General features: G+C 64.3%; 59 protein-coding genes (2 of these 59 cut by a window edge). 41 read left to right on the forward strand and 18 right to left on the reverse strand.

Annotated elements, in window-relative coordinates; translation table 11 throughout:
- Positions 1–598: the end of a UdgX family uracil-DNA binding protein gene (locus tag ACEWPL_RS08820; protein ID WP_393931448.1), read on the forward strand. 893 nt of this gene lie to the left of the window's left edge; 598 of the gene's 1,491 nt are visible here — the last part of the coding sequence; its start codon lies off the left edge, out of view; it ends in the stop codon at positions 596–598.
- Here the strand turns inward: ACEWPL_RS08820 and ACEWPL_RS08825 are convergent.
- From ACEWPL_RS08825 to ACEWPL_RS08840, 4 genes are all read right to left on the reverse strand, one after another.
- Entirely contained in the window at positions 550–1,149 is a 600-nt protein-coding gene (locus ACEWPL_RS08825) for a flavin reductase family protein (protein WP_393931450.1), read from the reverse strand. The two genes, ACEWPL_RS08820 and ACEWPL_RS08825, sit on opposite strands and share 49 nt — an antisense overlap.
- Positions 1,150–1,275: 126 nt before the next feature.
- A complete protein-coding gene (locus ACEWPL_RS08830; RefSeq protein WP_393931452.1) occupies positions 1,276–2,127 on the reverse strand; it encodes an ABC transporter permease in 852 nt (283 codons plus the stop codon).
- The gene (locus ACEWPL_RS08835) at positions 2,120–3,142 is read right to left on the reverse strand and encodes an ABC transporter permease (protein ID WP_393931454.1); all 1,023 of its coding nucleotides are present in this window, start codon (positions 3,140–3,142) and stop codon (positions 2,120–2,122) included. The genes ACEWPL_RS08830 and ACEWPL_RS08835 overlap by 8 nt, the downstream gene beginning before the upstream one ends.
- Positions 3,143–3,239: 97 nt before the next feature.
- Positions 3,240–4,943, reverse strand: coding sequence for a peptide ABC transporter substrate-binding protein (locus tag ACEWPL_RS08840; protein ID WP_393931456.1), 1,704 nt, complete (start codon positions 4,941–4,943; stop codon positions 3,240–3,242).
- 212 nt (positions 4,944–5,155) lie between these two features.
- Between ACEWPL_RS08840 and nikE the strand changes: the two genes are divergently transcribed.
- Entirely contained in the window at positions 5,156–6,730 is a 1,575-nt protein-coding gene (gene nikE, locus ACEWPL_RS08845) for a nickel ABC transporter ATP-binding protein NikE (RefSeq protein WP_393931458.1), read from the forward strand.
- A gap of 78 nt (positions 6,731–6,808) precedes the next feature.
- Entirely contained in the window at positions 6,809–7,969 is a 1,161-nt protein-coding gene (locus ACEWPL_RS08850) for a M20 aminoacylase family protein (RefSeq protein ID WP_393931460.1), read from the forward strand.
- Here the strand turns inward: ACEWPL_RS08850 and ACEWPL_RS08855 are convergent.
- The 3 genes from ACEWPL_RS08855 to moaA are packed head-to-tail and all read right to left on the reverse strand — an operon-like array spanning position 7,966 to position 11,339.
- Positions 7,966–9,006, reverse strand: a complete 1,041-nt coding sequence (locus ACEWPL_RS08855; protein ID WP_393931462.1) for a glycosyltransferase family 4 protein — start codon at positions 9,004–9,006, stop codon at positions 7,966–7,968. The two genes, ACEWPL_RS08850 and ACEWPL_RS08855, sit on opposite strands and share 4 nt — an antisense overlap.
- A 31-nt stretch (positions 9,007–9,037) precedes the next feature.
- Complete coding sequence (locus ACEWPL_RS08860) at positions 9,038–10,327, reverse strand: 3-deoxy-D-manno-octulosonic acid transferase (RefSeq protein WP_393931464.1); 1,290 nt, start codon at positions 10,325–10,327, stop codon at positions 9,038–9,040.
- Between the two features lie 4 nt (positions 10,328–10,331).
- Entirely contained in the window at positions 10,332–11,339 is a 1,008-nt protein-coding gene (gene moaA / locus ACEWPL_RS08865) for a GTP 3',8-cyclase MoaA (RefSeq protein ID WP_393931466.1), read from the reverse strand.
- Positions 11,340–11,448: 109 nt separating this feature from the next.
- Here moaA and ACEWPL_RS08870 point away from each other — a divergent pair, with 109 nt between their 5' ends.
- Positions 11,449–11,940, forward strand: coding sequence for a hypothetical protein (locus ACEWPL_RS08870; RefSeq protein ID WP_393931469.1), 492 nt, complete (start codon positions 11,449–11,451; stop codon positions 11,938–11,940).
- Between the two features lie 3 nt (positions 11,941–11,943).
- Here ACEWPL_RS08870 and glmS read toward each other — a convergent pair whose 3' ends face one another.
- Positions 11,944–13,767: a glutamine--fructose-6-phosphate transaminase (isomerizing) gene (gene glmS / locus ACEWPL_RS08875; protein ID WP_393931471.1), complete on the reverse strand. Its 1,824-nt coding sequence runs from the start codon at positions 13,765–13,767 to the stop codon at positions 11,944–11,946.
- Positions 13,767–15,122, reverse strand: coding sequence for a bifunctional UDP-N-acetylglucosamine diphosphorylase/glucosamine-1-phosphate N-acetyltransferase GlmU (gene glmU / locus ACEWPL_RS08880; protein ID WP_393931473.1), 1,356 nt, complete (start codon positions 15,120–15,122; stop codon positions 13,767–13,769). Before glmU ends, glmS begins: the two co-directional genes overlap by 1 nt.
- 159 nt (positions 15,123–15,281) lie before the next feature.
- Here glmU and ACEWPL_RS08885 point away from each other — a divergent pair, with 159 nt between their 5' ends.
- Together ACEWPL_RS08885 and ACEWPL_RS08890 are read left to right on the forward strand one after the other, a co-directional pair.
- Positions 15,282–15,944, forward strand: coding sequence for an HAD-IA family hydrolase (locus ACEWPL_RS08885; RefSeq protein WP_393931475.1), 663 nt, complete (start codon positions 15,282–15,284; stop codon positions 15,942–15,944).
- Entirely contained in the window at positions 15,941–17,137 is a 1,197-nt protein-coding gene (locus ACEWPL_RS08890) for a DegT/DnrJ/EryC1/StrS family aminotransferase (RefSeq protein WP_393931478.1), read from the forward strand. Before ACEWPL_RS08885 ends, ACEWPL_RS08890 begins: the two co-directional genes overlap by 4 nt.
- On the opposite strand, the gene ACEWPL_RS08895 is transcribed toward ACEWPL_RS08890, so the two are convergent.
- On the reverse strand, positions 17,134–17,607 hold the full coding sequence (locus ACEWPL_RS08895) for a CreA family protein (RefSeq protein ID WP_393931480.1): 474 nt from the start codon (positions 17,605–17,607) through the stop codon (positions 17,134–17,136). The genes ACEWPL_RS08890 and ACEWPL_RS08895 overlap by 4 nt on opposite strands.
- Positions 17,607–18,080, reverse strand: a complete 474-nt coding sequence (locus tag ACEWPL_RS08900) for a pyridoxamine 5'-phosphate oxidase family protein (RefSeq protein WP_393931482.1) — start codon at positions 18,078–18,080, stop codon at positions 17,607–17,609. Before ACEWPL_RS08900 ends, ACEWPL_RS08895 begins: the two co-directional genes overlap by 1 nt.
- Before the next feature lie 97 nt (positions 18,081–18,177).
- On the opposite strand from ACEWPL_RS08900, the gene ACEWPL_RS08905 reads away from it, so the two are divergent.
- Entirely contained in the window at positions 18,178–18,477 is a 300-nt protein-coding gene (locus ACEWPL_RS08905; protein WP_393931484.1) for a hypothetical protein, read from the forward strand.
- Between the two features lie 8 nt (positions 18,478–18,485).
- Here the strand turns inward: ACEWPL_RS08905 and ACEWPL_RS08910 are convergent, their stop codons facing one another.
- A complete protein-coding gene (locus tag ACEWPL_RS08910; RefSeq protein WP_393931486.1) occupies positions 18,486–19,097 on the reverse strand; it encodes an OmpW/AlkL family protein in 612 nt (203 codons plus the stop codon).
- A gap of 303 nt (positions 19,098–19,400) precedes the next feature.
- Between ACEWPL_RS08910 and ACEWPL_RS08915 the strand changes: the two genes are divergently transcribed.
- From ACEWPL_RS08915 to ACEWPL_RS09035, 25 genes are all read left to right on the forward strand, one after another.
- Complete coding sequence (locus tag ACEWPL_RS08915; protein WP_393931488.1) at positions 19,401–20,063, forward strand: glutathione S-transferase family protein; 663 nt, start codon at positions 19,401–19,403, stop codon at positions 20,061–20,063.
- 215 nt (positions 20,064–20,278) lie between these two features.
- Positions 20,279–20,644, forward strand: a complete 366-nt coding sequence (locus ACEWPL_RS08920) for an NADH-quinone oxidoreductase subunit A (protein ID WP_393931489.1) — start codon at positions 20,279–20,281, stop codon at positions 20,642–20,644.
- Positions 20,635–21,168 (forward strand): NuoB/complex I 20 kDa subunit family protein, encoded by a 534-nt coding sequence (locus ACEWPL_RS08925; RefSeq protein ID WP_336422472.1) that lies wholly within the window; start codon positions 20,635–20,637, stop codon positions 21,166–21,168. The genes ACEWPL_RS08920 and ACEWPL_RS08925 overlap by 10 nt, the downstream gene beginning before the upstream one ends.
- Positions 21,169–21,201: 33 nt before the next feature.
- Entirely contained in the window at positions 21,202–21,822 is a 621-nt protein-coding gene (locus tag ACEWPL_RS08930; protein WP_393931490.1) for an NADH-quinone oxidoreductase subunit C, read from the forward strand.
- The gene (locus ACEWPL_RS08935) at positions 21,822–23,063 is read left to right on the forward strand and encodes an NADH-quinone oxidoreductase subunit D (RefSeq protein WP_393931492.1); all 1,242 of its coding nucleotides are present in this window, start codon (positions 21,822–21,824) and stop codon (positions 23,061–23,063) included. The genes ACEWPL_RS08930 and ACEWPL_RS08935 overlap by 1 nt, the downstream gene beginning before the upstream one ends.
- Before the next feature lie 109 nt (positions 23,064–23,172).
- Positions 23,173–24,513, forward strand: a complete 1,341-nt coding sequence (locus ACEWPL_RS08940) for an NADH-quinone oxidoreductase subunit E (protein WP_393931494.1) — start codon at positions 23,173–23,175, stop codon at positions 24,511–24,513.
- A gap of 39 nt (positions 24,514–24,552) precedes the next feature.
- Entirely contained in the window at positions 24,553–25,248 is a 696-nt protein-coding gene (locus ACEWPL_RS08945; RefSeq protein ID WP_420744335.1) for a hypothetical protein, read from the forward strand.
- Between the two features lie 12 nt (positions 25,249–25,260).
- The gene (locus ACEWPL_RS08950; protein ID WP_393931498.1) at positions 25,261–25,482 is read left to right on the forward strand and encodes a DUF5337 domain-containing protein; all 222 of its coding nucleotides are present in this window, start codon (positions 25,261–25,263) and stop codon (positions 25,480–25,482) included.
- 7 nt (positions 25,483–25,489) lie between these two features.
- A complete protein-coding gene (nuoF, locus tag ACEWPL_RS08955; RefSeq protein WP_393931500.1) occupies positions 25,490–26,785 on the forward strand; it encodes an NADH-quinone oxidoreductase subunit NuoF in 1,296 nt (431 codons plus the stop codon).
- A gap of 32 nt (positions 26,786–26,817) precedes the next feature.
- Positions 26,818–27,153 (forward strand): hypothetical protein, encoded by a 336-nt coding sequence (locus ACEWPL_RS08960; protein ID WP_393931502.1) that lies wholly within the window; start codon positions 26,818–26,820, stop codon positions 27,151–27,153.
- A 124-nt stretch (positions 27,154–27,277) separates the two neighbouring features.
- Positions 27,278–27,679 (forward strand): DUF5333 domain-containing protein, encoded by a 402-nt coding sequence (locus tag ACEWPL_RS08965; protein ID WP_393931504.1) that lies wholly within the window; start codon positions 27,278–27,280, stop codon positions 27,677–27,679.
- Positions 27,680–27,684: 5 nt separating this feature from the next.
- Positions 27,685–29,697: an NADH-quinone oxidoreductase subunit NuoG gene (nuoG, locus tag ACEWPL_RS08970; RefSeq protein ID WP_393931506.1), complete on the forward strand. Its 2,013-nt coding sequence runs from the start codon at positions 27,685–27,687 to the stop codon at positions 29,695–29,697.
- A 3-nt stretch (positions 29,698–29,700) separates the two neighbouring features.
- On the forward strand, positions 29,701–30,099 hold the full coding sequence (locus tag ACEWPL_RS08975) for a hypothetical protein (RefSeq protein ID WP_393931508.1): 399 nt from the start codon (positions 29,701–29,703) through the stop codon (positions 30,097–30,099).
- Positions 30,099–30,518 carry a hypothetical protein gene (locus tag ACEWPL_RS08980; RefSeq protein WP_393931510.1) on the forward strand — a complete coding sequence of 140 codons (420 nt, stop codon included), beginning with the start codon at positions 30,099–30,101 and terminating at the stop codon, positions 30,516–30,518. Before ACEWPL_RS08975 ends, ACEWPL_RS08980 begins: the two co-directional genes overlap by 1 nt.
- Positions 30,519–30,525: 7 nt before the next feature.
- A complete protein-coding gene (gene nuoH, locus ACEWPL_RS08985; RefSeq protein ID WP_393931512.1) occupies positions 30,526–31,563 on the forward strand; it encodes an NADH-quinone oxidoreductase subunit NuoH in 1,038 nt (345 codons plus the stop codon).
- A gap of 101 nt (positions 31,564–31,664) precedes the next feature.
- Complete coding sequence (nuoI, locus tag ACEWPL_RS08990) at positions 31,665–32,159, forward strand: NADH-quinone oxidoreductase subunit NuoI (protein ID WP_281968130.1); 495 nt, start codon at positions 31,665–31,667, stop codon at positions 32,157–32,159.
- Positions 32,156–32,569 carry a carboxymuconolactone decarboxylase family protein gene (locus tag ACEWPL_RS08995; protein WP_393931514.1) on the forward strand — a complete coding sequence of 138 codons (414 nt, stop codon included), beginning with the start codon at positions 32,156–32,158 and terminating at the stop codon, positions 32,567–32,569. The genes nuoI and ACEWPL_RS08995 overlap by 4 nt, the downstream gene beginning before the upstream one ends.
- A complete protein-coding gene (locus tag ACEWPL_RS09000; protein WP_393931516.1) occupies positions 32,566–33,174 on the forward strand; it encodes an NADH-quinone oxidoreductase subunit J in 609 nt (202 codons plus the stop codon). Before ACEWPL_RS08995 ends, ACEWPL_RS09000 begins: the two co-directional genes overlap by 4 nt.
- A gap of 192 nt (positions 33,175–33,366) precedes the next feature.
- Entirely contained in the window at positions 33,367–33,672 is a 306-nt protein-coding gene (gene nuoK, locus ACEWPL_RS09005; RefSeq protein WP_108690608.1) for an NADH-quinone oxidoreductase subunit NuoK, read from the forward strand.
- Positions 33,673–33,676: 4 nt separating this feature from the next.
- Positions 33,677–35,854, forward strand: coding sequence for an NADH-quinone oxidoreductase subunit L (gene nuoL / locus ACEWPL_RS09010; RefSeq protein ID WP_393931519.1), 2,178 nt, complete (start codon positions 33,677–33,679; stop codon positions 35,852–35,854).
- On the forward strand, positions 35,854–37,404 hold the full coding sequence (locus tag ACEWPL_RS09015; RefSeq protein WP_393931521.1) for an NADH-quinone oxidoreductase subunit M: 1,551 nt from the start codon (positions 35,854–35,856) through the stop codon (positions 37,402–37,404). The genes nuoL and ACEWPL_RS09015 overlap by 1 nt, the downstream gene beginning before the upstream one ends.
- 10 nt (positions 37,405–37,414) lie before the next feature.
- On the forward strand, positions 37,415–38,860 hold the full coding sequence (gene nuoN / locus ACEWPL_RS09020; RefSeq protein ID WP_393931523.1) for an NADH-quinone oxidoreductase subunit NuoN: 1,446 nt from the start codon (positions 37,415–37,417) through the stop codon (positions 38,858–38,860).
- Positions 38,861–38,966: 106 nt separating this feature from the next.
- Positions 38,967–39,725: a biotin--[acetyl-CoA-carboxylase] ligase gene (locus ACEWPL_RS09025; RefSeq protein ID WP_420744336.1), complete on the forward strand. Its 759-nt coding sequence runs from the start codon at positions 38,967–38,969 to the stop codon at positions 39,723–39,725.
- Complete coding sequence (locus ACEWPL_RS09030) at positions 39,725–40,495, forward strand: type III pantothenate kinase (protein WP_393931527.1); 771 nt, start codon at positions 39,725–39,727, stop codon at positions 40,493–40,495. The genes ACEWPL_RS09025 and ACEWPL_RS09030 overlap by 1 nt, the downstream gene beginning before the upstream one ends.
- 6 nt (positions 40,496–40,501) lie before the next feature.
- Positions 40,502–42,169 (forward strand): ribonuclease J, encoded by a 1,668-nt coding sequence (locus tag ACEWPL_RS09035; RefSeq protein ID WP_393931529.1) that lies wholly within the window; start codon positions 40,502–40,504, stop codon positions 42,167–42,169.
- Between the two features lie 79 nt (positions 42,170–42,248).
- Here ACEWPL_RS09035 and ACEWPL_RS09040 read toward each other — a convergent pair whose 3' ends face one another.
- Both ACEWPL_RS09040 and ACEWPL_RS09045 read right to left on the reverse strand, forming a co-directional pair.
- Positions 42,249–43,817, reverse strand: a complete 1,569-nt coding sequence (locus tag ACEWPL_RS09040) for a DEAD/DEAH box helicase (RefSeq protein WP_393931531.1) — start codon at positions 43,815–43,817, stop codon at positions 42,249–42,251.
- A 216-nt stretch (positions 43,818–44,033) separates the two neighbouring features.
- Positions 44,034–44,975: a glycosyltransferase family 2 protein gene (locus ACEWPL_RS09045; RefSeq protein ID WP_393931533.1), complete on the reverse strand. Its 942-nt coding sequence runs from the start codon at positions 44,973–44,975 to the stop codon at positions 44,034–44,036.
- 186 nt (positions 44,976–45,161) lie between these two features.
- Between ACEWPL_RS09045 and ACEWPL_RS09050 the strand changes: the two genes are divergently transcribed.
- The 3 genes from ACEWPL_RS09050 to grxD all read left to right on the forward strand — a co-directional run bounded on the left by ACEWPL_RS09050 (position 45,162) and on the right by grxD (position 46,525).
- Complete coding sequence (locus tag ACEWPL_RS09050) at positions 45,162–45,794, forward strand: hypothetical protein (protein WP_393931535.1); 633 nt, start codon at positions 45,162–45,164, stop codon at positions 45,792–45,794.
- A gap of 88 nt (positions 45,795–45,882) precedes the next feature.
- The gene (locus tag ACEWPL_RS09055) at positions 45,883–46,119 is read left to right on the forward strand and encodes a BolA/IbaG family iron-sulfur metabolism protein (protein ID WP_393931537.1); all 237 of its coding nucleotides are present in this window, start codon (positions 45,883–45,885) and stop codon (positions 46,117–46,119) included.
- 43 nt (positions 46,120–46,162) lie between these two features.
- The gene (grxD, locus tag ACEWPL_RS09060) at positions 46,163–46,525 is read left to right on the forward strand and encodes a Grx4 family monothiol glutaredoxin (protein WP_393931539.1); all 363 of its coding nucleotides are present in this window, start codon (positions 46,163–46,165) and stop codon (positions 46,523–46,525) included.
- A gap of 84 nt (positions 46,526–46,609) precedes the next feature.
- Here the strand turns inward: grxD and ACEWPL_RS09065 are convergent, their stop codons facing one another.
- Both ACEWPL_RS09065 and ACEWPL_RS09070 read right to left on the reverse strand, forming a co-directional pair.
- A complete protein-coding gene (locus ACEWPL_RS09065) occupies positions 46,610–47,269 on the reverse strand; it encodes a DUF1638 domain-containing protein (protein ID WP_393931541.1) in 660 nt (219 codons plus the stop codon).
- Positions 47,270–47,483: 214 nt separating this feature from the next.
- Positions 47,484–48,188, reverse strand: coding sequence for a corrinoid protein (locus ACEWPL_RS09070; RefSeq protein WP_393931543.1), 705 nt, complete (start codon positions 48,186–48,188; stop codon positions 47,484–47,486).
- 213 nt (positions 48,189–48,401) lie between these two features.
- On the opposite strand from ACEWPL_RS09070, the gene ACEWPL_RS09075 reads away from it, so the two are divergent.
- Positions 48,402–49,484 (forward strand): PA0069 family radical SAM protein, encoded by a 1,083-nt coding sequence (locus ACEWPL_RS09075; protein ID WP_393931545.1) that lies wholly within the window; start codon positions 48,402–48,404, stop codon positions 49,482–49,484.
- 65 nt (positions 49,485–49,549) lie between these two features.
- Here ACEWPL_RS09075 and bmt read toward each other — a convergent pair whose 3' ends face one another.
- Both bmt and ACEWPL_RS09085 read right to left on the reverse strand, forming a co-directional pair.
- A complete protein-coding gene (gene bmt, locus ACEWPL_RS09080) occupies positions 49,550–50,560 on the reverse strand; it encodes a betaine--homocysteine S-methyltransferase (protein ID WP_393931547.1) in 1,011 nt (336 codons plus the stop codon).
- A gap of 124 nt (positions 50,561–50,684) precedes the next feature.
- Entirely contained in the window at positions 50,685–50,999 is a 315-nt protein-coding gene (locus ACEWPL_RS09085; RefSeq protein ID WP_393931550.1) for a DUF1476 domain-containing protein, read from the reverse strand.
- Between the two features lie 174 nt (positions 51,000–51,173).
- Here ACEWPL_RS09085 and purC point away from each other — a divergent pair, with 174 nt between their 5' ends.
- The 5 genes from purC to ACEWPL_RS09110 all read left to right on the forward strand — a co-directional run.
- Positions 51,174–51,935, forward strand: a complete 762-nt coding sequence (gene purC / locus ACEWPL_RS09090; RefSeq protein ID WP_393931552.1) for a phosphoribosylaminoimidazolesuccinocarboxamide synthase — start codon at positions 51,174–51,176, stop codon at positions 51,933–51,935.
- 75 nt (positions 51,936–52,010) lie between these two features.
- Entirely contained in the window at positions 52,011–52,241 is a 231-nt protein-coding gene (purS, locus tag ACEWPL_RS09095; protein ID WP_393931554.1) for a phosphoribosylformylglycinamidine synthase subunit PurS, read from the forward strand.
- Positions 52,241–52,909: a phosphoribosylformylglycinamidine synthase subunit PurQ gene (purQ, locus tag ACEWPL_RS09100; RefSeq protein ID WP_393931556.1), complete on the forward strand. Its 669-nt coding sequence runs from the start codon at positions 52,241–52,243 to the stop codon at positions 52,907–52,909. Before purS ends, purQ begins: the two co-directional genes overlap by 1 nt.
- A gap of 141 nt (positions 52,910–53,050) precedes the next feature.
- Positions 53,051–54,769: a sensor histidine kinase gene (locus ACEWPL_RS09105; RefSeq protein WP_393931559.1), complete on the forward strand. Its 1,719-nt coding sequence runs from the start codon at positions 53,051–53,053 to the stop codon at positions 54,767–54,769.
- 8 nt (positions 54,770–54,777) lie between these two features.
- Positions 54,778–55,025, forward strand: partial view of a sigma-54-dependent transcriptional regulator gene (locus tag ACEWPL_RS09110; protein ID WP_393931561.1) — the beginning only. It continues 1,087 nt past the right edge of the window; the window shows 248 of its 1,335 coding nt (coding positions 1–248); it begins with the start codon at positions 54,778–54,780; its stop codon lies off the right edge, out of view.

Genomic DNA, 55,025 nt, shown 5'->3' on the forward strand with positions numbered 1-55,025 from the left:
CCCGCTGCATTGCCGCGCGACGCAGGCGGTCTGCGGCGAGGGCCCCGAGGACGCGCGCCTGATGATCGTGGGCGAGCAGCCGGGCGACCGCGAGGATCTTGTGGGGCGGCCTTTCGTCGGCCCCGCCGGGCAGCTGCTGCACCGCGTTGCGCAGGAGGCGGGGCTGGACCGCGAGACGGCGTATGTGACCAATGCCGTCAAGCATTTCAAGCATATCCCGCGCGGCCGCCGCCGTATCCACCAGCGCCCCAATGCGGGCGAGGTCGAGCGGTGCAAATGGTGGCTGGAGGCCGAAATCGCCCGCACGAAGCCCGCGCTGATCCTTGCCATGGGCGCCACGGCTGCGCTGGCGCTGACCGGCTCGGGCGCGGGGATCACCGCGCGGCGCGGCAGGATCGAAAGGGCGCTGACCGGGCATGACGTTCTGCTGACGGTGCATCCGTCCTATCTGCTGCGTCTGTCGGAAGAGGCCGCGCGCGCCCGCGCCACCGCCGATTTCCGCGCCGATCTGGCGCTGGCGGCAGAGGCGACAGGCACGCTTCTGCGCGATCAGTCGTCCGGGCGGCCCAGCTCCCACGAGTCGGTGACGGTGGTATAATCGCGATAGCCCATGCGCGCGATGGGGCGCGCGCCGACCGTATCAAAACGCCCGTTCTTGATGTATTCATCGCGGATATGCGTCTGGACGACCTCGCCCAACACCAGGTAGCGATCGACAAGGTTGCCATGCCGGTCGCGCAGATGGATCACGTCGAGCGTCACGCATTCCAGCGCCGCGGGGCTGGCGGCGACGAAGGGCGTGCGGATGACCTGAGGCTGGCCCTGCTCGAGTCCCGCCGTCTCGAACTCGCTGACCCCCGAAGGCTCGGGCGCGGAGCTTTTGTTCATCTCATGCGTCAGCGCCTCGGTCGCGAGGGAAAAGGTAAATTCGCCCTGATCGCGCGCATACATGGCCGAATGCTTGGCCCCTTCGCTGGAGAACATCACCATGTCAGGGTCCGCGCCGATGGCGTTGAAAAACGAATAGGGCGCAAGGTTGGGCAGCCCGCCCGGATCGAGCGTGCCGATCCAGCCGATGGGACGCGGCGTGATGATGGCCTTGAGCGGGTTGTGCTTGAGCGTCTCGGGCCGATCGCTGCCGTAATTCATGTAAGATCTCCTGCTAGATGCCTTGCGGTACACCTTAACCCGCATGACCCGCGTGTCGAGCCATGGCGGCGCGTAGTGCGCGCAGGGTTTGGGTATTTGGTCCAAGAAAAAGCCATGGCTGATGCCTCAGGGGTCAAGGCGGGCGCGGTGATGCGGGTCCGCCAGATCGCGCAGCGCATCGCCCAGCAGCGTGGCGCCAAGCGCGGTCAGGGTAATCAGCGCGCCGGGCCAGAGCGCGCGCCCCGGATGGGCGCCCAGATGCGGCGTGCCATCATGCAAAAGGCGCCCCCAACTGGCGATATCGGGTGGAAAGCCGAGGCCGAGAAAGCTGAGGGCGCTTTCCATGAGGATGGCAGAGGCGACGCCAAGCGCCGCGGTGACGCCAAGCGGGCCGGCGATTGCGGGCAGGATATGGCGCCAGATCATCGGCGGCAGGCGTGTGCCGGTGCTGCGCGCGGCGCGGATATAGTCGCGCTGGCTGAGGCCCTGCACTTCGCCGCGCAGAATGCGCGCGGGCGCCATCCAGCTGGTGGCGCCGATGGCGAGGGTGATGAGCACGAAGAGGCCCGCCTCGAGGCCGAAGCGCTCCGCCAGCGGCCCGAGAAAGAGTGTTGCGGCAATAAGCAGGAGCGGCAGCAATGGCAGCGCCAGAAAGAGGTCCGTGAGGCGCATGAGCGGCCCGTCCAGCCGCCGCGAGAGGCCCGCAGCGATGCCGATGGCCGAACCGATGGTGATGGCGAGGATCATCGCCGCCAACCCGACGGCCAGCGAAAGTCGCCCTCCGGCCATCAGCCGCGCCAGCCCGTCGCGCCCCAGCTGATCGGTGCCGAGCGGGTGCGCAAGGCTGCTGCCCGCGTTGCGCACGGTCATATCCATAGCGCCGGGCGGCAGGGTCCAGACGGTGGGCCCCAGCAGCACAAAACAAGCGATGAGGCCAAGCAGAACCACCCCTGCAATCAGCCCGCGCCGCCTATGCATCGCGAAGCCCCCCTATGCGCAGCCGGGGATCGAGCCACGTCAGCGCGATATCGGAGGCGAGATTGGCCAGGACGATCATCAGCGCGATGAGGGCCGTGATCGTCTGCACGGTGGGCAGGTCGGTGGATTGCATCGAAGTGACCAACAACTGGCCGATGCCGTTCACACCAAAGATCGTCTCGGTGATGATCGCGCCGGCAAAGATCTGGGGCGCGCCGAGCGCGATGATCGGGACCACCGGGATCAGCGAATTGCGCAGGCCGTGATGCCAGATGACCCGCCTCTCGGGCAGGCCGAGGGCGCGGGCGGTTCGGATGTGATCAAGGCCCAGCGTATCTAGCATGGCCGCGCGCATGTAGCGGGTGATCTGCGCCGTCGTCTGCAGGCTGAGCACGGCGATGGGCAGCGCCATCTGGCCCATCTGGGCGCGCAGGCTGTCCCAGCCCGTGACCGCCAGCGTCGTATCATAGACTGAGGGCGCCCAGCCAAGCTGGATGGCAAAGAGATAGATAAGCACGGCCGCAGTGAAAAACGGCGGCAGCGCATAGCCGAGCGTCGCCAGCGCCGTGCCTGCGCGGTCCAGAAGCCCGCCGCGCCACCGGGCCGAGGCCACGCCAAGCGCGATGGCCGCACCGATCCCGATCAGATAGGCCGAGCCGACGACGATCACCGTCTGGGGCAGGCGCTGCGCGATCAGCGCCATCACGGGGCCGCGGGTCTGCCAGCTAAGGATCCGCGCCGCCCCTGCGGTCAGGTCGGTGCCAAGCGCCGCGTCCAGCGCGACGCCCGGTTCGATCACCAGCATCTGGACCAGCCATTTGCCGAACCTCACAGGAGCGGATTGCCCGAAACCAAGCGCCTCGCGCATCTGAGCGCGCACCTCCTCGGGAATGGTGGAGGGCAACTGGGCCATCGGATCGCCGGGGGCAAGTTCGAGCAGGGCAAAGATCACCGCCCAGATGACCAGAAGCGTCGGGATGGCCATGATCAGGCGGGACAGAAGGGGAGATCGCATTGGGTGGATGCCTTGGGTCGAGGGCCGCGGGGCGAGGGAGGGGCCGCGCGGCCACTCTAGGATGCGTGCGGCCCCGCTGGCAATGCGGCTAGCCCGTTCAGTCGGCGCGCAGGCGATGCCATTCGGCGATGTTCCACAGCTCGCTATCCCAGGCATTGAGGCGCACGCCGCCCAGCGAATTGGCATGGGCCGAAGTGCGGCCCCGGTCGATCAGCGGCACGACGACGTGTTGCTGCACCAGCATATCGTTCAGCGTGCGCGCCAGAGCGGCCCGGTCCGGCGCGCCTGCGGTGTGGGACAGGCGCGCCAGCAACGCATCATAGGCCGGATCGCACCAATGCCCGATATTCTGACCCCGCCAGCCATTCTCGGCGGACGGCGTATCATCACAGGACCAGCCGGCCAGATAGGCCTCGGGGTCAGGCCCGTCGGATGCGCCCGCATACATCTGAATATCTGCGTTGAATTTGATCAGCGTGTCGGGATTGCCCGGATCACTGCCGAAAAAGACCGAGCCATCGACCGCACGCAGCTCGGTACGCGCCCCGATCTGGCGCCACCATTCCTTGGCCAGCGTCTGAAAATCCTGGCGCACTGCGTTGGTCGAGGTCTGCAGCACCAGCTCCAGCTTCTCGCCTCCGCGTTCGCGGATCCCGTCGCCATCGTTGTCGATCCAGCCTGCGCCGGTCAGCAGGGCACGGGCCGCCTCGATATCCTGATCGCCGCAGGGATCATTGGCGTCCGAGGCGTAGATGGGTGGACCGGGCAGGATGTTGCAGGCGACGCGGCCGGTGGCGCCATAACCGATCTGCGCCATGAGGTCGCGGTCGAGCGCGAGCGCCAGCGCGCGGCGCACCGCCAGATCCTTCAGCGCCGGGTGAGGGCTGAAATCCGCGCCGGGCTGCGCAGGCTCACGCAGGTTGAAGGCCAGACGTTCGACCAGCGTCGAAAATGCGGTGACCACCTCGCCCTTGCCGCGCAAGGACATGGCCGAGAGCACCTCGGGCGCCAGTTGAAGGTTCCATGCATAGTCGAATTCGCCCGTCTCCAGCACTGCGCGTCCGGAAGAGGTGGCATCGCCCCCGCCTTTGAGGAGGAGCTCGGCAAAGGCGGGCTGGCCGGGGATGCGGTAGGCATCATTTGCGGTAAAAAGCGCGGTGTCGCCGGGCCGGAACTCGGCAACGGTGAAGGGGCCGGTGCCGATGGGGGCGAAATTCGCCTCGGTGCAGCTGGCAGCATCGGGGCCGATGCAATTTCTGAACTGCGCCTCCTGGATCAGCGGCGTCTGAGGGCCGACGAAGGCGGCATAGGGATAGGGTTTGGGCACCGAGAAATGCAGCACGGCGGTTTGCGTATCGGGGGTCTCGATCCGCTCGATATCGCGGAATTTGGCCAGTTGCGCGCATCCCGCGCCGGGGGCCGTGCAATAGCGATAGGTGAACGCGATGTCGCCCGAGGTGACGGGGCTGCCGTCGGACCATGTGAGGCCCGGCTTCAGCAGCCATGTGATGCTGCGCAAGTCGGGCGACACCCCGCCATTGGCAAGTGTCGGGATCTCCTCAGCCAGCCACGGGATCAGCTCGCCGTCGGGCGAGAGTCGTGCCAGAGGCTCGAGCACGGGCGAGGCCGCTTCGACGTCCTTCACCCCGCCGGATAGGTAGGGGTTGAGGGTGGACGGGGCCTGCCAGTAGATGACGCGCAGGGTTCCATCGCTGGCCCGGACCGCATCCCCCGCATGGGCCGGTCCGACCGCCAGGCCCAGCGCAGTAACGATCAGTGATGCGGCGAGTCGGGCAATCATCTGGATTTCCTTACGGGTACGGATGGCCCCACGGGCCAGCCTTGGGGCTTTCAGCTTCTCATTAACTGAAATATGCAGTGAGATGACACAAGGGTCAGGGGAAATTTACGGAAAAATATTCGTAAATCTCGCACCATGCCTCGCGCTTCGTCGTTATCGGTCCGCCATGGCGCCCCGGACCAATTCTGCCGGGAGGTGACACGATCCTGCCATTGCTGGATATCCGCGATCTGACGGTGCGCTATGCGGACCGCCGCGCGGCTGCGCCGGTGGCGGTCCGCGATGCGGCGCTCAGCATCGTACCGGGCGAGGCGCTGAGCATCATCGGCGCGTCGGGCGCTGGCAAATCGGCGCTGGCCGGTGCGCTGGTCGGGCTGCTGCCGAACGCCAAGGTCACGGGCAGCGCGCTCTGGCAGGGCGCGGATGGTGCGGCCTGCGATCTGCTGTCGTTGCCACAGCGGCGGATATGCGCCCTGCGCGGACGCGAGATCGGGATGATCTTTCAGGATCCGGCAACGGCGCTGGACCCGGTGATGCGGGCAGGCGCACAGGTGGCCGAGCCGATGCGCATACATCTGGGCCTGAACGCCACCGAGGCGCGGCAGCGCGCCACGGCACTGCTGGCGCGCGTAGGGCTGCCGGATCCGCATGCCTCCTATGACGCCTATCCGCATCAGCTGTCGGGCGGCATGCGCCAGCGTGTGACCATCGCAGCGACGCTGGCCTCGGGCCCGCGCCTCTTGATCGCGGACGAACCGACGACGGCGCTGGATGCGCCTCTGCGGGCTGGCATCCTCGATCTGCTGGACGGCCTGCGGCGCGAGACGGGCATGGCCCTTCTGACGGTCACCCATGACATGGACGCGGTGCGTCGCCTTGGCGGGCGCGTCCTGGTGATGGAGGCGGGGAAGATCGTCGAGGCTGGGCCAGTCGACGACATGCTGCGCGCCCCGCAGAAGGGCGCCACCCGCGCGCTGATCGACGCGGCCCGTCCGTTGCCACCGCCCGCAGCCATACCCTTCACGGCGCCCCTTCTCGAAATTGCAGGGCTGACCGTGCGCTATGGGCCGGGGCGCCCTGCGGTCCGGGGTGTCGACATGCACATTGCGCGTGGCGAGACGCTGGCGCTGGTCGGCGCATCGGGCAGCGGCAAATCCACCCTCGCGCGCGCAGCGCTGGGGTTGGAGCCTGCCGCGCACGGGGCGGTGTGCATCGGCGGCACGGATATCGCGGGGCTGCGCGGCGCGGCGCTGCGGCAGATGCGCCCGCGCATCCAGATGGTGTTTCAAGATCCGGTCACGTCACTCGATCCGCGCCGCCGGCTGGGGCGGCAGGTGGCCGATCCGCTCTGCAATTATGGTCGCAGCGCAGATGACGCGCGGGTCGCGCGCGCCTTCACGCAGGTCGGCCTTGCGCCCGAGCTGATGCTCCGCCTGCCGCACGAGGTCTCGGGGGGGCAGCGCCAGAGGGCCGCGATTGCCCGCGCCCTTGCGCTCGATCCGGATATTCTGGTGGTGGATGAGGGGCTGTCGGCGCTCGACAGCGTGCAGAGCGCGGCCATTCTGGCGCTGCTTCGGGCCGAGCAGGCGCGGCGTGGCCTCGCCATCCTGTTTGTCACCCATGATCTGAAGGCCGCGCGCGCCATCGCCCATCGCATCGCCGTCATGGAGGCGGGACGCATCGTCGAGGAGGGGCCCGCCGCACGGCTGCTGAGCGCGCCCGCGCATCCACATTCCCGCGCGCTCGTCGCGGCCTCGGCGCTGGGCGATCCCGCCCCGGCGCATTAGGCCCTTTACGGCGCTGCCCCCGAGGTTCATCCTGCCCCGCAGCGTGCCAAATGCGCCCGGCGCCCAAGGAGACACCCCATGCCCATCAAGAACCGCTTTGCCGAAACCCATGCCGACATCACCGCATGGCGCCGCGATATCCACGCCAATCCCGAGCTGATGTTCGACACGCATCGCACCAGCGCGCTGGTTGAGCAGAAATTGCGAGAATTCGGCTGCGACGAGGTGGTGATCGGGCTGGGGCGCACTGGCGTCGTGGGTGTGATCCACGGTCGCGCAAGCGCCTCGGGCAAAGTCGTGGGACTGCGCGCCGACATGGATGCGCTGCCCATTCACGAGACGACAGGCGCCGCCTATGCCAGTACCGTGCCAGGCGCGATGCATGCCTGCGGCCATGACGGGCATACCGCCATGCTGCTGGGCGCAGCGCAATACCTTGCCGAGACGCGCAATTTCGACGGCACGGCCATCGTCATCTTTCAGCCCGCCGAAGAGGGCGGGGGCGGCGCGGCGGTCATGTGCGAGGATGGCCTGATGGAGCGCTTCGGCATCCAGGAGGTCTATGGCATGCATAACTGGCCGGGCGTGCCTGTGGGAACATTTGCCATCCGGCCCGGGGGGTTCTTTGCCTCGACCGATGAGTTCGAGATCACGCTGACCGGGCGGGGCAGTCACGCCGCCAAGCCGCATGAAGGGGTCGATCCCATCGTCATGTCGGCGCAGCTGGTGACCATGCTGCAAACGGTGACCAGCCGCAACGCCGACCCGACTGAACAACTGGTCGTGTCGGTCACATCGATCGAATCCTCGAGCAAGGCGCTCAATATCATTCCCGGCTCGGTCCATCTGAAAGGCACGGTGCGCACGCTGAACAATGCGATGCGCGATCTGGCCGAGGCGCGCCTGCGCGGGATCTGCGACCATTTGGGCGCAGCAATGGGCGGCACCATCTCGCTGGATTTCCGCCCCGGCTATCCGGTGATGGTGAACCACCCGGCCCAGACCGATTTCGCCGCCGATGTTGCGCGCGGCATCGCGGGCGATTGCGCCGAGGCGCCGCTGGTCATGGGGGGCGAGGATTTCGCCTATATGCTGGAGGAGCGGCCCGGCGCCTATATCCTCGTCGGCAATGGCGACACCGCCGCAGTGCACAATTCCGACTATGATTTCAACGACGAGATCATCCCCGCCGGATGCAGCTGGTGGGCCGAGATTGTCGAGCGGCGGATGCCTGTCTAGGCCTCCCCGCGCCACATCGCGTCATAGACCGCGCCTATGCCATCGGCCTCGCGCGCGATGCTGAACCGCTCTACCGCCGTCTGGCGCGCGGCCTCAGCCATCGCCGCGTGGCGCTTTGGATCGCGCAGAAGGGCGCTCAGCGCGGTTGCGGCGCCCTCGGCATCCTTGGCGATCCAGCCGGCCGAATCCCCGGCGCTGAAGTCGCGGTAATATCCCGCTTCGGTCGCAACGAAGGGCACGCCGCTGGCCATGCCTTCCAGCGGGGCCATGCCATAGCCCTCGTAGACGGGCAATTGCACCACCATCGACAGGCCGCGGATAAGGGCGGGCAGCGCCTCGGGCGCGATCTCGCCGGGAAAGAGGATGCGGTTTTCAAGTCCCGCCTTGGCCACCTGCGCCTTGAGCCCTTCGAGAAAGGCCAGGTCCTTGCGCCCGGCGCGGCCCAGTACCAGCGCGGTGACCTCCGGGTGATCCGGTAGCAGGCTCAGCATCGCCTCGACAAAGCGATCAGTGCCCTTTTCCGGGCGAATGCGGCCGATCGTGGCGATCCCGCGCGCGCCGGGATAGCCGGTGGCGCGCCACGCGGCGGCGCGATCCTCGGCGGGTGTGTAGCGCTCGCAATCGACCCCATGGGGCACTACGGCGCGCACATGGGGCACGAAATCGGCGGCGCGCTGCGTGGTGGCGATGACGGCATCCATGCGCGAGATCAGCCAGCGCGGCAGGGCCGAATGGCGGCGCTGCGCGGCGGAGGTAAAGACGATGCGGATGGGAAGGCGCAGCACATCGCGCGCCCAGAGCGCGGCGCGCATCTCGGTGTTGCGGCGCACATGCCAGATGGCGAAATCACGGCCCTCGGGCGGGCGCCGGGTCAGGCGCCGCGCCTCGGCCACCGAAACCGGAGCGGGGCAGCCGGGCAGGGGCTGGCCCGCCAGCGCCAGATCGTAGCGTGGCACTTGCGCGCGCAGAACGCCCGCAGCCGTCGCCGAGACGCCAGTGAAATTGCGGTTGAAATTGGTGACGATCAGCTCGGTCACGGCGCGCTCCGTTAGTTGGCCCGCCCCCGTCCTAGCGCAGGCCAAGCGCGGCGCAAAGCTCCGATCCCAGATCTGCAAGGCTGTCCTCTTGCGCGGCAGCGTATTCCGATGCGCGGTCCTGCATCGCGCCCAGATCCTCGGGCGCGGCCAGAAGATGCGCAACCCCCTTGCCCAATGCCACAGCATCCGCCACTTCGCGCGCGGCGCCCGCGGTATCCATCTGCGCATAGCCCTCAGCGAAATTGGCATAGAGCGGGCCGTGCAGCACCGCCGCGCCCCCATGGGCCACCTCGAACGGGTTATGCCCGCCGACCGGTACGAAGCTGCCGCCGACGCAGACCAGCGGGGCCAGGCGATACCAAAGGCCCATCTCGCCCAGCGTGTCGGCCAGATAAACCGGCGCATCGCCGATCTGCGCGCCCTCGCTGCGCTGCGCATGGTCCATCCCGGCCTCGGTCAGCTGGCGCGCGATGCTGCCTGCGCGCTCGGGGTGGCGGGGCACGAGGATCATCAGCGCGTCCGGGTGCCGGGCCAGCACGATCTGATGCGCGTCAATCGCGATCTCCTCCTCGCCAGGATGGGTCGAGGCCATGACCCAGACGGGGCGCGGCCCAACCATATCGCGCAAGCTTTCCAGAATCTCGGCGTCATGCGGCACGGGCCCCGCCATGGCCTTCAGATTTGCACCCTTCGCGGCGTGTGCACAGCCAAGGCTGCGCAGATGATCCGCCGTGCGCGCGTCCTGGCAATGCACCATGTCGAAATGGCCCAGTAGGTAGCGCGCCGTGCCCCCGATTCGCGCCCAGCCGCGGGCGGAGCGGTCCGAGATCCGCGCGTTCAGTAGGGCAAGGGGGATGCCCCGCGCGGCTGCCCCGCGTAGCATGTTGGGCCAAAGCTCGCTCTCGACAAAGACGCCGGCATCGGGGCGCCAGTGATCCAGGAACCGAGCGACGGCAGCCGGGCTGTCCAGCGGCGCGAACTGGTGACTGCAGCGCGGCGGCATCCGCCCCGCGATGATGCGCGCCGAGGTCGCCGTGCCGGTGGTGATGAGGAAATTCAGCGAAGGATGCGCCTCGCCCAGATGCGCGATGATGCGCAAGACCGACAGGCTCTCGCCGACACTGGCGGCGTGAAACCAGACCAGCGTGCCTTCAGCGCGCGGCAGCGTGGCATGGCCCAGCCGCTCGGCAACCCGCGCGTCGTCCATGCCCTGCTCGGATAGTTTGCGCGCGCTGCGGCGATAGGCCAGTGGTATCAGCGCCCTGGAGGCAATCGCATAGGCCCGCACCAACGGCGTCGCCCGCCCGGTGTCGCGGGGCATGCGCCTACCCGCCCGTGTGGCTCATATGGCGGGGCATCTGGCCGCCCACCGTCTGGCGCGAATAGTCGAAATCATGGCCCTTGGGCTTGCGCGCGATGGCGGCGCGGATGGCGTCTTCCAAGGGCGCGGTGTCCGAGGGGTGATTGCGCAGGGCAGGGCGCAGATCGGCCATATCCTCCTGCCCGAGGCACATGTAAAGCTGGCCGGTGCAGGTCAGCCGCACGCGATTGCAGCTTTCGCAGAAATTATGCGTAAGCGGCGTGATGAAGCCAATCTTCTGCCCTGTCTCCTCCAGCCTGACATAGCGAGCGGGGCCGCCCGTGCGCTCGGGGATATCGGTGACGGTATAGCGCTCGGCCAGCCGGGCACGCAGATCCTTGAGCGGCCAATACTGGTCCAGCCGGTCCTCGTTGCCGATATCGCCCATCGGCATGACCTCGATCCAGGTCAGGTCCATGTCGCGATCGGCGCACCACTCGGTTAGACTGAAAAGCTCGTCCTCGTTGAAGCCCTTGAGTGCGACGGCGTTGATCTTGACCCGCATGCCCGCCGCCTGCGCCGCGTCGATGCCGCGCAGGACCTGTGGCAGGCGGCCCCAGCGGGTGATATCCGCGAATTTCTGCTCATCCGCCGTATCGAGTGAGATGTTGATGCGCCGCACGCCTGCGGCATAAAGATCGCCAGCAAACCGTTCGAGTTGAGAGCCATTGGTCGTCAGCGTCAATTCACGCAAGGCGCCGCTTTCCAGATGACGTGACATCGCGTCGAAGAATGTCATGATCCCGCGTCGCACCAGCGGCTCGCCGCCGGTGATGCGCAGCTTTTGCACGCCGAGGCCGATGAAGGTGCTGCACATGCGGTCCAGCTCTTCCAGCGTCAGAAGCTCTTTCTTGGGCAGAAAGGTCATGTTCTCGGACATGCAATAGACGCAGCGAAAATCGCAGCGGTCCGTCACCGAAACGCGCAGGTAATCAATGGCACGCTGAAAGGGGTCGATCAAAGGTGTATTCATAGATGCAAAGGTAAGGCCCGGGGCGGGGCGGGGCAAGGGCGATATGCCGCCCGCGGGGCCCTTGTGTCGGGGATTGATCGGCGCGGCGGCGCGGCATAGGCTCGGCGATATGAAACACCTCGTCTCCATCGCGGCCTTTGCGGCCCTTGCCAGCTGCGCCGCCATGCCGGACTGGATGCGCTCCGATGCGTCCCGGCCCGACCCCGCGTCGGCCACCGAGGCGCCCGCCGCATCCAAAGCGCCGACCCCCGCCGGCACCCCGCCGCCCGCAAACGCACGCACGGCCGAGCAGTTCGACACCACCACCGATGCTGACAAGGCCGCTGCGGCGCAGCCGGCCGCGGGCGGCACTGATCTGGGCATGACCATTGCCAGCCTCGGCGCGCCGGGCGAGCCGGGGTTCTGGCTGAAGACGCCACTGGTCAGCAAGGCGGGGCCGGGCCGCGTCGTCTATCCGGCCAATGGCAAATCGGTGAAGGTCGATCTGATTCCGCTGGATGCCGAGCCGGGGGCGGGGAGCCGCATGTCACTGGCCGCGCTGCGCGTGATCGAGGCGCCGCTGACGGGGCTGCCCGAGGTGCAGGTGTTTCGCCTGAACTAGGCGCTACTCGACCGTCACCGATTTCGCCAGGTTGCGCGGCTGGTCCACATCCGTGCCCTTGGTGATCGCGGTGTGGTAGGCCAGAAATTGCACCGGCAGCGCATAAAGGATGGGCGCGATCGCATCGTCGATCTCGGGCATGATGATGGTCTGCCAGACGCCGTCCGACGCCTCATGCGCGCCCGCCGCATCGGTAATCAGGATCACCTTTCCGCCACGGGCCATCACCTCCTGCATGTTCGACACGGTCTTGTCGAAGAGCGCATCGCGCGGGGCCATCACGATCACGGGCATGTTTTCGTCGATGAGAGCAATGGGGCCATGCTTCAACTCGCCGGAGGCATAAGCTTCGGCATGTATATAGCTGATTTCTTTTAGTTTTAGCGCACCTTCAAGCGCGAGCGGAAACATCACACCGCGCCCCATGAACAGCGCATCGCGCGATTTTGCCAGGCGCTGCGAGATGCCGCGCACCGTCTCCTCGATGCTCATGGCCTGGTTGAAAACCGCCGGTAGGCCCCGCAGCCCAGCCAGCTTGGCCTTGAGCTCTGCATCGGTGAGGCGGCCGCGCGCATGGGCGGCCTTGAGCGCCAGCAACAGCAAGACGGTCAGCTGGCAAGTAAACGCCTTGGTCGAGGCGACGCCGATTTCGGCGCCCGCGTGGATAGGCATGTTCAGATCACTCTCGCGCGCGATCGAGCTTTCGGGGACGTTGGTCACCGCAAGGATCGTGCTGGCCTTGCCCGCGCAATAGCGCAGCGCAGCCAGCGTGTCGGCCGTCTCGCCCGACTGGCTGACAAAGAGCGCGGCGGTGCCCTCGGTCACGGGCGGCGTGCGGTATCGGAATTCGGAGGCGAAATCGACCTCGACGGGCAGACCGGCCAGCTGCTCGAACCAGTATTTCGCGGTGAGGCAGGCGTAATACGCGGTGCCGCAGGAGGCCATGACGATGCGGTTCATGTTCGCGAAATCAATGCCTTGGTCCGGCAGGTTAATGTCGCTCGCATCGGGGGCGATATAGGCCGCCAATGTCTCGCTGATGACGGTGGGTTGCTCGGCGATCTCCTTGGACATGAAGTGCTTGTGCCCGGCCTTGTCGATGCGCGCGGCATCGATGCGGATGGTGCGCGCCTCGCGCTGGACGACCTGACCCTGCGCATCTGTGATCTTGATCGAGTCTCGGGTCAAAACGGCGCAATCGCCCTCTTCGAGATAGGTGATGCGGTCGGTCATCGGGGCCAGCGCGATGGCGTCCGAGCCGATGAAAACCTCGCCCTCGCCATGGCCGATGGCCAGCGGGCTGCCCTTGCGTGCGGCGATCATCAGATCGGACTCGCCCTCAAAGAGGAACGCCAGCGCATAGGCGCCTTGCAACTGGGCGAGCGTGCAGCGGGCGGCCTCTTCGGGTGTGGCGCCTTCGTCGATATGGTGCTGCGCCATGAGCGCGACGGTTTCGGTATCGGTTTCCGTCTGGTGCGCGATGCCCGCCTTGGCCAGTTCGGCGCGCAGGTCGCGGTAATTCTCGATGATGCCGTTGTGCACCACGGCGACGCGGCCTGCCCGGTGCGGGTGCGTATTGGTCAGCGTCGGCGCGCCATGGGTGGCCCAGCGGGTATGGCCGATGCCGGATTTGCCGGCCAGGGGTTCGTGCACCAGAAGGTCGCTGAGATTGACCAGCTTTCCCACCGCGCGGCGGCGATCCAGCGTGCCCTCGTTGACGGTGGCGATCCCGGCGCTGTCATAGCCGCGATATTCCAGCCGTTTCAGCGCCTCGACCAGTGTCGGGGCAACTTCGTGCCGGCCCAGTATCCCTACAATACCGCACATTATACTGCCCCTTTACCCTGTTTGGCCTTCTTAATCTTTAACATATCGAACAATTTTCGCGCAAAGCCGGGCTTGTTCACCTGCTGCGCGCGCCCGATCGCCAGCGCATCTTGGGGCACGTCCCGCGTGATGACCGAGCCTGATCCGACCAGCGCCCCAGCCCCCACCGAGACCGGCGCGACCAGCATCGTGCCGGACCCGATGAAGGCGCCCGCGCCGATGGTGGTGCGGTGCTTCATCACGCCGTCATAGTTGCAGGTGACGGTGCCTGCGCCCACGTTGCAAGCCTCGCCCAGATCCGCGTCGCCGATATAGGTCAGATGGTTCACCTTGGCACCGGCCTCCAGCACCGCGTTCTTGATTTCCACAAAATTGCCGACGCGCACATCCTCGGCCAACTCAGCGCCGGGGCGCAGGCGGGCATAGGGGCCGACGACCGCGCCGCGCGAGACATGGCACCCTTCAAGATGGCTGAAGGCGCGGATATGCGCGCCATTCTCGACAGTCACACCGGGGGCAAAAACGACATTCGGTTCAATCAGCGTATCGGGGCCGATCATCGTGTCATAGGCGAAATAGACGGTGTCCGGCGCCTGCATCGCGACGCCATCCTCAAAGGCCCGCGCACGGGCGCGCGATTGAAACAGCGCCTCGGCGGCGGCCAGCTCGGCGCGCGAATTGATGCCCAGCGTCTCGGCCTCGTCGCAGGCGATGGCGGTGGCGCTGAGGCCGCGCGCGCGGGCGATGGCGATAATATCGGTCAGGTAATACTCGGCCGAGGCATTGTCATTGCCAACCGCGTCGATCAGATCGAAGAGCGTGGCGGCATCAGCGGCGATAACGCCCGAGTTGCAAAAGGTTACAGCGCGTTCTTCGTCCGTGGCATCCTTGAATTCGACGATCCGGTCCAGCGCATCGCCTTGCATGATCAGGCGGCCATAGCGGCCCGGATCGGCGGCTTTGAAGCCCAGCACGACGATGTCATGTTGCTGCCGCGCCGCGATCATCCGCTCCAGCGTCTCGGGCTGGATGAAAGGGGTATCGCCGTAAAGGACTAGCGCGTCGCCCTCATGCCCGTCCAGCGCATCTTGCGCCTGTGCGACGGCATGGGCGGTGCCCAGCTGCTCTTCCTGGCGGACGCAGCGGATCTCGTCGTCATGTTCTTGTGCCGACGCCTCGACGGCCTCGGCCCCGTGGCCGGTGACGACAGCGATGCGCGACGGCTCCAGCGCCGCACCGGCGCGCAGGGCATGGATCAGCATCGGCGCGCCCGCGATGGGATGCAGCACCTTGGGCAGATCGGACTTCATGCGCGTGCCCTTGCCGGCGGCAAGGACGATCAGAGCGGTGCTCATCGACGGGATCCCTCCAAGATTTCCTTTGTATCGCGGGCAGGGTCGTTTTATCTGCCTGACACGCAGGTGCAAGAGAGCGGCGATCAATCTAGATTGCCGATTGTGACAGGGCCGGGCGGAAAGGCGCCGCCGGGCGTAAATTGAGCGGGAGGCGCGCGGATGCGCAGCATCATCTTCGATCTTGACGGCACCCTGGCCGATACCAGCGGCGATCTGGTGGCCGCCGCCAATCACTGCTTTCGCCATATGGGGGCGGGGGATCAGCTGAGCGCGGCGGATGCCGGAACGGCGCTGCGCGGAGGGAGGGCGATGCTGACGCTTGGCCTCCAGCGGATGGGGCAGGCCGAGGATGCGGCGCTTCTCGATCGCTATTATCCAATCCTACTGGATGCCTACGAGGCAGAAATCGACACGCATACGGTGTTTTATCCCGGTGCGCTCGATGCTGTCGCCGCGCTGGTCGCGGCGGATTTCAAAGTGGCAGTCTGCACGAACAAGCCCGAATACCTCGCGCGCCAGTTGCTGACCCGCATGGGGGCATTGGACCTTTTCGGCGCCCTGATCGGCGCCGATACGCTGCATGTGCGCAAGCCCGATCCCGAGCCACTGCGCGAGGCCGCGCGCCGCGCGGGCGGCGATCCGGCGCGCGCATTGATGGTGGGCGACACGATCACCGATCACGACACCGCCCGCGCGGCAGGCGTGCCGTCAGTGCTGGTGACGTTCGGGCCGAACGGCGCCGATATGCCCGCGCTGGCGCCCGACGCGCTGCTGGATGATTTCGCGGACCTGCCGGGCATCGCTGCACGGCTACTAGTATGAGCGGCGGCCCCGAGATCTTCACCGGCAGCTTTACCCAGCAAGAGCCGATCCCCGAGGACGCGATTGAGGCCGCTGTCGCCGTCATGCGCTCGGGGCGGCTGCACCGCTATAACACCGAGGATGGCGAGGTCGCCGCGCTGGAGCGTGAATTCGCCGCCTATACGGGCGCGAAATATGCACTGGCCGTTGCCTCGGGCGGGTATGCGATGGGCGCGGCGCTTCGGGCCATCGGGGTCCGGCCGGGCGACAAGGTACTGACCAATGCCTTCACGCTCGCCCCCGTGCCGGGCGCGATTGCGGGCGTGGGCGCGGTGCCGGTCTTTGTTGGCGTGACCGAGGCGCTGACGATTGATCTGGACGATCTGGAGGCCAAGGCGGGCGAGGCGAAAGTGCTGATGCTGAGCCACATGCGCGGGCATCTGGCCGACATGGACCGTCTGATGCAGATCTGTGACGCGGCAGGCATCACCGTGATCGAGGATTGCGCGCATACGATGGGCGCTGCGTGGCGCGGCCGTATGTCGGGCCGCGACGGACTGATCGGCTGCTACTCGATGCAGACCTACAAGCATATGAATTCGGGCGAGGGCGGTTTCCTGATCACCGACGATGATGACGTCGCAGCGCGAGCGATCCTGCTGTCGGGATCCTACATGCTCTATGGCCGGCACGGCACGCGCCCGCCGGAGGATGCGTTCGAGCGCGCGAAGTATTTGACGCCGAACGTTTCGGGCCGGATGGACAATTTGCGCGCGGCGATCCTACGGCCTCAACTGCGCAAACTGGACGCGCAATGCGCGGCGTGGACGGCGCGATATCGGATCGTCGAAGAGGGCTTGCGCGGAACGCCGGGCCTAGCGGTGGTCGAGCGGCCTGCGGAAGAGACGTTCGTCGGTTCTTCCATCCAGGTCCTGCTGAAGGATTGGCCCGATGCGGCGGTGGGCGATGTGCTGCGCCGCTGCGCGGCGCGCGGCGTGCAGCTGAAATGGTTCGGCGGGGCCGAGCCTGAGGGCTTTACCAGCCGCTATGACAGCTGGCACTACGCCCCCAGCGTGCGCATGACGGACAGCGACCGCATCCTGCGCGCCATCGTCGACATGCGTTTGCCGCTGACCTTCAGCGAGGCGGATTGCGCCCTTATCGCACGCATCATCCGCGCCGAGGTGGGCGCGGTCTGGCAATCGCTGGATTAGCGGCGGTCCACAGCATCCCCGATAGGCACGGTCGAGATGGATACCTTGGCCGAGCCTTGGGTCAGCTCGCGGCCATGGGCCACATAGACCAGCGTGCGGTTTGCCTGGTCATAGATGCGCTTGACCCGCAGGGTCTTGAAGATGATCGAGCGGCTGGCGCGGAACACGTCCTCGCCGTCTTCGCTGCGGTCGATATCGCCCAGCGTGATGGGGCCGGTCTGTTGGCACTCGATCGCACTGTTCGACGGGTCCTCGAACCAGTTGCCATTGGCGAGGCGGTCGATCAGGCCGCGCTCAAAATAGGCAAGATGGCAGGTGACGCCGCTAACTTCGGGATCGGCGATCGCCTCGATCACGATGTCATTGCCCGCCCAGTCAACGCCGATCTCGCCCACCTGCTCGGCGCTGGCCTGCCACGCCAAAGGGGTCGCCAGCGCGGCGACCCCCAGAATGTTCAGGATACGGCCCATCAGAAACGGATCTTGCCATGACCGCCAGGATTGGCGGTGTCGTCGGTCAATGCGGATTTCGCCATATCGTAGAAGGCTTTGGCATTGCTTTCATGGGCCCAGACCTCGGCCGATTTGGGGGTGAAGCGCACGAGGCGGACATCGGGATCGTCCTTGCCTTCCTCGAACCATGCCGCGTCCATGGGCGACCAGATCTCATCCAGCTTGTCTCGGCTGGTCTCGATGGCGAGGCTGCCGTCGATCACAGCGTAGAGCTTGGCATCGCCCGACGCGACTGAATATCGTGCATCCTTGCCGGCGGCGGCATCCTCGCCGATATCGGTGTGGTCGGCGGTCAGAAACCACAGCGCTCCGTCATCCTGCCGTGCATGGTGGACCATGGGGCGCGGATCGGTGCCGGTGGCCGAGAGCATGCCCACATTGACGTTTTCGATACGGTCCCAGAAGGTGGCCTTGAGGTCTTGGTCGCTCATGTCGATCCCCTTGTCGTGTCATTGCGTTCACCGGCTAAACGATGCGCAGGCCCGCGGGGTTCCCGGCGCAGGGCCACAGCGTTCAAGGAGGGGTATTGTGCCGCGCTGGATGTTCTTTGCGCCGCTGATCGGGCTGGTCGCCGCCACGGCGGTGATCGGACTGTCGCTGGGGCGAAAGACGGCTTTGCGCAGCGACGAAACCGAGGTGATCACGCGCATCATCAGGCAATATGTCGAGGAGGAGGGGGCGGGCGCGACCGAGACGGACTGCACCGCGCGGCTTGCCACGGCCGAAGCGCTCTGGCTGGTCGTGACCTGCGCGCCACGTGGGCGCGCAGGCAGGATTTATTACATCGACCGGTTTGGCGCGATCGCAGATGTGGACCGCACCGACTGAGCCAAGGCTCAGAAGCGGTAGACGTAGGCCGCGCCGACGACCCAAGGGTCGATATCGACCGAGCCGATCTTGGTGCCGTTCACCTTCACGTCGGTGCTGATATCCATGTAGCGCATGTCGAGACGCAGCGAGCCATGCTCGGACACCTTGAAATCAAGGCCCGCGTGAACGGCAACACCCCAGCTGTCATCGAGGTCAAGCGCCGCGCCGGCCAGCGCGCCGGTGCCCACATCGTCGAAGAACGTCGTGTAGTTGATGCCAAGACCGACGAAGGGCGTGACGGTGCTGCTGTTCACGAAGTGGTATTGCAGCGACAGGACCGGGGGCAGATGCTTGGTCTTGCCGATTTTGCCGGCGCCGGCAAGGCTGATGTCATGTTCGAAGGGCCATGCGGCCAGCACCTCGATACCGATCTTGTCGGCCACGAAATATTCGAAGGTCAGGGTCGGGCGGGTGTTGTCTCCAACGCTGATTTCGCCCGCGGCGGTGGTCGAACTGCCCTGCGGGTTGACATTGTGCACGCCGATACCGACGGTCACGTCGCCCTTGCTCTGGGCGATGGCGGGGACGGCGACGGTGGCCATAAGGGCGGCGGCGGCGATGGTGAGGCGGGTATTCATGGCTCTTCTCCTTCTAAGCTCGCTGGTGTGTTAGGCCCGGCCGCTCGGAGACGAGTTGATTTGGGTCAAACGAAATCACGATGGTGCGAGTGATGCAGCCGCGCCACAGGTGAGGCGTAGGGAGCGCGTTAGGCGAAGGTTGTCCTTGGGTATTTTTGCCAAGAACTTGGGTATTTTTGCCAAGAAAATGCCCTTGCGGATGCATCCCGAGCGGAGGGCTTGGGGTTACCGTGGGACGGCTGCGCTCTGCCAAGCCGGTTGCCTGACCGAAATCACGATCACGAAACAAAAAGGGAAAATGACATGATCACGCTCTATCACGTGCCACAAAGCCGCTCGATGCGGGTGCTTTGGCTGCTGAACGAGCTGGATGTTGAGCATCGATTGGTCGAGATGCCGTTCGACGGGTCGCTGGGCACCGAGGAATTCCTGACCCGCTCGCCCGCGGGGCGGGTGCCGGCGCTGGAAATCGAGGGCGAGCGCATGTTTGAGAGCGGGGCCATGGTGGAATACCTGTGCGAGCGATTCCCCGAGCGCGGCATGGGCCGGCTGCCGGGCGCGATGGACCGCATGGCATGGCTGGTCTGGGTGCATTTCGCCGAAACGGTCAGCCAGCATGTGGCGGCGCTGACCCTGCAGCACGTGGTGCTGGGGGACGAGAGCTGCGATGCGGTCAAGCGGATCGAGGTGCAGCGCCTGCTTCAGTGCTATGACGCGATCGAGGCGCGACTCAGCACGCCGGTCGAGAACCGCGATTACCTGCTGACGGGCGGGTATTCGGCGGCTGATATTTGCGTGGGACAGGCGGTCTACATGGCGCGGCATTTCGCGGCGGTGGACGGTCACCCCGAGCTTGCGGCCTGGTTCGAAAGGATCACTGAGCGCCAAAGCTATCACGATGCCCTGCCGGGCGCGGCCAGCAGCCGCATGTTCGATCAGGATTTTTATCCCATGCCCGACGGCTAGTCCGTTGAGTCCCCATCGCTGGGCCAGGCTGATGTTCCGGGCCGTGCATCTGCGACCATTCGCGCATGATATGCGGGCTGGCTCGCCTCACGCGCGGGCTATCTAAACTGTCACGCGTCGGTTGACCCCATCAGGGGGCGGCGATAGATACATGCCAGCCACCTTTGCAACTTGCGTGCAGGGCCCCGGAGGCCGCAGCAGAATAGGAGCCACTCTTGGAAGAGATGTTGTTGGAATACCTTCCCATTCTGATCTTTCTGGCCATTGCCATCGGCCTCGGGGTCATCCTGATCGTCGCCTCGCTTGTTCTGGCCGGGCGCAATCCCGACCCCGAGAAGGTCAGCGCGTATGAGTGCGGTTTCAACGCATTCGATGACGCGCGGATGAAATTCGACGTGCGGTTCTACCTCGTGTCGATCCTCTTCATCATTTTCGATCTGGAAATCGCGATGCTGTTTCCCTGGGCGGTGGCGTTCCAGGACATCAGCATGACGGCCTTCTGGTCGATGATGGTATTTCTTGGCGTGCTGACCATCGGCTTTGCCTATGAATGGAAAAAGGGAGCCCTGGAATGGGAGTAGCCACCTCGCCCAACCATGCGGGCGCCGACCGCGAGGTCGCCACGCAGGATCTGAACCGCGAATTGCAGGACAAGGGCTTCCTGCTGACCGCGTCCGAGGACATCATCAACTGGGCGCGCACCGGCTCGCTGCACTGGATGACCTTCGGCCTTGCCTGCTGCGCGGTCGAGATGATGCACACCTCCATGCCGCGCTATGATGCCGAACGGTTTGGCGTCGCACCGCGTGCCAGCCCGCGCCAGTCGGACGTGATGATCGTCGCCGGCACGCTGACTAACAAGATGGCCCCGGCGCTTCGCAAGGTCTATGACCAGATGCCCGAGCCGCGCTACGTGATCTCGATGGGCAGCTGCGCCAATGGCGGCGGCTATTATCACTACAGCTATAGCGTCGTGCGCGGATGCGACCGCATCGTGCCCGTGGATATCTACGTGCCGGGCTGCCCTCCGACCGCCGAGGCGCTGCTTTACGGTATTCTACAGCTGCAACGCAAAATCCGCCGCACCGGAACGATCGTCCGCTGAGGCGGGCGGGCGCTGTGACGCAAGGGGAATGACATGACCGAAGCGCTCAAGGAACTGGGCAGCCATATCGAGACGAAGCGCAAGGATTGCGTGCTGGGCTGGAGCGTCGACCGCGGCGAGCTGACCGTGGATGTGGCCCTCAGCAGCATCAAAGGGCTGGTTGAGTTTCTGAAAACCGACAGCACCTGCCGCTTTTCATCACTGGTGGATATCACCGCCGTGGACTACCCCGAGCGGGCCAAGCGGTTCGACGTGGTCTATCATTTCCTCAGCATGTACCAGAATCAGCGCATCCGGCTGCGCGTCGCCACCCGCGAGAGCGACATGGTCCCCTCGATCACCGAGATCCACCCCTCGGCCAACTGGTTCGAGCGCGAAGTCTTCGACATGTTCGGCATCCTCTTTTCCGGCCATCCCGACCTGCGCCGCATCCTCACCGATTACGGCTTTCGCGGGCATCCGCTGCGCAAGGATTTCCCGACCACGGGCTATACCGAGGTGCGCTATGACGAGAACCAGAAGCGCGTCGTCTACGAGCCGGTGAGCCTCGTGCAGGAATACCGCCAGTTCGACTTCATGTCGCCGTGGGAAGGGGCCGAATACGTCCTGCCCGGTGACGAGAAGACGGATGAGAAGAAAGAGGGGGCGAAGTGATGGACGGCGATATCCGCACCAACACATACGATGACGGATCGCGCGACTTCGAATCGGGCGAGCAGCAGATCCGCAACTTCAACATCAACTTCGGCCCACAACACCCTGCGGCGCATGGCGTTTTGCGCCTTGTGTTGGAGCTTGACGGCGAGATCGTCGAGCGGTGCGACCCGCATATCGGCCTGCTGCATCGCGGCACCGAGAAGCTGATGGAGAGCCGCACCTACCTGCAGAACCTGCCGTATCTCGATCGCCTCGATTACGTGGCGCCGATGAACCAGGAACATGCCTGGTGCCTGGCCATCGAGCGTCTGTGCGACATTGAAGTGCCGCGCCGCGCCAGCCTGATCCGCGTGCTTTATTCCGAGATCGGCCGTATTCTCAGCCACCTCCTGAACGTCACGACTCAGGCGATGGACGTGGGCGCGCTGACGCCGCCGCTCTGGGGCTTTGAAGAGCGCGAAAAGCTGATGATCTTTTACGAGCGGGCTTGCGGCGCGCGCCTGCACGCGGCTTATTTCCGGCCTGGCGGCGTGCATCAGGATTTGCCGAATGACCTGCTCGACGATATTGAGGCGTGGGCCAAGCATTTTCCCAAGGTGATGGCCGATATCGACGGCCTGCTGACCGAGAACCGCATCTTCAAGCAGCGCAACGCCGATATCGGCGTGGTGAGCGAGCAGGATGTGCTGGACTGGGGCTTCAGCGGTGTGATGGTGCGCGGCAGCGGTATGGCGTGGGATCTGCGCCGGGCGCAACCCTATGAATGCTATGATGAATTCGACTTCCAGATCCCCGTGGGCAAGAATGGCGATTGCTATGATCGCTACCTCGTCCGGATGGAGGAGATGCGCCAGTCGACCAGCATTATCCTGCAGGCGATCGAGAAACTGCGTGCCCCCGAGGGCCGGGGCGACATCCTGGCGCGCGGCAAGATTACCCCGCCCAAGCGCAACGAGATGAAGACGTCGATGGAGGCGCTGATCCATCACTTCAAACTCTACACCGAAGGCTTTCACGTGCCGGCGGGCGAGGTCTATGCCTGCGTCGAGGCGCCCAAGGGCGAATTCGGCGTTTACATGGTCTCGGACGGCACCAACAAGCCTTACCGCGCCAAGCTGCGCGCGCCCGGCTACCTGCATTTGCAGGCGATGGACTATATCGCCGGCGGTCACCAACTGGCCGACGTGGCGGCGATCATCGGCACGATGGACGTCGTTTTCGGGGAGATCGACAGGTGACCACCGCCTATTCTGCCACCTGCGCCGCGGCGCGGGCCACTGACAAACCTGTTGCGATCTGCGCGTCCGCGCAGAGCACTGACACGACACGCACGAAAGAGAGCGCCTGATGCTTCGTCGCCTCCACCATGAGCAGCCCGAGAGTTTCGCCTTTACCCCCGCCAATCAGGCTTGGGCCGAGGCGCAGATCACCAAGTATCCCGAGGGCCGTCAGGCCAGCGCCATCATTCCGCTGCTCTGGCGCGCGCAGGAGCAGGAGGGCTGGCTGACCCGCCCGGCGATCGAGGGCGTGGCCGACATGCTGGGCATGGCCTATATGCGTGCGCTGGAAGTGGCGTCGTTCTACTTCATGTTCCAGCTGCAACCAGTTGGCAGCGTTGCGAATATTCAAGTCTGCGGCACCACCTCCTGCATGATCTGCGGCGCCGAGGATCTGGTAGCCGTCTGCCGCGAGAAGATCGCCGACAAGCCGCATCAGCTGAGCGCTGACGGAAAATTCAGTTGGGAAGAGGTCGAGTGCCTTGGCGCCTGCGCCAACGCGCCGATGGCCCAGATCGGCAAGGATTACTACGAGGATCTGACCGCCGAGCGTCTGGGCGAGATCATCGACGAATTGGCGGCTGGCAACGTGCCGGTGCCGGGCCCCCAAAACGGACGTTTTGCGTCCGAGCCGGCAAGCGGTCTGACCAGCCTCAAGGAATTCGATAGCGGCCATAAGAAATACAATGCCTCGGTGCAGTTGGCCACCGATCTGGGCGAGACGGTCAAGCGCATTGACGGCACCGAAGTGCCCATGCTGGCGCCGTGGCGCGACAAGGGCGCCATGCACCAGCCTGCCAAGCCGAACGTCAAGGTGCTGGATGCGCCGCTCGACATCGTCAAGGAGACGGGCCGCATTGACGCGGACAAGGCCGCCAAGGGCGACGCCGCCGAATCCAAGGCCAAGCCCGAAGAGGGCACCGTCGCCAAGGCGCCCAAAGGCGAGCCGGGGCCCAAGAAAGAGAAGACCGCCAAGACGTCCGAGGCGTCTCCTAAGGCGCCGCAAGTGCCGGGCGATACCGCAGGCGCGCCCGGCGGTGCCCCTGCGGCCAAGGCCAAAGCCAAATCCGAGGGCAAGTCTGCTGGCAAGGCCAAGGCCGGACCGCAAGGCACCGCGGCTGGCAAGAAGCCCGAAGCGCTGGATGCGCCGCGCGGCGGGTCGGCAGACGATCTCAAGATGATCAAGGGCGTCGGGCCCAAGCTGGAAGGCCTGTTGCACGATCTTGGGTTTTATCATTTCGATCAGATCGCTTCCTGGACGGCCGAAGAGACCGCCTGGGTCGATGAGCATCTGGAAGGCTTCAAGGGCCGCGCCACCCGCGACGACTGGGCAGGGCAGGCCAAGACGCTGGCATCGGGCGGGGAAACCGACTTTGCCAAGCGTGTCAAAAAAGGCGACGTTTACGACTGATCCTAGCCGTGCGCGCCGTGCCTCAAGGGGGACATGACCATGACGAGTGACCAATCTGCCAAGAAATGTGCCAGCACCTGCTGGTATGTTGCCGTCGGGCTGGGCTTGCTCTTGGCAATCGTTCTGATTGCCGCGTCGGGCTGGTCTCTTCTCTGGGCGATGTTGCTGGGCGTGCTGGTCTTCTTCTTTCTGGGCTTCGTGCTGCCGCAGCTGGTCTGCACCAGCGGTGCCGTGCGCCCGCTGGCCGCGACCTCGGCGCCCTCCAGTCTGGTGGCGGGCGATCCGCCCGCGCCGCAACCGGGCGGGGCGCACGCTGCCGCCGCTTCGGCCGCCGCCGCGACCCCGCCGCATTTCGATGAGCCGGACGAAGCTGCGCCCCAGGCGCATCCCGTCGCCTCCGAGGCGAGAAAGCCCAAGGCCGACTCCGACGCTGCGAGCACGGATGAGAGTGAGAAGCCCGAAACCCTCAGCGCGCCGCGCAAGGGTGGGGCGGATGATCTGAAGCTGATCAAGGGCGTCGGCCCCAAGCTGGAAAAGATGCTGAACGGCATGGGCTTTTACCATTACGAGCAGATCGCGAACTGGACGGATGCGCAGGTGGCGTGGGTCGATCAGAACCTGCAAGGCTTCAAGGGCCGCGCGACGCGGGACGACTGGACAGGGCAGGCGGCCACGTTGGCCAGCGGCGGCACCACCGAGTTTGCCAGCCGCGCCGGCAAGAATGGCGCCGCCTAGGATGGTATCGGCGTGAGCGATAAGGGCGCAGACCAGGCCCGCGCAGGCCGCCGCGCCGCGATGGTGATCGCGGGAACGGCCATCCTGTGGGTGGCCGCGACCATGATCGGACCTATGCTCGGACTGACCCAGCAACAGCTGGTACTGTTCGATATCATGGCGCTCGGAGGCTTCCTCTGGGCTGTCTGGATGATCTACAATATCTGGCGCGCGCGTCAGGACAATCAGGGGTAACGGCGCAATGCTGAAAGACCAGGACCGTATCTTTACCAACCTCTACGGGATGCATGACCGCACGCTGAAGGGCGCGCGGGCGCGCGGCCACTGGGATGGCACGGCCAAGATCCTGCAGAATGGCCGTGACTGGATCGTCGAGCAGATGAAATCCAGCGGCTTGCGCGGGCGTGGCGGCGCGGGATTTCCCACCGGCCTCAAGTGGTCCTTCATGCCGAAGGAGAGCGATGGTCGCCCCTCCTACCTGGTGGTCAACGCGGACGAATCTGAGCCCGGTACCTGCAAGGACCGCGAGATCATGCGCCATGATCCGCATACCCTGATTGAGGGCTGCCTGATTGCCAGCTACGCCATGCAGGCCCATGCGTGCTATATCTACATCCGCGGCGAATATATCCGCGAGAAAGAGGCCCTGCAGGCTGCCATCGACGAGGCCTATGATGCGGGCCTGATCGGCAAGAACGCCTGCAAGTCCGGCTATGATTTCGACCTTTACCTGGTGCATGGCGCTGGCGCGTATATTTGCGGCGAAGAGACTGCTTTGCTCGAATCGCTGGAGGGCAAGAAGGGCATGCCGCGCATGAAGCCGCCTTTCCCGGCGGGAGCGGGCCTTTACGGCTGCCCGACCACGGTGAACAACGTCGAGAGCATCGCGGTCGTCCCGACGATCCTGCGGCGAGGGCCGGAATGGTTCGCCAGCTTTGGCCGCCCCAACAATGCGGGCACCAAGCTGTTTGCGATCTCGGGCCATGTGAATAACCCCTGCGTGGTCGAAGAGGCGATGAGCATCACCTTCGAGGAGCTGATTGAAAAGCATTGCGGCGGCATTCGCGGCGGCTGGGACAACCTCAAGGCCGTGATCCCCGGTGGCTCCTCCGTGCCCTGCATCCGGGGCGAGAACATGCGCGAGGCGATCATGGATTTTGACTATCTGCGTGAGCAGCGTAGCGGCCTTGGCACTGCGGCAGTGATCGTGATGGATCAATCGACCGACATCATCAAGGCAATCTGGCGCCTCAGCAAATTCTACAAGCACGAAAGCTGCGGCCAGTGCACCCCTTGCCGCGAGGGCACGGGCTGGATGATGCGCGTGATGGACCGCCTTGTGACCGGCGACGCCGAGCCCGAAGAGATCGACATGCTGCTGGATGTCACCAAACAGGTCGAGGGTCACACGATCTGCGCGCTCGGCGATGCGGCGGCTTGGCCGATCCAAGGCCTCATTCGCAACTTCCGCGACGAGATTGAGGACCGCATCAAGCACAAGCGCAGCACCACCTCGCGCCCTGTCGCGGCAGAGTGAACGCCGGATTGCGGTAAACCTGGAGTAACATGATGATCGCCAAACCCTTGACCCTCGCCGTCTGCGCTGCGCTGGCCCTCACCGCCTGCGCCAGGTCGGGTGAGCGGGCGCGCTTCAATGGCAATTACTATCCCGCCGACCTGAACCAGGTGGGTGACCGGCGCGAGGATTTCGTCATCGCGGTGCGCGATCCGGGGCAGGGCATCGAAGGCGCACGCGAGGCGGGCCGGTACGAGGCAACGCGCTATTGCGTCGAGACCTTTGGCGACAGCACGATCAACTGGCGGGCTGGGTATGATCCCGACGCGGGTGCGGCGGTGATCGACAATGGCAAGCTCATTTTGCGCGGGAGCTGCGTGATATGGTAGATTGGCTGATGATCTTGGCGGCATTCAGCGCATGTTATTGCATAACGGCGGCCCGGATCTCCATCTGCGTTGGGAAGGAGCGTGCGCCTGCACGCGCCCCCACACGCATGAAAGGAGTAACGCCATGCGCGTCGTAGTGACCACGCTTATTGCCCTCTCGGTGGCCGGAGGGGCCAGCGCCGCCCGCGCCGATCTGGCCGCAGAGCAGGATATCAACGCCGGCCTTCTGGCCATCGCCGCCGCCGACAAGATCCGCCGTGACTGCGGGGATATCTCCGGCAAATTCTGGGCCGCACGCAGCTATGTGAACCAGCTCAAGGGCATGGCCGAGAAGCGCGGTTATACCGAGGCCGAGATCGAGGCCTATGTGAACGACGACGCCGAGCAGGACAAGATGCGCGAGCGCCGGAATGCCTATTTCAAATCCAAGGGCGCCAGCAATCTGGATGCCGCCAGCCTGTGCCGTCTCGGGCAGGAAGAAATCAAGAACCGCAGCCGCATCGGCTCATTCCTGAAAGCAAAGTGAACACCATGACGAACCTTCGCAAAGTGAACATCGACGGAACCGAGATCGAGGTGGATGGGGCGATGACCCTCATCCAGGCCTGTGAAGAGGCGGGCGTGGAAATTCCGCGCTTTTGCTATCACGAGCGTCTGTCGATCGCCGGGAACTGCCGGATGTGCCTTGTGGAGGTCGTCGGTGGCCCGCCCAAGCCGGCGGCCAGCTGTGCCATGCAGGTGCGCGATCTGCGCCCCGGCAAAGATGGCGAGCCGCCGGTCGTGCGCACCAATTCGCCCATGGTGAAAAAGGCCCGCGAGGGTGTCATGGAGTTCCTGCTGATCAACCACCCGCTGGATTGCCCGATCTGCGATCAGGGCGGCGAGTGCGATCTGCAGGATCAGGCGATGGCGTATGGCGTTGATTTCAGCCGCTTCCGCGAGCCCAAGCGCGCGACCGAGGATCTGGATCTGGGACCTTTGGTCGAAACGCACATGACGCGCTGCATTTCCTGCACGCGCTGTGTGCGATTCACCACCGAGGTCGCGGGCATCAGCCAGATGGGCCAGACCGGCCGGGGCGAGGATGCCGAGATCACGTCCTATCTGGGCGAGACACTGGACAGCAACCTGCAGGGCAACATCATCGACCTTTGCCCCGTCGGCGCGCTGGTCAGCAAACCTTACGCCTTCACCGCCCGCCCGTGGGAGCTGACCAAGACCGAGACGATCGACGTGATGGATGCGCTTGGCAGCAACATTCGCGTCGATACTAAGGGCCGCGAAGTCATGCGCATGCTGCCCCGCAACCATGACGGCGTGAACGAGGAGTGGATTTCGGACAAGACCCGCTTTGTCTGGGATGGCCTGCGCCGCCAGCGTCTGGACACGCCTTACATCCGTGAGAATGGCAAGCTGCGTCCCGCAAGCTGGCCCGAGGCACTGAGCGCTGCCGCGGCCGCCATGAAGGGCAAGAAGGTTGCCGGCCTTGTCGGGGATCTTGTCCCGGTCGAGGCGGCGTTTGCGCTGAAACAGTTGATCGAGGGGCAGGGCGGCCATGTCGAGTGCCGCACCGATGGGGCCAAGCTGCCCGCCGGGAACCGCTCGGGCTATGTCGGTACGGCGCGCATCGAGGATCTGGATGACGCAGGCAGCGTCACGATCATCGGCGCGAACCCCGCCATCGAGGCGCCGGTTCTGAATGCGCGCATCCGCAAGGGATGGCTGCGCGGCGGCACGGTCAGCCTGATCGGCGAGGCCTGCGAGTTGACTTACGAGTATGACCACGCGGGCGAGGATCGCGCCGCGCTGGAAAAACTGGTGAAGGACGCCAAGGCATCCGACAGTAAATCCATCGTGATCGTCGGGCAGGGTGCCTTGCAGGAGGCCGATGGCGAAGCTGTTCTGGCCCATGCGATGCAACTGGCCGAGAAGACCGGAGGCAAGCTGCTGGTGCTGCACACCGCTGCGGGCCGGGTCGGCGCGATGGATGCGGGCTGCACCACCGAGGGCGGCCTTGAGGCGGCTCTGGAGGGCGCCGAAGTGATCTACAACCTCGGCTCGGACGAGACCGAGATCAAGGACGGACCCTTCGTGATCTACCAGGGCAGCCATGGCGACCGCGGCGCGCACCGCGCCGATATCATCCTGCCGGGCGCCGCCTATACCGAGGAGCAGGGCCTTTTCGTCAACACCGAAGGGCGCCCTCAGCTTGCGCTGCGTGCCAATTTTGCGCCCGGCGAGGCCAAGGAAAACTGGGCCATCCTGCGCGCGCTGTCGGGCGAGATGGGCAGCGTTCTACCCTATGACAGCCTGCCGCAACTGCGTCAGGCGCTGGTGGCCGAGGTGCCGCATTTGGCGCAGATCGACGATGTCCCCGAAAACGAGTGGCAACCGCTGGAGGCCAAGGCGATGGGCAAGGCAACGTTCCGCAGCGCGATCAAGGATCACTACCTGACCAACCCGATCGCCCGCGCAAGCCAGCTGATGGCCGAACTGAGCGCGAATGCCAAGGCCCGCCGCGCCCCCAAGATGGCGGCGGAGTAAGCCATGCGCGCGGGGCAGCATATCATTGCGGCCTGCCTCGCCGCGCTGGTTCTGGCGGGCTGCGCCGCGCCGAACCAGATGGAGAGCTATGTGGGCCGTCCCATCGGCGCGGCGGTTCTGGATCACGGCAGCCCGGTGGAAGTATTTCAGCTGTCCGACGGGCGGCGCGCCTTTCAGTGGGAATTGACCAAGACAGGCTTTCGCCCGTCGCCGCAGCCCCGGATCGGTGTGGGCATCGGCATCGGCAGGCATGGCTGGGGCGGCTGGAGCGGCGGCATGACCACCCTCGGCACCGATTACATCCCCTATTCCAAGACCTGCCGCTACACCCTGATCGGCGAGAAGCGCGGCGATGACTGGATCGTCAGCGAATTTCGCAAACCGACACCGGGATGCGCCTGATGCGGGCGGCGCGGGGTCATGGTGCGGCGCTGCTGGCCCTTGCCGCTTCGGGCGCGCTGGCGGGCTGCGCGGCGGGCGAGGACGGCACCGGCGAGTCGGCACTGCCCTTCGCGCCCGAGTATCGCGGCGTCAAGACAGACCTTCTGGACGGCGATCTGGTGAATTTCCACGTGTCGATGACCGGCGCGCGCGGCAGCGCCGATATCGCCCGCTATGCGGAATGCGCCGCGGCGCAATATGCGTTGATCCGCGGGTACGGATTTGCGCGTCATGTGCGCACGAATATCGCGGATGAGGGTGGCATCTGGCGCGCCGATGCGGTTTATACGATCTCGCCTGCCTTGCCGCGCGGGCTGAAAACAATCGACGCCGAAGTCGTGGCCGCCGACTGTGCGGAAAACGGAATACCGATGGTATGAGGACCTGATGGCTGAATTCTTTACCACCCCTACGGGGACCGTCCTGCTGATTTTTGCGCAGTGCCTTGCAATGCTTGGCTTTGTGATGATCAGCCTTCTGTTTCTCGTCTATGGCGACCGCAAGATCTGGGCCGCCGTGCAGATGCGGCGCGGCCCCAACGTGGTCGGCGTGTTCGGCCTGCTGCAATCCGTGGCCGACGCGCTGAAATACGTCCTCAAGGAAGTGGTGGTGCCGGCGGGCGCGGACAAGACCGTGTTCATCATGGCCCCCATCGTCAGCTTTGTTCTGGCCGTCATCGCCTGGGCGGTGATTCCCATGGCGGATGGCTGGGTGCTGTCGGATATCAACGTGGCCATCCTCTATGTCTTCGCCGTTTCTTCGCTGGAGGTCTATGGCGTGATCATGGGCGGCTGGGCGTCGAACTCGAAATACCCGTTCCTCGGCTCGCTGCGCTCGGCGGCGCAGATGATCTCATACGAGGTCAGCCTTGGCCTGATCATCGTCGGCATCATCATCTCGACCGGCAGCCTCAATTTCGGCGAAATCGTTGCCGCGCAGGATACGAAATACGGCTTCTTCGGCTGGTACTGGCTGCCGCACCTGCCGATGGTCGCGCTTTTCTTCATCTCCTGCCTGGCCGAGACGAACCGCCCGCCCTTCGACCTGCCCGAGGCCGAGTCGGAGCTGGTTGCCGGTTATCAGGTAGAGTATTCCGCGACGCCCTTCCTGCTTTTCATGGCAGGCGAATATATCGCGATCTTCCTGATGTGCGCGCTGACCTCGCTGCTGTTCTTCGGCGGCTGGCTGTCGCCGATCCCGGGCCTGCCAGACGGCGTTCTGTGGATGGTCGGCAAGATGGCGTTCTTCTTCTTCCTCTTCGCGATGGTCAAGGCGATCACGCCGCGCTATCGCTATGACCAACTGATGCGCATCGGCTGGAAGGTGTTCCTGCCGCTGAGCCTTGCCTGGGTGGTGATCATCGCCTTCCTCGCGAAGTTCGAAGTTCTGGGCGCGTTCTGGGCCCGCTTCGCGATGGGGAGCTAAGGCATTGGGATGCGAGACCCGCTGGAATGGCGCGGTCAATGCGGGTAAGACGCGGCTGAAGATCGAGACTCAGTCCGAAGCGACAACAAGGAGCTGACGAAATGGCGAATATCGACTATGGACGCGCAGCCGGTTACTTTCTGCTGAGCGATGTGTGGAAAGGACTGGGGCTGGGCCTCAAGTATTTCTTCGCGCCCAAGGCCACGCTGAACTACCCGCATGAAAAGGGATATCTGTCGCCGCGCTTTCGGGGCGAGCATGCGCTGCGCCGCTATCCCAATGGCGAAGAGCGCTGCATCGCCTGCAAGCTCTGCGAGGCCATCTGCCCTGCGCAGGCCATCACCATCGACGCCGAACCGCGCGATGACGGCAGCCGCCGCACCACGCGCTACGATATCGACATGACGAAATGCATCTATTGCGGCTTCTGCCAGGAGGCGTGCCCCGTCGATGCCATCGTCGAAGGCCCGAACTTCGAGTTTTCCACGGAGACCCGCGAAGAACTGTTCTACGACAAGGACAAGCTGCTGGAGAACGGCGATCGCTGGGAGGCCGAGATTGCCCGCAACCTCGAGTTGGATGCACCCTACAGATGAGCGACGCGAAAAACCCCTTCGAGCAGATGATGCGCCAGATGCAGGACATGGCCAAGGCCATGAATCCGGCGATGGAGGCATTCTCGCCCAAAGCCTTCGAGGCGATGTGGCAGACCATGCCGCGCGACCTGATGGAGATGACCTTCGGCAAGGGCTTGAACCCCGATGGGCTTGATGCCAAGACGCGCCTGCTGCTGACGCTGGCAGGGCTGACCATGCAGGGCGCTCAGGCCGATACGGCGGTGCGCCTGACCGTGCGCCACGCGCTCGAGGCCGGCGCGACCGAGGCCGAAGTGGCCGAGACGATCGCGACCATGTCCATGTTCGCAGGACTTCCGGCGACCTCCCGCGCGATGGATCTGGCCCGCGAGGTGATGGACGGGGACAACGAGGAAGGAAAAGACACATGACCGCTATGGCGTTTGCCTTCTATCTTTTTGCAATTTCGGCGCTGACCGGTGGCCTCTTTACCGTCATCAGCCGCAACCCGGTGCATTCGGTGCTTTGGCTGATCCTCAGTTTCATCAGCTCGGCGGGCCTTTTCGTACTGCTGGGCGCCGAATTCGTCGCCATGCTGCTGGTCATCGTCTATGTGGGCGCTGTCGCGGTGCTCTTCCTCTTCGTCGTGATGATGCTGGACGTGGATTTCGCCGAGCTGAAGGCCGAGATGGCGAAATACATGCCGCTTGCGCTGCTGATTGCCGTGATCCTGCTGATGCAGTTCGGCATCGCCTTTGGCGCGTGGGAGGTTTCGGCCGGGGCCGAGGCCGCCGCTGCCGCACCGGCGCCGGTGGATGTGCATAACACCGCGGCGCTGGGTCTGCTCCTTTATGACAAGTATTTCCTTCTCTTCCAGCTGGCGGGTCTGATCCTGCTGGTCGCCATGATCGGGGCCATCGTTCTGACGTTGCGCCACCGCGTCGACATCAAGCGGCAGAATGTGCTGCATCAGATGTGGCGCGACCCCAAGAAGGCGATGGAGCTGAAGGACGTCAAACCGGGGCAGGGCCTCTAGGCGCTCTCTCCACTATTTAATGCAGGGCCAGTAGGTCTCGCCACAAACCAAGGATGAAACGCATGTCCAGAAATACGATTGTCGTGCTCGTGGTGGTGCTGATCATCATCTTTGGCGGATATTCTCTGATCGGCTAGTCAGCCGCCAGGCGCCCAGCCAGAGGCGCGCGACAGGAAAGACTGAGGGACAGACATGATCGGAATTGAACATTACCTGACGGTGGCGGCGACGCTGTTCGTCATCGGCATCTTCGGGCTATTCCTGAACCGCAAGAACGTCATCATCCTGCTGATGTCGATCGAGCTGATGCTGCTGGCGGTGAACATCAATCTCGTTGCCTTCTCCAGCTTTGCCGGCGATCTGGCGGGCCAGGTCTTTACCCTGCTGGTCTTGACCGTCGCCGCGGCCGAGGCTGCGATCGGCCTTGCGATCCTAGTCTGCTTCTTCCGCAACCGTGGCACGATCGCGGTCGAAGACGTCAACGTGATGAAGGGCTGAGATCATGGAAAAGATCATCCTCTTTGCCCCGCTGGTGGGCGCGATCATCTCCGGCTTTGGCTGGCGCATCATCGGCGACAAGGGCGCGCAGTGGGTCTCGACCGCGCTCTTGTTCCTTGCTTGCGCGCTCAGCTGGGTGGTCTTCATCGGCCATGACGGCACGACACAGCAGATCCATATCCTCGACTGGATCCAGTCGGGCCTCCTGGACACCAGCTGGTCAATCCGGATGGACCGGCTGACCGCGATCATGCTGATCGTCGTCACTTCGGTCTCGGCGCTCGTGCACCTTTATTCCATGGGCTACATGGCCCATGATCACAACTTCAAGGACAGCGAGAGCTATCGCCCCCGCTTCTTTGCCTATCTGTCGCTTTTCACCTTCGCGATGCTGATGCTGGTGACCGCCGACAACCTGGCGCAGATGTTCTTTGGCTGGGAGGGCGTGGGCCTCGCCTCCTACCTGCTGATCGGCTTCTACTACCGCAAGCCGTCGGCCAACGCTGCCGCGATCAAGGCTTTCGTGGTCAACCGCGTGGGCGATTTCGGCTTTGCGCTGGGGATCATGGCCCTTTTCCTGCTGACCGACTCGATCCAGTTCGACGATGTGTTCGCCGCCGGGCCGCAACTGGCCGAGACGAACCTGCGCTTTCTCTGGACGGACTGGAACGCGGCCAATCTGATCGCCTTCCTGCTCTTCATCGGCGCGATGGGCAAATCCGCGCAGCTGGGCCTGCACACATGGTTGCCCGACGCGATGGAAGGTCCGACCCCGGTTTCGGCCCTGATCCACGCGGCGACGATGGTGACCGCGGGCGTCTTCCTGATCTGCCGCATGAGCCCGATCATGGAATACGCGCCCGAGGCGCTGCTTTTCGTGACCTTCATCGGCGCGACCACGGCCTTCGTCGCCGCCACGATCGGCCTCGTGCAGAACGATATCAAGCGCGTGATCGCCTATTCGACCATGTCGCAGCTGGGCTACATGTTCGTCGCGGCGGGTGTCGGCGCCTATTCGGTGGCGATGTTCCACCTGCTGACCCATGCCTTCTTCAAGGCGATGCTGTTCCTTGGCGCCGGATCGGTCATCCACGGGATGCATCACGAGCAGGACATGCGGAACTATGGCGGCCTGCGCAAGAAGCTGCCCTACACGTTCTGGGCCATGATGATCGGCACGCTTGCCATCACCGGCGTGGGTATCCCGCTGACGCATTTCGGCTTTGCCGGTTTCCTCAGCAAGGACGCCGTGATCGAGAGCGCCTGGGCCGGCACGGCAGGGGGCTATGCCTTCTGGATGCTGGTGATCGCCGCGCTGATGACCAGTTTCTACAGCTGGCGCCTGATGTTCCTGACCTTCTTCGGCACCGCGCGGGGCGACAAGCATACGCATCAGAACGCGCATGAATCTCCCATGGTCATGCTGGTCCCGCTTGGCGTGCTGGCCATCGGCTCGGTCTTTGCGGGCATGATCTGGTATGGCAGCTTCTTTGGCGATCACGCGCAGATCAACCGCTTCTTCGGGATCCCCGCGCATCACGCGGAGGCGAGCGAGGGCGAGGGCACCCATGGTGAAGGCGCCGTTGCCGCCACCGAAGAACTGGCCGAGGGTGATGTCGCCGCCGCAGCCGATGCTGCGACCGCCGACATTCCCGAAGGCGAGGCCACCGAGGCGGGCGAGGCCCATGCCGAGGCGGAGGCCCCCGGCGGCATAGTGCCCGGCATCGCCCCCGAGGGCGCGATCTACATGGGCGCGGAGAACACCGTGATCGACGACGCGCATCATGCGCCGGTCTGGGTCAAGGTCAGTCCCTTCATCGCCATGGCCATCGGCTTCTTTATCGCGATGTGGTTCTACATCTGGACCCCTGCAACCCCCGGCAAATGGGTGGCTGCGCAGCGCCCGCTCTACAATTTCCTGCTGAACAAATGGTATTTCGACGAGATTTACGACGTGACCTTCGTTCAGCCTGCCAAGAAACTGGGCGGCTTCCTGTGGAAGCGCGGTGACGGCGGCGTCATCGACGGCGGCATCAACGGGCTGGCGATGGGCATCGTGCCCTTCTTCACCCGCCTCGCGGGCCGCGCGCAGTCCGGCTACATCTTTACCTATGCCTTCGCCATGGTGATCGGGATCGCGGTCCTCGTCACATGGATGACGTTCACCGGAGGGGCAAACTGATGGAAAACGTTCTGTCGATCACCACGTTCATCCCCCTCATCGCGGCGGCCATCCTGGCCATCTTCCTGCGGGGCGAGGACGCGGCAGCACAGCGCAATGCCAAATGGGTGGCATTGGCCGCGACCGTCGTGACCTTCGCCGTGTCGCTCTTCATCCTGGTGGATTTCGACCCCTCCAATACCGGCTTTCAGTTCGTGGAAGAGCGTGAATGGCTGCTGGGCCTGCAATACAAGATGGGCGTCGACGGGATCAGCGTTCTATTCGTGATGCTGACCACCTTCATGATGCCGCTGACCATCGCGGCCTCGTGGAACGTCAAGACGCGCGTCAAGGAATACATGATCGCCTTCCTCATCCTCGAGACGCTGATGCTTGGCGTCTTCATGGCGCTGGATCTGGTGCTCTTCTATCTCTTCTTCGAGGCGGGCCTGATTCCGATGTTCCTGATCATCGGCATTTGGGGCGGCAAGGAGCGGATCTACGCGTCGTTCAAGTTCTTCCTCTACACCTTCCTCGGATCGGTGCTGATGCTGGTCGCGATGGTCGCCATGTTCTCGGATGCGGGCACGACGGATATTCCCACGCTGATGCGGCACGCCTTCGATGCCGAAACGTTCAGCGTGCTGGGCTTCTCGGTCGTGGGCGGGATGCAGACGCTGATGTTCATCGCCTTCTTTGCCAGCTTTGCGGTCAAGATGCCGATGTGGCCGGTACATACCTGGCTGCCCGACGCGCACGTTCAGGCGCCGACCGCAGGCTCGGTCGTGCTGGCCGCTATCCTGCTGAAAATGGGCGGCTACGGCTTCCTGCGGTTCAGCCTGCCGATGTTTCCCATCGGCTCCGAAGTAATGACTCCGCTGGTGCTGTGGCTGTCGGCGATTGCCATCGTCTACACGTCGCTCGTCGCGCTTGCGCAGGCGGATATGAAAAAGCTGATCGCCTATTCGTCGGTCGCCCATATGGGCTATGTCACGATGGGTATCTTCGCCGCCAACCAGCAGGGGATCGATGGCGCGATCTTTCAGATGCTCAGCCACGGCTTCATCTCGGGCGCGCTCTTTCTCTGCGTGGGCGTGATCTATGACCGGATGCACACGCGCGAGATCGACGCCTATGGCGGCCTCGTCAACCGGATGCCGGCCTATGCGCTGATCTTCCTCTTCTTCACCATGGCCAATGTCGGCCTTCCGGGCACCTCCGGCTTCGTCGGCGAATTCCTGACGCTGATCGGGGTGTTCCAGGTCAACACATGGGTCGCGCTGGTCGCCACCTCGGGCGTGATCCTGTCGGCGGCCTATGCGCTCTGGCTCTATCGCCGGGTGGTGCTGGGCGATCTGATCAAGGAAAGCCTCAAGTCGATCAGTGACATGACCGGCCGCGAGCGGGCGATCTTTGCGCCGCTGGTGGTGATGACCCTGCTTTTGGGCGTCTACCCAAGCCTCGTGACCGATATCATCGGCCCCTCGACAGAGGCCCTGATTTCCCAGTATGACACCGCGCTGGCGGAGGGCGGCAGTGCCGCCGTCCAGACCGCCGAAGCCGCGCATTGAGGAGGCCCAGATGATCCAGGCTGATCTGAATATTATCCTGCCCGAGATCGTCATCGCGGTCTACGCGATGCTGGCCCTTCTGGGCGCGGTCTACACGATCAAGGACAAGGCCGCAGGCGTCCTGATCTGGCTGACTGCCGCGCTTTTCGTCGCGATGGCCTTCTGGATCGGCACGACCGGGTCGGGCACGCATGTGGCCTTTTCGGGCATGTTCATCGACGATGGGTTTTCCCGCTTTGCCAAGATCATGATCCTGATCAGTGCCGCTGCCGTGATGGTGATGGGCCAGGATTACATGGCGCGGCGCGGCATGCTGCGGTTCGAATATCCGATCCTGATCGCGCTCGGCACTGTGGGCATGATGATGATGGTCAGCGCCGGGGACCTTATGTCGCTCTATATGGGGCTCGAGCTGCAATCGCTCGCGCTCTATGTCGTCGCCTCGCTGCGCCGTGACAGCGCCAAATCGACCGAAGCGGGCCTCAAGTATTTCGTGCTGGGCGCGCTCAGCTCGGGGATGCTGCTTTATGGCGCGTCGCTGGTCTATGGCTATGCGGGCACAACCGGCTTTGCGGGCATCATCGACGCTGCCGAGGGCCGCGCGCCTCTGGGGCTGCTCCTTGGCCTCGTCTTTGTCATGTCGGGCCTTGCCTTCAAGGTCAGCGCCGTGCCGTTCCACATGTGGACGCCGGACGTCTATGAGGGCGCGCCGACGCCGGTCACCGCCTTCTTCGCCACCGCGCCCAAGGTTGCGGCGATGGCGCTGTTCGCGCGGGTCGTCTGGGGTGCGTTTGGCGGGATCGTGCCTGACTGGCAGCAGATCATCGCGGTCCTGAGCGTGCTATCGATCTTCTGGGGCAGTTTTGCCGCGATCGGGCAAACGGACATCAAGCGCCTGATGGCCTATTCGTCGATCGCCCATATGGGCTTTGCGCTGATGGGCCTCGCCTCGGGGACCGAGTTCGGCGTTCAAGCCATGCTGATCTATATGGCCATCTATGTGACGATGAACGTGGGCACGTTCGCCTTTGTCCTCTCGATGCAGAAGGATGGCTTGCCGACGACGGATATCCGCAGCCTGAACCTTTATTCCAAGGCGCATCCGGGCCGGGCACTGGCGATGCTGGTGCTGCTCTTCTCGCTGGCAGGCGTGCCGCCGCTGGTCGGGTTCTTCGGCAAGTTCTACGTGCTGCGCGCGGCCTATGAGGGCGGCCTTGTCTGGCTGGCCGTGCTGGGCGTCGTCGGCTCGGTGATCGGCGCGTTCTACTACCTGCGCATCGTCTACTACATGTATTTTGGCGAAGAGGGCGAGACGCTGGATCCGCCGGGATCGGCCGTGCTCTGGGGTTTCCTCATGGTGTCGGCCGCGATCATCGGGCTGGCTTGGCTACCGGGGATCAACCTCTTCGGCATCGAAGGGGCTGCGCAGGCTGCGGCGGCGACGCTGGTCAACTGAGCGCATTGCCCCATATGTGCAATCAAGGTGACGCGCCACGGCGCGTCGCTTTTGTTTTTGCAGACCTTAGGTCTAGTGCGCTCCGCGCGGGAGTATTTGAAGAACGATGAAAGATCCGGATTGGCCAGAAGGGTATGCCCGTCGCATGCTGGGCGAGGTGGACAGCACCAATGCCGAGGGGCTCCGCCTTGCGCGAACCTTGGCGGGACCGACCTGGATCTTTGCGCAGCGGCAGGTGGCCGGGCGTGGCAGGCGCGGCCGCGCGTGGACCGATCCTGCGGGGAATTTCGCAGCCTCCCTGGTGCTCAGGCCCGAGGGCGCGCCGGGGCGGGCGGCCTTGCGGTCCTTCGTGGCGGCGCTGGCGCTACATGATGCGCTGAGCGCAGTGGCGCCGCATGCCGATCTGGCGCTGAAATGGCCTAATGATGTGCTGCTGTCGGGGGGCAAGCTGGCCGGGATATTGCTGGAAGGGGCCAGTAGCGCCGAGCGGATGGAGCATCTGGTCATCGGCTTTGGCGTCAACCTGGCCGAGGCACCGCCCCGGGGTGATGCGGCGGTGGCGCCTGTATCCTTGCGGGGTGGGGCTGGCGTGGATGTCACGCCCGAGGCGCTGCTGGGACATCTGGCCGCTGCCTATGCGCGGCGCGAGGCCGAGTTCGTCGCCGAAGGCTTTGCGCCTGTTCGGGACGCCTGGCTGGCGCGGGCCGCACGGCTGGGCCAGGAGGTGATCGCGCGCACCATGCAGGGCGAGACGCGTGGCATCTTCGAGACTGTGGACGCGGATGGCCAACTGGTTCTATCTACGCCGGGCGGTCGCCGGGTCATTCCGGCGGCGGATGTTTTCTTTGGGCAGGGGGCCGCGTGATGCTGTTGGCGATTGATTGCGGGAACACCAATACGGTCTTTTCCATCTGGGACGGAACGGAATTTCTGTGCACGCTGCGCACGTCCACCCATCATGCCCGCACGGCGGATGCCTATTTTACCTGGTATTCCACCCTAGTGAAGCATTACGGCATCGAGGTGGATATCACCGATGTGATCATCTCCTCGACGGTGCCGCGCGTCGTGTTCAACCTGCGCGTCTTTGCCGACCGGTTCTTTGGCTGCCGGCCCATTGTGGTGGGCAAGCCTGATTGTGCGCTGCCCGTGCAGCCGCGCGTCGATGCGGGCACGCTGGTGGGGCCGGACCGTCTGGTGAACACGGCGGGTGCCTTTTCGCGGCATGGGGGCGATCTGATCGTTGTGGATTTCGGCACCGCCACCACCTGCGACGTTGTCGCAGAGGATGGCGCCTATGTAGGCGGAGTCATCGCGCCGGGCGTGAACCTCAGCCTCGAAGCGCTGCACATGGCCGCCGCGGCCTTGCCGCACGTGGATGTGACGACCCCGCCACGCGTGATCGGCACCAATACTGTCGACTGTATGCAGTCTGGGGTCTACTGGGGCTATATCGGCCTTGTGAAAGGCCTTTGTGACAAGATCCGGGCCGAGTATGCGCGCCCGATGAAAGTGATCGGAACGGGCGGCCTTGCGCCGCTCTTTGCCCAGGGCGCCGATCTGTTCGACGAAATTGAAGATGATCTGACGATGCACGGCCTGACCGTGATTCACGACTATAACAAGAAAGGCTGATGCCTCATGAGCAATGAACGTGTAATTTATCTGCCCCTCGGCGGGGCGGGCGAAATCGGTATGAATGCCTATGTCTACGGCTATGGCAAACCCGGCAAGGAGAAGTTGATCCTTGTCGACCTGGGCGTGACCTTCCCCGATATGGATGGCAGCCCCGGCGTGGACCTGATCCTGCCCGACATCTCGTGGCTGGAGAAGCGCAAGAACGACCTGGAAGCGATCTACGTCACCCACGCCCATGAGGACCATGTGGGCGCCATCGCGCATTACTACGCGCAATTGGGTGCGCCGGTCTATGCGCGCGCCTTCACCGCCAATATTGCGCGGCGCAAGCTGGCCGAGCATGGGCACCCCGAGAAATCGGTCAAGGTGGTGCAGCCCTGGCCCGAGACAGTCAAAAGGGGGCCCTTCACCGTGGGATTCGTGCCGATTTCGCATTCCATCCCTGAAAGCTCGGCCCTCGTGATCGACACGCCCAAGGGGCGCATCGTGCATACCGGCGATTTCAAGATCGACACCAGCCCCGGCGTGGGCGAGCCATTTGACCACGCGATGTTCGAAGAGATCGGCAAGGACGGCGTTCTGGCGCTGATGTGCGATTCGACGAACGTGTTCAGCCAGCATGAAGGGCGCTCGGAATCCACCGTCGGCCCTGAGATCGAGAAGCTGGTGGCCTCGGCCAAGGGGATGGTCGCCGCAACCACCTTTGCCAGCAACGTCGCGCGCGTGCTGACGCTGGCCGAGGCCGGCGAGCGGGCCGGGCGCAGCGTCTGCCTGATGGGGCGCGCGATGCGCCGCATGATCGAGGCGGCTGTCGAGACGGGCGTGCTGAAGAATTTTCCGTCCACGGTCAGCCCCGAGGAGGTCAAGAACCTGCCACGCGACAATGTGATGCTGATCGTCACCGGCAGCCAGGGCGAGCGGCGCGCCGCGTCCGCGCAGCTGGCCAATGGCAAGTATCAGGGCGTGACGCTGAAAGAGGGGGATCTGTTCCTCTTTTCATCCAAGACGATCCCCGGAAATGAGCGGGGCGTCATTCGCATCATGAACCAGTTCTCGGAAATGGGCGTCGATGTGGTGGATGACGATTCCGGCCGCTATCACGTCTCGGGCCATGCCAACCTCCCTGATATCGAGGCGATGCATGCTCTGATCAAGCCCCAGATCGTGGTGCCGATGCATGGCGAGCACCGCCATTTGCGCGAGCATGTAAAGATCTGCAACGCCAAGGGTATGCGCGGCGTTCTTGCGGTCAATGGCATGATGATCGATCTGACCGCCAAATCGCCCGGCCCTGCCGAATACATCGAGACAGGCCGCACCTATCTGGACGGCACGGTACGGATCGGCGCGCTGGATGGTGTCGTGCGCGACCGGATTCGAATGGCGCTGAACGGGCATGTCACGGTCAACGTGATCCTCGACGAGGATAACGAGAGCCTTGGCGATCCCTGGTGCGAGATCAAGGGCCTGCCCGAGACGGGCACGTCGAACGCGCCACTGGTCGATGTCCTGGAAGAGGATCTGGCGCAGTTCCTGAACCGCGCGGCCAAGAAGACGCTGGCCGATGAGGACAAGCTGGAGGACGAACTGCGCCGCATCACGCGCCAGTCCGCCAGCAACGAGATCGGCAAGAAGCCCGAGATCACAGTTATTGTCAGCCGCCTGACCTGATCTCGGCGTCATATATTCGATACGAAAACGCCCCGGCCATGATGGCCGGGGCGTTTTGCATTTCAAGTACTGGGGTGGATCAGCCCGCGCGGCGATCCTCGAAGCTGAGAGCGATGAAGCTGGGCATATGATCGCCCATGCCGACGACCTTGTTGTCGCCGCCATTGCCATTGCCCGAGCGGCCACGCCCGCCACGGCTGCGCGAGCGGGAGGATTTGTTTTCCTGCTGCGCCTCCTGTGTCGGCTCGTCCTGCTTGGCCTCACGGCGCGGCCCGGATTGCTTGGGCTCGGGCTGCTTGGTATCGGGTTGCGGCGCGTCTGCCTTGGCTGGCTGCTCCGGCGCCGCGTCCTTGGGCGCTGCATCCTTGGCGGCCTCGGCCTGATCGCGTGGCGCGTCGCCCGGTTTGCGGCGGCTGCGGGTGCGGCGCGGCTTGGCAGGTTTGCCCTCGTCGGCGCCGGCATCCGGCGCATCCTGCGCTGGGGCGGCATCCTGCGGCTCGCCAAGGGGGCTCGGCAGGCGCGGGATCTCTTTCTGGATCAGTGCCTCGATCGCGGCCATGTTCTTTTCGTCCTTGGGCACGCAGATCATCATCGCCTTGCCATCGCGGCCCGCCCGGCCGGTGCGGCCGATGCGGTGCACGTAATCTTCGGGATGCGACGGCACATCGAAGTTGAAGACATGGCTGACCGCCGGCACGTCGAGGCCGCGCGCGGCCACGTCCGAGGCGACGAGGATGCGCAGATCACCTGCGCGGAACCCATCCAGCGTACGCGTGCGCTGGCTCTGGTCCAGATCCCCGTGGATGGGCGCGGCGTCATAACCGTATTTCTTGAGCGACTTGGCGACGGTATCGACGTCGATCTTGCGGTTGCAGAAGACGATGGCGTTGGTGCATTTGTCGCCCTCGCCGTCGATCATCATGCGCAGCACCTTGCGCTTTTCGCTGGCCTCGCGGTCGCGGCGCGAGCCTTTGAACATCACGACGCCCTGCTCGATCGTCTCGCTGGCGGTGGCCTGGCGCGCGACCTCGACCCGCTCGGGGTTGCTGAGGAAGGTGTTGGTGATGCGCTCGATCTCGGGCGCCATCGTGGCGCTGAAGAAGAAGGTCTGGCGCGTGAAGGGTGTGAGCGAGAAAATCCGCTCGATATCAGGGATGAAGCCCATGTCCAGCATGCGGTCTGCTTCGTCAACGACCATGATCTGAACGCCGGTCAGCAACAGTTTGCCGCGCTCGAAATGGTCCAGCAGGCGGCCGGGCGTCGCGATCAGGACGTCAACGCCCTTGTCGATCAGCTTGTCCTGCTCCTTGAAGCTGACGCCGCCGATCAGCAGCGCCTTGGTCAGTTTCAAATGCTTGGAATAGGTGTCGAAATTCTCGGCCACCTGCGCGGCCAACTCGCGCGTCGGGCAGAGCACGAGGCTGCGCGGCATGCGTGCCCGGGCGCGGCCGCGCGCCAGCAGTGACAGCATGGGCAGCGTGAAGCTGGCCGTCTTGCCGGTGCCGGTCTGGGCGATGCCCAGAACGTCGCGTCCTTCGAGCGCGGGGGGAATCGCGCCGGCCTGAATGGGGGTGGGGCTGGTGTAACCAGCCTCGTCGATGGCCTTGAGGACCTTCGGGTTCAGATTCAAATCGGAAAATTTGGTCATGTATATCCGTGGTTTACGGACACGACTTGGCCCGCACGTCTGATCGGGTCCGGGCCCGTATGACCCCGTGGTTCTCCACATATGTGGACCCTTGACGCGCATTTATCCCAAGATTGGGGGAATGGTCAATCGGCCGCGCCGTTTCAGGGCCAATGGGCGGTATTCGGCGCTGATTGTTGCCGTCTTTGCGATAATTCACGCGAAAGGCTGCCGGTGTCAGGACTGGCGGGGAAACATGCGGGCGCGGGCGCCTTCCAGATCGAGGTCGATCCGGTGCAGCAGCCCGTGCGCCTCCAGCCGCGCGCGCAGCTCGGGGTTGGCGGTGCAGACCTGCTCGTAGAAGTGGCGCAGCGCCTCTTCGCCGCCCTCGGCCTCGATCGCGGTAAAGAGCGCGTGCATCGTGATGGGGATGCTGGATGCGCCTTGCAGGTCGGGGCGATAGGAGCCGGCGGTCAGGCGGTAGCGATAGGCGCGCTGCCACGCATCCCAACTGGGCGCGTGCAAATGACATAGGAGCGTGTCCGTGAGATCGACGTCATTGGGTATCCGGCCCGACGCGTCGAATGCGTTGTGAAGGCGCAGGCTGACATCCTCTAGCCCCGTGCGCACAAAGATCTTGCCGGCGACATGGCTGAGAAATCCACCATTCAGCAGCGCGCCGTGGCTGGGATAAATCTCCTGCGTCTGGCCGTTGCGTGGCTGCTGGCGCGGATGGCAGGCCTTGAACCACTGCGGAGCGCCACCGCCCGGCTGCGCCAGCGCCTCGACAGGGCGGATGCGGGCCGTGCGGATATTTGCGGGCAGGGCGGCAAGCTGATCTGCCAGCGGCGCATCGCCCGGCATCAGGAATTCGTCCACGTCGATATGGCCCAGCCAGTCGACGCCGGGGTCCCGGCGGTAGGCGCGGGTGGCATTCGCGCTTTGCCTGGCCTGATGCTTGGCCGGGCGCTGGCGCCGCTTGGCCCAATACGCGCCATCGGTAACCGTGACAATGCAGCGCGGATCGGCGCGCAGGGCACGGCGCGCCTCAGGGCAATCCTCGTCGAGGTAGATATGCAGACGGTGCGCGCCAAGCTCCAGGTGATGCGCGGCAAAGGCGAGGATGTCTTTGGCGGGCGCCTTGATCGTCGACACAAGGCCCCACGTGGTTTCAGTCATGCCGCCCGTCCGTGACTTTCCGGCGCAAAAATCCGCGCTGCAGACAGGATGCCGCGCCCGCCGGGGGCTTGCAAGCCGCCTCTGCCGCGTGACCGATCAGACATGTTTGAGTAAAATTTTACACACTGAGTTGATCCGAGCACAGGAGTGATGGCAGGTTCAGGCGTGGCGAGTGGCGGAGGCACGATGTTTCGATTTCTTGTGGTGTGTTTATGCGCCGCGCTTGTCATGGCTCAGGGTGTCGCCGGCTTTGCGGGCGAGGATCAGGGGTCGGGGCAGGTTGCACAGCAGGGCGCCGCTGCGCAGGACGGTTCTGCACAGGCAGAGGCCGCGCCGCGCGAGGCGATGTCCTGCGGCGACCGCCCCACTGAGCTGAGTGGCGCGCGCCTCGAGACGTTGGTGCGTGCGCTTGATCCCGGCGCCGTGGCGCTTGGCAATGGCTGGCGGCTGAGTATCGAGGGGCAGATCGTCCTGCTGGTGACCGACAGCGCCGCGGGCCGCCTGCGCGTGATGGTCCCCATCCGCAGCGCCGGGGATCTCAGCGCGGAGGAGTTGCAGCGCATGATGCAGGCCAATTTCGACACCGCCCTCGACGGGCGCTATGCCATTGCCGATGGGCTGATCTGGTCGCTTTTCGTGCGCCCCATCAAGGGGTTGGACAAGACGCAGCTGATCTCGGGGCTGGCGCAGGTAGTGACATTGGCGCACAGCTATGGCGCGTCCTATGCCAGCGGCTCGCTGATGTTCGGCGGCGGTGACAGCGACCGGTCGCAGCGCAGTCTGCAAGAGCTTCTGCTGCAGCGGGGACGCGACATCTGAGCAGGGTTGCATCTTGCACTCGTGCGGGCGGGGCTCTACATCCCATTTGAACGGCCGCGAGTGCGGCGGCAGATCGAGGAGCGCGCAGATGGCCATACTTGCCACCGATATAGAAGTGATGATCCGCGAGGCATTTCCCGACGCGCAGGTCAGCGTGCAGGGCGATGATGGCGCCCATTTCGCCGCAGAGGTGGTCGATCCGTCTTTCGCCGGTATGAACCGCGTTCAGCAGCAGCGCGCTGTCTATGCCGCGCTGAAGGGCAAGATGGACGGCCCCGCAGGCGAATTGCACGCCTTGGCCCTGACGACCCGTGCGCCGGGCTGAATGCCCGCGCAGTGCCACCCGAAAACCACCGGAAGGATACGAGATGAGCGACGCCAAGACCCGAATCGACGAGACCGTCAAAGCATCCGACGTGGTGCTCTTCATGAAAGGCACCAAGGAAATGCCGCAATGCGGTTTCTCCAGCCGCGTGGCGGGTGTGCTGAACTTCATGGGTATCGAGTATAGCGATGTGAACGTGCTCGAGGATGAAGCGATCCGCCAGGGGATCAAGGATTACTCCGACTGGCCCACGATCCCGCAGCTTTACGTCAAGGGCGAGTTCGTTGGCGGCTGCGACATCATCACCGAGATGACCCTGTCGGGCGAGCTGGACACGCTGTTTGAGCAGAACGGCGTGACTTACAACAAGGAAGCGGCGGACAAGATCCGCGAAGCCAACGCCTGAGGAGGGTCCTGCGCCTTTCGACAGGGCGGGATTTCGAGTATTTTTACCAAGATGAAACAGGGGCGTGCCGCATGAGCGGCGCGCCTATTTCTTTGCCGCTCTCGCGAGCGCGCTCTGCAAATCGCCATAGCCGGTATGGCGATACTCGAAGGCAAGGCCGAGGCGGGCCGCGCATTCCTCGGCCTTGGCGTAGAGGGCCGGATCCTCGGTCTGGGCCTGATAGACCAGCTTGGTGTAATTGCCGAAGATCATATCCCTGAGTTCCGGGTGGCGGTCGAGGCCCATGGGGCGCCAGACGAAGGCGTCGAACTGCTTGACCAGAAAATCGGTGAGGTAGAAGGCGGTGATTTCGTCCTCATGCCGGGCGAAGGCGTCATTGCCTTCGAAAAAGCTGTAGCAATGCGGGCCGGCGATCATCTCGACGCCCAGCTCGTCGCATTTGGCCTGAAGGAGCCCGCCGGTGCCGCAATCGGCATAGGCGACGAAGATCCGGTCAAAGCGGTCGCGATGCTTGAGGGTCGCGGCCTCGACCGCCTCGGTAATCTTCTGGGGGTAGAGGTGGAGCTTGGCCGGAAGGCAAGCGAGGCTCATGTGGTCCCAACCGTTCAGGCGGATCAGGGCGAGGATTTCGCGCGCCAGCGCGCCGCAAGCGATGATCAGGATGCTTCCTGCCTGCGGCGCCGCGAGGCCGGTTTCAGTCAGCTCGTGATCGGGGGGCAGGGTGCCCTGCGGCAGGTCGGACATGGCGTATACGGCTCCGTCGGGGTCTGCGGTGAATATAGGCGCGCTGGGAGGATCATGCAAAGCGCGGGACTCGCCAGCGGGGGTCCGGGCCCGCGCCGGATCCTCCTGCGCAATTGCCGTTTCGGGAGCGGGGCAGAGGGATGCGGGTCAAAGAAAACGGCCGGGCCCGCGATGGGGCCCGGCCATGTCACCGTCTGTCAGGGGCGCGCAGGGCTCAGGCCATTGCGCCCTGGTTGTGCTTGCGTGCCACGAATTCCTTGGCCGTCTCGACCGCCACGGCCGCATCGCGGCAATAGGCATCCGCACCGATGGCCTTGCCGAATTCCTCGTTGAGGGGCGCGCCGCCGACGAGGACGATGTAGTCGTCGCGGATCCCCTGCTCGACCATCGTGTCGATGACGACCTTCATGTAGGGCATCGTGGTGGTCAGAAGAGCGGACATGCCCAGGATATCAGGGCCTTCGGATTCTAGCGCATTGAGGTAGTTTTCGACCGGGTTGTTGATGCCCAGATCGACCACTTCGAAACCCGCGCCCTCCATCATCATCGAGACGAGGTTCTTGCCGATGTCGTGGATGTCGCCCTTGACCGTGCCGATCACCATTTTGCCGACGCGTGGCGCGCCCGTTTCGACCAGAAGCGGCTTGAGGATATGCATGCCGCCCTTCATCGCGTTGGCGGCCAGCAGCACTTCGGGAACGAATAGGATACCGTCGCGGAAATCCTTACCCACGATGGTCATGCCGCCGACAAGGGCCTTGGTCAGGATGTCGTAGGGGGTCCAGCCGCGCTCGAGCAGGATATTGACCCCTTCCTCGATCTCTTCTTTCAGACCGTCATAGAGGTCGTCGAACATCTGCTGGACAAGCTCGTCGTCGTCCAGATCCGCCAGGATGATGTCGTCTTGGTCTTCGGACATGATGGGATCCCCATGCAGTGGAAGGGCCGTGGCCCCCCGGATGTTTACTTGCGCCACATTTCGTCAATTTGGGCCTACGGCACTTGGCGAATTGCGACACTGGCCGCGTCTGGACCGACCTACCGCGTTCAAATCACGGCGGGAAGGGCCGAAATATGCATGTTGATTATGGTCTTCTTGCATTTGTTCTTTGTTCGTTCTAAACCTTAATGCATGAGCCAGCATCAGACATTCCCCTTCGGCATGGAGCGGCGCGCCCGCGGCGCTGTCTCGAACGATGCGGGCCGGTACGAGCGGCACGCGCGCCATTTCGAGGCGGATGGCTGGGAGGTGCAGGAGGAGGCGCCGCTGCGCACCTCGACCACGATCGAGGTGCCGCGCTGGGTGATCAGCTATAACCGCTCGCCCGATCTGCCGTTCGATCGCTCGATCAATCCCTATCGCGGGTGCGAGCATGGCTGCATCTATTGCTTTGCCCGGCCCACCCATGCCTGGCTGGGCCTGTCTGCGGGTCTAGATTTCGAGACGCGGCTGATCGCGCGGCCCGAGGCGCCAGAGGTTCTGGCGCGCGAGTTGCGGCACCGCGCCTACACCCCGCGCACCATTGCGATCGGGACCAATACGGACCCCTATCAGCCGATCGAGAAAAAGCACGGGATCATGCGCGCCTGCCTCAAGGTGCTGCGTGATTTCCGCCATCCCGTCGCCATCGTGACCAAGGGCACGCTGATCGAGCGCGACATCGACATTCTGAGCGATATGGCGCGGCAGGGGCTGGTGCGCGTCGGTATCTCGGTGACGACGCTGGATGCGGAGCTGTCGCGCAAGCTGGAGCCGCGCGCGCCTGCGCCGCAGCGACGGCTGGCCACCATCCGCGCGCTGAGCGATGCAGGCATCGAGACGCGGATCATGACCTCGCCCATCATTCCAGGTTTGACCGACACGGAGGTCGAATCGCTGCTCAAGGCGGGGCGCGAGGCGGGAGCGATTGCCGCCAGTTGGATCATGCTGCGCCTGCCGCTGGAGGTGGCGCCGCTCTTTCGCGAATGGCTGGAGGCGCAGTATCCGGACCGTGCGACGCGCGTGATGGGGCATGTGCGCGATATGCAGGGTGGCAAGGATTATGACAGCACCTTCGGCAGCCGGATGCGGGGCACCGGACCCTATGCCCAGATGATCGCCCAGCGATTCGACGCGGCGCTGCGCCGCTACGGATATGCGCGCAAGCTGCCCGATCTGCGCTGCGATCTTTTCCGGCCGCCCGCGCGAAGGGGCGACCAGCTCACATTGTTCTGAACGAGTGGAAGGCTTTTCAAAAAGCCTTCCGCATTTTCTTGTGAAAGAAAATTATGGCGCGCCGATCAGCCGCCGCGGCGGCGTGTGCGGCGCGGGGCAGGGGCGTCGTCGCCGGTGCCGTCTACCGCAGAGGAGAATCCGCCCAGCGTTTCGGTGATCTGGTCCAGCGTCGGGCGTGGGCCGCGCTCGCGCGTCTCCAGCGCCTCGCGCATCTTCGATAGGTGTTCGGGCATGGTACCGCAGCAGCCGCCGATGATGGTGGCGCCCGCATCCCGCGCAAGGCAGGCATATTCCGCCATCAGCTCGGGCGTGCCGTCATAGTGGATATGACCATCGACGAATTTCGGGATGCCCGCATTGCCCTTGGCGATGATCGGCCGCTCGGTGCCTTGGGCGACGAAACCCAGCACGGTACGCAAGAGGTCGGACGCGCCGACGCCGCAATTGGCGCCATAGGCCAGCGGCTTGTAGTCCAGCGTCTCGACCATGTCCGCCATGTCGGATGAGGTCATGCCCATCATCGTGCGCCCGGCCGTGTCAAAGCTCATCGTGCCGCACCAAGGCATGTCCGCCAAGCGAAACGCTTCAGCGGCGGCCTTGTATTCCTCGGGGGCGGAAATGGTTTCCAGCCACAGCACGTCGGCGCCACCCTCTTTCAGGCCCTCGGCCTGCTCGTGAAACATCTCGACCGCGATGTCGTGGGTCAGCGTGCCCATCGGCGCCATGATTTCGCCCGTCGGGCCGACCGACCCTGCGACGATCACGTCGCGGCCCGCGGTATCGGCCACTTCGCGTCCGATTTCGGCCGCCATGCGCGACAATTCGCGCGCACGCTTTTGCGCGCCGTGCAGTTTGAGCCGCGATGCGTTGCCCCCAAAGCTGTTGGTCAGAAACAGATCGCTGCCCGCATCGACCGCCATCTTGTAGAGCCGGGTGATCCGGTCCGGATGCGTCTCATTCCAGAATTCGGGCGCATCGCCCGATTCCAGCCCCATGTTGAAAAGGTTGGTGCCCGTGGCCCCATCGGCCAGAATCCAGTCGCGCTGCGACATCATCCGGGAAAGTGCGTTGCTCATCAAATCATCCCAATGCGGTGTGGCGCCCGAACGGGGCGGGCTGGTTTATCATGGCCCGTGTCTCATGGCCGGCGGCGCGCCGCAAACTCATATCGCGCATGTTGACGTGCGGCGCGCGCAAGCCTCAGTTTTCGGCGACCAGCTGCGCCTTGGCGGCGGCCATCAGCTCGGCGCGCTTGGCGCGCACGGTGTCGGGATCGGCCTTGTCGCCCAGATCGCCCGCGACCTTGCGGATCACGTCCTCGAACCCGGCTTCCTCGAAATCGGCCTTGATGACCTCGCGCACATAGGCGTCGACCTCGTCGCCGCTTTTGCCCAGAAGATCGGCGGCCCATTGGCCCAGCAGCTTGTTGCAGCGCGCCTCGGCCTTGAACTTCATTTCTTCGTCATGGGCGTACTTGTTCTCGAATGCGTTTTCGCGGTCCTTGAAAGTGTTCATCGGCTGTGTCCCTTCTGTTTGGCAATGGCGCGGTCTGCGTCCTTTCAGATATGGCCGCATGACGGCCTGACCGCAAGGGCGGGGCGTGCCCGCTTGCGGCAGGGCGGGCCTTGTTCTACATACAGCACCATGACAGCGCGGGGATATATCCCCATTGGCAAGGGTAGGCAGATCATGGCACGTCGCAAGAAGATTTATGAAGGCAAGGCCAAGACCCTCTATGAGGGCCCCGAGCCGGGCACGATCGTTCAGTATTTCAAGGATGACGCCACCGCCTTCAACGCCGAGAAGAAGGCCGTGATTGAAGGCAAGGGTGTGCTGAACAACATCCTTTCCGAGTATTTCATGACCGGGCTCAACAATATCGGCGTGCCGACCCACTTTCTGAAGCGCCTCAACATGCGCGAGCAACTGGTGCGCGCGGTCGAGATCATTCCGCTGGAAGTCATCGTGCGCAACTATGCCGCCGGGACGATGGCCAAGCGCCTCGGTCTCGAAGAGGGCGCGCAGCTGCCGCGCCCGATCGTCGAATACTGCCTCAAGGATGACAAGCTGGGCGATCCGCTGGTCACCGAAGAGCATATTGCCGCCTTTGGCTGGGCCAGCCAGCAGGATCTGGACGACATGCTCAGCCTCGCGCTGCGGGTGAATGATTTCATGGCGGGTGTGATGTATGGCGTCGGGATCAAGCTGATCGACTTCAAGATCGAGATCGGCCGCGTCTATGACGGCGATTTCCAGCGCCTCATCGTCGCCGATGAGATCAGCCCAGACAGCTGCCGCCTGTGGGATATCGAGACCGGGCAAAAGCTGGACAAGGACGTGTTCCGCCGCGATCTGGGCAGCCTGACGGATGCCTATACCGAAGTCGCCAAACGCCTCGGCGTGCTGCCCAAGGGCGCGACGCCCATGGCGCGTCCCACATTGATCAACTGAACCACCATCCCTGCGAGTGACCATGCCTGATTTTCCGCCCCCGATCATCTACCCCAAGACCCGAGGATTCCGCCGATGAAAGCCCGCGTTTACATCATGCTCAAAACGGGCGTTCTCGACCCTCAGGGCGAGGCCGTGCGCCACGCGCTGGGCAGCCTCGGCTTTGAGGGCGTCAATTCGGTGCGCCAAGGCAAGGTGATCGAGCTGGACTTGGCCGAAGGCACCGACGAGGCGACTATCGACGACATGTGCGAGCGCCTTCTGGCCAATACCGTGATCGAAAGCTACCGGGTGGAGATCCTCTGATGCACGCTGCCGTTGTCGTATTCCCCGGCTCCAACTGTGACCGGGATCTGGCCGTGGCGTTCGAGCGGGCAGGGGCCAAGGTAACCATGGTCTGGCACAAGGACACGTCAATGCCCGCGGGCATCGACATCATCGCCGTGCCGGGCGGTTTTTCGTTTGGCGATTACCTGCGCTGCGGCGCCATCGCGGCCAATTCGCCGATCTGCCGATCGGTCAAGGCGCATGCGGACAAGGGCGGCTATGTGCTCGGCGTCTGCAACGGCTTTCAGATCCTGACCGAGACGCGCGTTTTGCCCGGCACTTTGCTGCGCAATGCGGGGCTAAAATATATCTGCCGCCCGGTGCCGCTGACCGTGACCACCGCCGACAGCCCGTTTACCTGCGGCTACGAGGCTGGCCAGACGATCACCGTGCCGATCGCGCATCATGACGGCAATTACCACGCGGACGCGGAGACGCTGAAGGCGCTGGCCGCCGAGGACCGCATCGCGTTCCGTTATGCTCAGAACCCCAACGGCTCGGCTGACGATATCGCGGGCATCCTGTCGGAAAATCGCCGCGTGCTGGGCATGATGCCCCATCCCGAGCGGATGGCCGAACCCCCGCATGGCGGCACGGACGGCGCGGCGATGTTCACCGGACTGGTCAAGCAGCTGGAAAACGCCTGAAACGGGCGCCGCGCATGGCAGGGACTTGAGGCGGCACCCTTGCCGCCGTAGCGTGTTCAGATGAGCAAGACCGATCCCACGCGCCCCTCTGCCAAGGGCAGCCCAAAACCGGCGCGGCCGCGTGCGGAGGATGACACACGCATGACCAGCTGGCGGGTGCGCATCGCGCTGATCTTGCTGACGGCGATTGCGATTGCGACGGTCTATGTCACCAACCGCCTGCTGACGGACCGCTTTACCCAGAACACGCGCAACCGGGCCGAGCTGCGGCTGGTGCTTTATTCGGGCAACCTGCTGAGCGAGCTGCGCCAGAATGCTATCGTGCCGCAGCTATTGGCGCGTGATCCCGCGCTGATCTCGGCGCTCAATTCCAGCAATTACTCGCAATCGACCCAGCGGTTGATTTCCTTCGTGGACGAGATTGGCGCGGCGTCGCTGACACTTCTGGACAAGGACGGGCGCACCGTTGCCTCGACGGATCGCGAATCCTTGGGCGAATCGCACCGCTCGCAACCTTATTACGTCGATGCCACCCGCTCGAAGGATACTGTCTTTACCCTGATTCAGGACGAGACGGGGCGCTTCAACTTCTATTATTCGCGCCGCGTCGAGAGCCAGGGCGCGCTGATCGGCGTCATCATGGTGGCCGTTGATCTGCACAAGTATGAGCGCGCCTGGGCGGGCATCACCGATGCCGTCATCGTCACCGATTCCGAGGGGCGCATCATCCTGTCGACCGAGCCGCGCTGGCGCGGTCTGACCGAGGCGCAGGCTTTGGCTGAGCAGCCCGTCAGCAGCGCGTTCGAGCGCGCCATCCAGGCCACTGCCGACTGGACGCTGTTGCCCGCCGATGCCTATGTCAGCGGCGAGGCGGTCATGCGCGTTGAGGGGCGTGTGGCCTTTCGCGGCTGGCGGATCGCCAATTTCACCACCTTCGATTCGGTGCGCGAGAAGGTGAACGGCTTTCTCGCGCTCGAAATCATGGCTTTCGCGATTCTTCTGGCGATGGCATTCTATTTTCTCAGTCGCAAGACGGCGGTGCGCATGGCGCTCTTCCAGCGCGAGTCGGCAGAGCTTCGCGCATTGAACCTGCGGCTGCAGCGGGAAATCGCCGAGCGTGAGCGCATGCAGGAGAATCTTGCCGTGGCCGAACAGACGCTGGCGCAATCGTCCAAACTGGCCGCGCTGGGCGAGATGTCGGCAGCCGTCAGTCACGAGTTGAACCAGCCGCTGGCGGCGATGAAGACTTATCTGGCGGGCGCGCGCCTCTTGCTGACGCGCAACCGGCCGGACGAGACGCTGTCGTCCTTCCAGCGCATCGACGATCTGATCGAGCGGATGGGCGCGATCACCCGGCAGCTGAAATCCTATGCGCGCCATTCGGGCGACACGTTCGAGCCCGTAAACATTGGCGATGCGCTGGCCTCGTCCCTGTCGATGATGGAGCCGCAGCTGCGCCAGAGGCGCGTCACGATCAACCGGACCCTGCCGGACGAGCCGGTGATGGTGATGGGCGACCGGGTGCGCATCGAGCAGGTGATGATCAACCTTTTGCGCAACGCGCTGGACGCCACGCAGGCCGTGGATGACGCGCAGATCGATATCGTGCTGGCTGCTGGATCCATGGCCGTGCTGACCGTGCGCGACAACGGAACCGGCATCAAGGATCTCGAAAACCTCTTCGAGCCTTTCCACACCACCAAGCAGCCGGGCGAGGGCGTGGGGCTGGGGCTTGCCATTTCCTCGGGGATCGTCAACGACCTCGGCGGACGGCTGACCGCGCGTGACGCGGCAGCGGGCGGTGCTGTATTTGAGATGCGCCTGCCTATATTGACAGAAGAGACGCGTGCAGCGGAGTGACCGATAGAATGCCCAATGCGATGAAGATTGCGATTGTCGACGATGAAAAGGATATGCGCCAATCAATCAGCCAGTGGCTGGCGCTGTCAGGCTACGATACCGAGACATTTGCCTGCGCCGAGGATGCGCTGAAGGCGCTGGGGCCGGATTATCCCGGCATCGTGGTGACCGATATCCGCATGCCCGGCATGGACGGGATGCAGTTCCTCAAAAAGCTGATGGGTACCGACAGCACCCTGCCGGTCATAATGATCAC

It is taken from the genome of Roseovarius roseus (genome assembly GCF_043355935.2).
Taxonomy (GTDB): domain Bacteria; phylum Pseudomonadota; class Alphaproteobacteria; order Rhodobacterales; family Rhodobacteraceae; genus Roseovarius; species Roseovarius roseus.

Bases quoted from the DNA above. Each gene is read 5' to 3' on its own strand.
- ACEWPL_RS08825 (WP_393931450.1), bottom strand. From the start codon at position 1,149: ATGAATTACGGCAGCGATCGGCCCGAGACGCTCAAGCACAACCCGCTC.
- ACEWPL_RS08830 (WP_393931452.1), bottom strand. From the start codon at position 2,127: ATGCATAGGCGGCGCGGGCTGATTGCAGGGGTGGTTCTGCTTGGCCTC.
- ACEWPL_RS08835 (WP_393931454.1), bottom strand. From the start codon at position 3,142: ATGCGATCTCCCCTTCTGTCCCGCCTGATCATGGCCATCCCGACGCTT.
- ACEWPL_RS08840 (WP_393931456.1), bottom strand. From the start codon at position 4,943: ATGATTGCCCGACTCGCCGCATCACTGATCGTTACTGCGCTGGGCCTG.
- ACEWPL_RS08850 (WP_393931460.1), top strand. From the start codon at position 6,809: ATGCCCATCAAGAACCGCTTTGCCGAAACCCATGCCGACATCACCGCA.
- ACEWPL_RS08860 (WP_393931464.1), bottom strand. From the start codon at position 10,327: ATGCCCCGCGACACCGGGCGGGCGACGCCGTTGGTGCGGGCCTATGCG.
- moaA (WP_393931466.1), bottom strand. From the start codon at position 11,339: ATGAATACACCTTTGATCGACCCCTTTCAGCGTGCCATTGATTACCTG.
- ACEWPL_RS08870 (WP_393931469.1), top strand. From the start codon at position 11,449: ATGAAACACCTCGTCTCCATCGCGGCCTTTGCGGCCCTTGCCAGCTGC.
- glmS (WP_393931471.1), bottom strand. From the start codon at position 13,767: ATGTGCGGTATTGTAGGGATACTGGGCCGGCACGAAGTTGCCCCGACA.
- glmU (WP_393931473.1), bottom strand. From the start codon at position 15,122: ATGAGCACCGCTCTGATCGTCCTTGCCGCCGGCAAGGGCACGCGCATG.
- ACEWPL_RS08885 (WP_393931475.1), top strand. From the start codon at position 15,282: ATGCGCAGCATCATCTTCGATCTTGACGGCACCCTGGCCGATACCAGC.
- ACEWPL_RS08890 (WP_393931478.1), top strand. From the start codon at position 15,941: ATGAGCGGCGGCCCCGAGATCTTCACCGGCAGCTTTACCCAGCAAGAG.
- ACEWPL_RS08895 (WP_393931480.1), bottom strand. From the start codon at position 17,607: ATGGGCCGTATCCTGAACATTCTGGGGGTCGCCGCGCTGGCGACCCCT.
- ACEWPL_RS08900 (WP_393931482.1), bottom strand. From the start codon at position 18,080: ATGAGCGACCAAGACCTCAAGGCCACCTTCTGGGACCGTATCGAAAAC.
- ACEWPL_RS08910 (WP_393931486.1), bottom strand. From the start codon at position 19,097: ATGAATACCCGCCTCACCATCGCCGCCGCCGCCCTTATGGCCACCGTC.
- ACEWPL_RS08915 (WP_393931488.1), top strand. From the start codon at position 19,401: ATGATCACGCTCTATCACGTGCCACAAAGCCGCTCGATGCGGGTGCTT.
- ACEWPL_RS08925 (WP_336422472.1), top strand. From the start codon at position 20,635: ATGGGAGTAGCCACCTCGCCCAACCATGCGGGCGCCGACCGCGAGGTC.
- ACEWPL_RS08930 (WP_393931490.1), top strand. From the start codon at position 21,202: ATGACCGAAGCGCTCAAGGAACTGGGCAGCCATATCGAGACGAAGCGC.
- ACEWPL_RS08935 (WP_393931492.1), top strand. From the start codon at position 21,822: ATGGACGGCGATATCCGCACCAACACATACGATGACGGATCGCGCGAC.
- ACEWPL_RS08940 (WP_393931494.1), top strand. From the start codon at position 23,173: ATGCTTCGTCGCCTCCACCATGAGCAGCCCGAGAGTTTCGCCTTTACC.
- ACEWPL_RS08945 (WP_420744335.1), top strand. From the start codon at position 24,553: ATGACGAGTGACCAATCTGCCAAGAAATGTGCCAGCACCTGCTGGTAT.
- nuoF (WP_393931500.1), top strand. From the start codon at position 25,490: ATGCTGAAAGACCAGGACCGTATCTTTACCAACCTCTACGGGATGCAT.
- ACEWPL_RS08960 (WP_393931502.1), top strand. From the start codon at position 26,818: ATGATCGCCAAACCCTTGACCCTCGCCGTCTGCGCTGCGCTGGCCCTC.
- ACEWPL_RS08965 (WP_393931504.1), top strand. From the start codon at position 27,278: ATGCGCGTCGTAGTGACCACGCTTATTGCCCTCTCGGTGGCCGGAGGG.
- nuoG (WP_393931506.1), top strand. From the start codon at position 27,685: ATGACGAACCTTCGCAAAGTGAACATCGACGGAACCGAGATCGAGGTG.
- ACEWPL_RS08975 (WP_393931508.1), top strand. From the start codon at position 29,701: ATGCGCGCGGGGCAGCATATCATTGCGGCCTGCCTCGCCGCGCTGGTT.
- ACEWPL_RS08980 (WP_393931510.1), top strand. From the start codon at position 30,099: ATGCGGGCGGCGCGGGGTCATGGTGCGGCGCTGCTGGCCCTTGCCGCT.
- nuoH (WP_393931512.1), top strand. From the start codon at position 30,526: ATGGCTGAATTCTTTACCACCCCTACGGGGACCGTCCTGCTGATTTTT.
- nuoI (WP_281968130.1), top strand. From the start codon at position 31,665: ATGGCGAATATCGACTATGGACGCGCAGCCGGTTACTTTCTGCTGAGC.
- ACEWPL_RS08995 (WP_393931514.1), top strand. From the start codon at position 32,156: ATGAGCGACGCGAAAAACCCCTTCGAGCAGATGATGCGCCAGATGCAG.
- ACEWPL_RS09000 (WP_393931516.1), top strand. From the start codon at position 32,566: ATGACCGCTATGGCGTTTGCCTTCTATCTTTTTGCAATTTCGGCGCTG.
- nuoK (WP_108690608.1), top strand. From the start codon at position 33,367: ATGATCGGAATTGAACATTACCTGACGGTGGCGGCGACGCTGTTCGTC.
- nuoL (WP_393931519.1), top strand. From the start codon at position 33,677: ATGGAAAAGATCATCCTCTTTGCCCCGCTGGTGGGCGCGATCATCTCC.
- ACEWPL_RS09015 (WP_393931521.1), top strand. From the start codon at position 35,854: ATGGAAAACGTTCTGTCGATCACCACGTTCATCCCCCTCATCGCGGCG.
- nuoN (WP_393931523.1), top strand. From the start codon at position 37,415: ATGATCCAGGCTGATCTGAATATTATCCTGCCCGAGATCGTCATCGCG.
- ACEWPL_RS09025 (WP_420744336.1), top strand. From the start codon at position 38,967: ATGAAAGATCCGGATTGGCCAGAAGGGTATGCCCGTCGCATGCTGGGC.
- ACEWPL_RS09030 (WP_393931527.1), top strand. From the start codon at position 39,725: ATGCTGTTGGCGATTGATTGCGGGAACACCAATACGGTCTTTTCCATC.
- ACEWPL_RS09035 (WP_393931529.1), top strand. From the start codon at position 40,502: ATGAGCAATGAACGTGTAATTTATCTGCCCCTCGGCGGGGCGGGCGAA.
- ACEWPL_RS09040 (WP_393931531.1), bottom strand. From the start codon at position 43,817: ATGACCAAATTTTCCGATTTGAATCTGAACCCGAAGGTCCTCAAGGCC.
- ACEWPL_RS09045 (WP_393931533.1), bottom strand. From the start codon at position 44,975: ATGACTGAAACCACGTGGGGCCTTGTGTCGACGATCAAGGCGCCCGCC.
- ACEWPL_RS09050 (WP_393931535.1), top strand. From the start codon at position 45,162: ATGTTTCGATTTCTTGTGGTGTGTTTATGCGCCGCGCTTGTCATGGCT.
- ACEWPL_RS09055 (WP_393931537.1), top strand. From the start codon at position 45,883: ATGGCCATACTTGCCACCGATATAGAAGTGATGATCCGCGAGGCATTT.
- grxD (WP_393931539.1), top strand. From the start codon at position 46,163: ATGAGCGACGCCAAGACCCGAATCGACGAGACCGTCAAAGCATCCGAC.
- ACEWPL_RS09065 (WP_393931541.1), bottom strand. From the start codon at position 47,269: ATGTCCGACCTGCCGCAGGGCACCCTGCCCCCCGATCACGAGCTGACT.
- ACEWPL_RS09070 (WP_393931543.1), bottom strand. From the start codon at position 48,188: ATGTCCGAAGACCAAGACGACATCATCCTGGCGGATCTGGACGACGAC.
- ACEWPL_RS09075 (WP_393931545.1), top strand. From the start codon at position 48,402: ATGAGCCAGCATCAGACATTCCCCTTCGGCATGGAGCGGCGCGCCCGC.
- bmt (WP_393931547.1), bottom strand. From the start codon at position 50,560: ATGAGCAACGCACTTTCCCGGATGATGTCGCAGCGCGACTGGATTCTG.
- ACEWPL_RS09085 (WP_393931550.1), bottom strand. From the start codon at position 50,999: ATGAACACTTTCAAGGACCGCGAAAACGCATTCGAGAACAAGTACGCC.
- purC (WP_393931552.1), top strand. From the start codon at position 51,174: ATGGCACGTCGCAAGAAGATTTATGAAGGCAAGGCCAAGACCCTCTAT.
- purS (WP_393931554.1), top strand. From the start codon at position 52,011: ATGAAAGCCCGCGTTTACATCATGCTCAAAACGGGCGTTCTCGACCCT.
- purQ (WP_393931556.1), top strand. From the start codon at position 52,241: ATGCACGCTGCCGTTGTCGTATTCCCCGGCTCCAACTGTGACCGGGAT.
- ACEWPL_RS09105 (WP_393931559.1), top strand. From the start codon at position 53,051: ATGACCAGCTGGCGGGTGCGCATCGCGCTGATCTTGCTGACGGCGATT.